Origin of the sequence: Iodidimonas gelatinilytica, from assembly GCF_008579125.1 — a bacterium.
GTDB lineage: Bacteria > Pseudomonadota > Alphaproteobacteria > Sphingomonadales > Rhodothalassiaceae > Iodidimonas > Iodidimonas muriae.
In genome coordinates this window covers 1-55,825 of sequence record NZ_BKCL01000012.1, presented here as the reverse complement: position 1 = coordinate 55,825, position 55,825 = coordinate 1, and the positions used below count along the sequence as shown (strand labels likewise).

54 protein-coding genes, 1 tRNA gene and 8 pseudogenes (1 of these 63 cut by a window edge) are annotated in these 55,825 nt (G+C 55.9%); 33 read left to right on the top strand and 30 right to left on the bottom strand.

From position 1 onward, the window contains the following. The 5 genes and pseudogenes from JCM17844_RS12435 to JCM17844_RS17395 all read right to left on the bottom strand — a co-directional run. Positions 1 to 268 (bottom strand): annotated as a pseudogene (locus JCM17844_RS12435) (3-hydroxyacyl-CoA dehydrogenase NAD-binding domain-containing protein) (it extends 1,939 nt beyond the left edge of the window). Positions 269 to 291: 23 nt separating this feature from the next. Beyond that, entirely contained in the window at positions 292 to 1,500 is a 1,209-nt protein-coding gene (locus JCM17844_RS12430) for an acetyl-CoA C-acetyltransferase (protein WP_150001242.1), read from the bottom strand. Between the two features lie 125 nt (positions 1,501 to 1,625). Further along, positions 1,626 to 3,416 carry an acyl-CoA dehydrogenase C-terminal domain-containing protein gene (locus tag JCM17844_RS12425; protein WP_150001241.1) on the bottom strand — a complete coding sequence of 597 codons (1,791 nt, stop codon included), beginning with the start codon at positions 3,414 to 3,416 and terminating at the stop codon, positions 1,626 to 1,628. 30 nt (positions 3,417 to 3,446) lie between these two features. Then, positions 3,447 to 3,764 (bottom strand): MerR family DNA-binding protein, encoded by a 318-nt coding sequence (locus tag JCM17844_RS15395; protein WP_210431947.1) that lies wholly within the window; start codon positions 3,762 to 3,764, stop codon positions 3,447 to 3,449. Between the two features lie 6 nt (positions 3,765 to 3,770). After that, positions 3,771 to 3,937, bottom strand: a pseudogene (locus JCM17844_RS17395) (MerR family transcriptional regulator); the annotation flags it as partial. Positions 3,938 to 4,156: 219 nt separating this feature from the next. Here JCM17844_RS17395 and JCM17844_RS12415 point away from each other — a divergent pair. Then, positions 4,157 to 5,790 (top strand): annotated as a pseudogene (locus JCM17844_RS12415) (lysine--tRNA ligase). A gap of 82 nt (positions 5,791 to 5,872) precedes the next feature. Here JCM17844_RS12415 and JCM17844_RS12410 read toward each other — a convergent pair. The 7 genes and pseudogenes from JCM17844_RS12410 to ubiE form a co-directional block, all read right to left on the bottom strand. Continuing rightward, positions 5,873 to 6,475 carry a carboxymuconolactone decarboxylase family protein gene (locus JCM17844_RS12410; RefSeq protein ID WP_150001240.1) on the bottom strand — a complete coding sequence of 201 codons (603 nt, stop codon included), beginning with the start codon at positions 6,473 to 6,475 and terminating at the stop codon, positions 5,873 to 5,875. 56 nt (positions 6,476 to 6,531) lie between these two features. Further along, a complete protein-coding gene (locus JCM17844_RS12405; protein ID WP_150001239.1) occupies positions 6,532 to 7,299 on the bottom strand; it encodes a HesA/MoeB/ThiF family protein in 768 nt (255 codons plus the stop codon). A gap of 176 nt (positions 7,300 to 7,475) precedes the next feature. Beyond that, the gene (locus JCM17844_RS12400; RefSeq protein ID WP_150001238.1) at positions 7,476 to 7,928 is read right to left on the bottom strand and encodes an RrF2 family transcriptional regulator; all 453 of its coding nucleotides are present in this window, start codon (positions 7,926 to 7,928) and stop codon (positions 7,476 to 7,478) included. Between the two features lie 99 nt (positions 7,929 to 8,027). Beyond that, entirely contained in the window at positions 8,028 to 8,492 is a 465-nt protein-coding gene (gene dut, locus JCM17844_RS12395) for a dUTP diphosphatase (protein WP_150001237.1), read from the bottom strand. Positions 8,493 to 8,533: 41 nt separating this feature from the next. Beyond that, positions 8,534 to 9,755: pseudogene (coaBC, locus tag JCM17844_RS17390) on the bottom strand (bifunctional phosphopantothenoylcysteine decarboxylase/phosphopantothenate--cysteine ligase CoaBC). A 122-nt stretch (positions 9,756 to 9,877) separates the two neighbouring features. Further along, positions 9,878 to 11,434, bottom strand: coding sequence for a 2-polyprenylphenol 6-hydroxylase (ubiB, locus tag JCM17844_RS12385; RefSeq protein WP_210431942.1), 1,557 nt, complete (start codon positions 11,432 to 11,434; stop codon positions 9,878 to 9,880). 15 nt (positions 11,435 to 11,449) lie between these two features. Then, a complete protein-coding gene (gene ubiE / locus JCM17844_RS12380; protein ID WP_150001236.1) occupies positions 11,450 to 12,250 on the bottom strand; it encodes a bifunctional demethylmenaquinone methyltransferase/2-methoxy-6-polyprenyl-1,4-benzoquinol methylase UbiE in 801 nt (266 codons plus the stop codon). A gap of 98 nt (positions 12,251 to 12,348) precedes the next feature. Between ubiE and mutM the strand changes: the two genes are divergently transcribed. The 4 genes from mutM (at position 12,349) to dnaA (ending at position 16,637) form a co-directional block, all read left to right on the top strand. Further along, positions 12,349 to 13,191, top strand: coding sequence for a bifunctional DNA-formamidopyrimidine glycosylase/DNA-(apurinic or apyrimidinic site) lyase (gene mutM, locus JCM17844_RS12375; protein WP_150001235.1), 843 nt, complete (start codon positions 12,349 to 12,351; stop codon positions 13,189 to 13,191). A gap of 129 nt (positions 13,192 to 13,320) precedes the next feature. Continuing rightward, positions 13,321 to 14,097, top strand: coding sequence for an enoyl-CoA hydratase (locus JCM17844_RS12370; protein ID WP_150001234.1), 777 nt, complete (start codon positions 13,321 to 13,323; stop codon positions 14,095 to 14,097). Positions 14,098 to 14,241: 144 nt separating this feature from the next. Next, entirely contained in the window at positions 14,242 to 14,508 is a 267-nt protein-coding gene (gene rpsT, locus JCM17844_RS12365; protein ID WP_150001233.1) for a 30S ribosomal protein S20, read from the top strand. A gap of 635 nt (positions 14,509 to 15,143) precedes the next feature. Continuing rightward, complete coding sequence (dnaA, locus tag JCM17844_RS12360) at positions 15,144 to 16,637, top strand: chromosomal replication initiator protein DnaA (protein ID WP_210431941.1); 1,494 nt, start codon at positions 15,144 to 15,146, stop codon at positions 16,635 to 16,637. A 45-nt stretch (positions 16,638 to 16,682) separates the two neighbouring features. Here dnaA and JCM17844_RS12355 read toward each other — a convergent pair whose 3' ends face one another. Both JCM17844_RS12355 and JCM17844_RS12350 read right to left on the bottom strand, forming a co-directional pair. Then, positions 16,683 to 16,979 (bottom strand): transcriptional regulator, encoded by a 297-nt coding sequence (locus JCM17844_RS12355; protein WP_150001232.1) that lies wholly within the window; start codon positions 16,977 to 16,979, stop codon positions 16,683 to 16,685. A 1-nt stretch (position 16,980) separates the two neighbouring features. After that, a complete protein-coding gene (locus JCM17844_RS12350) occupies positions 16,981 to 17,556 on the bottom strand; it encodes a hypothetical protein (protein ID WP_150001231.1) in 576 nt (191 codons plus the stop codon). A 446-nt stretch (positions 17,557 to 18,002) separates the two neighbouring features. Between JCM17844_RS12350 and dnaN the strand changes: the two genes are divergently transcribed. The 6 genes and pseudogenes from dnaN (at position 18,003) to JCM17844_RS15355 (ending at position 25,043) form a co-directional block, all read left to right on the top strand. Beyond that, the gene (gene dnaN / locus JCM17844_RS12345; RefSeq protein ID WP_150001230.1) at positions 18,003 to 19,115 is read left to right on the top strand and encodes a DNA polymerase III subunit beta; all 1,113 of its coding nucleotides are present in this window, start codon (positions 18,003 to 18,005) and stop codon (positions 19,113 to 19,115) included. A 293-nt stretch (positions 19,116 to 19,408) separates the two neighbouring features. Then, positions 19,409 to 20,587 (top strand): DNA replication/repair protein RecF, encoded by a 1,179-nt coding sequence (gene recF / locus JCM17844_RS12340; RefSeq protein ID WP_150001229.1) that lies wholly within the window; start codon positions 19,409 to 19,411, stop codon positions 20,585 to 20,587. 56 nt (positions 20,588 to 20,643) lie between these two features. Continuing rightward, a pseudogene (gene gyrB, locus JCM17844_RS12335) lies at positions 20,644 to 23,084 on the top strand (DNA topoisomerase (ATP-hydrolyzing) subunit B). 311 nt (positions 23,085 to 23,395) lie between these two features. After that, a pseudogene (locus JCM17844_RS16170) lies at positions 23,396 to 23,914 on the top strand (transglycosylase domain-containing protein); the annotation flags it as partial. 236 nt (positions 23,915 to 24,150) lie between these two features. Then, on the top strand, positions 24,151 to 24,756 hold the full coding sequence (locus JCM17844_RS16165; RefSeq protein ID WP_235899007.1) for a penicillin-binding transpeptidase domain-containing protein: 606 nt from the start codon (positions 24,151 to 24,153) through the stop codon (positions 24,754 to 24,756). Next, positions 24,717 to 25,043, top strand: a complete 327-nt coding sequence (locus JCM17844_RS15355) for a hypothetical protein (RefSeq protein WP_210431936.1) — start codon at positions 24,717 to 24,719, stop codon at positions 25,041 to 25,043. The genes JCM17844_RS16165 and JCM17844_RS15355 overlap by 40 nt, the downstream gene beginning before the upstream one ends. On the opposite strand, the pseudogene JCM17844_RS12320 reads toward JCM17844_RS15355, so the two are convergent. Both JCM17844_RS12320 and JCM17844_RS12315 read right to left on the bottom strand, forming a co-directional pair. Then, positions 25,040 to 25,761 (bottom strand): annotated as a pseudogene (locus JCM17844_RS12320) (M48 family metallopeptidase). The gene JCM17844_RS15355 and the pseudogene JCM17844_RS12320 overlap by 4 nt on opposite strands. 60 nt (positions 25,762 to 25,821) lie before the next feature. Next, positions 25,822 to 26,040, bottom strand: a complete 219-nt coding sequence (locus tag JCM17844_RS12315) for a DUF3126 family protein (RefSeq protein WP_150001226.1) — start codon at positions 26,038 to 26,040, stop codon at positions 25,822 to 25,824. Positions 26,041 to 26,409: 369 nt separating this feature from the next. On the opposite strand from JCM17844_RS12315, the gene JCM17844_RS12310 reads away from it, so the two are divergent. Both JCM17844_RS12310 and JCM17844_RS12305 read left to right on the top strand, forming a co-directional pair. Continuing rightward, a complete protein-coding gene (locus tag JCM17844_RS12310) occupies positions 26,410 to 27,015 on the top strand; it encodes a cell wall hydrolase (protein WP_150001225.1) in 606 nt (201 codons plus the stop codon). A 367-nt stretch (positions 27,016 to 27,382) separates the two neighbouring features. After that, positions 27,383 to 28,498, top strand: coding sequence for a hypothetical protein (locus JCM17844_RS12305; protein WP_150001224.1), 1,116 nt, complete (start codon positions 27,383 to 27,385; stop codon positions 28,496 to 28,498). Between the two features lie 7 nt (positions 28,499 to 28,505). Here the strand turns inward: JCM17844_RS12305 and JCM17844_RS12300 are convergent, their stop codons facing one another. The 3 genes from JCM17844_RS12300 to JCM17844_RS12290 form a co-directional block, all read right to left on the bottom strand. Next, positions 28,506 to 29,054, bottom strand: coding sequence for an ActR/PrrA/RegA family redox response regulator transcription factor (locus tag JCM17844_RS12300; protein WP_150001223.1), 549 nt, complete (start codon positions 29,052 to 29,054; stop codon positions 28,506 to 28,508). 49 nt (positions 29,055 to 29,103) lie between these two features. Next, positions 29,104 to 30,468, bottom strand: a complete 1,365-nt coding sequence (locus JCM17844_RS12295) for an ActS/PrrB/RegB family redox-sensitive histidine kinase (RefSeq protein ID WP_150001222.1) — start codon at positions 30,466 to 30,468, stop codon at positions 29,104 to 29,106. 70 nt (positions 30,469 to 30,538) lie between these two features. Further along, complete coding sequence (locus tag JCM17844_RS12290) at positions 30,539 to 31,123, bottom strand: ankyrin repeat domain-containing protein (protein ID WP_150001221.1); 585 nt, start codon at positions 31,121 to 31,123, stop codon at positions 30,539 to 30,541. 154 nt (positions 31,124 to 31,277) lie between these two features. Here JCM17844_RS12290 and JCM17844_RS12285 point away from each other — a divergent pair, with 154 nt between their 5' ends. From JCM17844_RS12285 to JCM17844_RS12275, 3 genes are all read left to right on the top strand, one after another. Beyond that, positions 31,278 to 31,886 (top strand): SCO family protein, encoded by a 609-nt coding sequence (locus JCM17844_RS12285; protein ID WP_150001220.1) that lies wholly within the window; start codon positions 31,278 to 31,280, stop codon positions 31,884 to 31,886. Beyond that, a complete protein-coding gene (locus tag JCM17844_RS12280) occupies positions 31,883 to 32,344 on the top strand; it encodes a YcgN family cysteine cluster protein (protein ID WP_150001219.1) in 462 nt (153 codons plus the stop codon). The genes JCM17844_RS12285 and JCM17844_RS12280 overlap by 4 nt, the downstream gene beginning before the upstream one ends. Before the next feature lie 75 nt (positions 32,345 to 32,419). Continuing rightward, on the top strand, positions 32,420 to 32,776 hold the full coding sequence (locus JCM17844_RS12275; protein ID WP_150001218.1) for an Mpo1-like protein: 357 nt from the start codon (positions 32,420 to 32,422) through the stop codon (positions 32,774 to 32,776). Here the strand turns inward: JCM17844_RS12275 and JCM17844_RS12270 are convergent. The 6 genes from JCM17844_RS12270 to JCM17844_RS12245 form a co-directional block, all read right to left on the bottom strand. Further along, on the bottom strand, positions 32,767 to 33,831 hold the full coding sequence (locus tag JCM17844_RS12270) for a quinone-dependent dihydroorotate dehydrogenase (protein ID WP_210431934.1): 1,065 nt from the start codon (positions 33,829 to 33,831) through the stop codon (positions 32,767 to 32,769). The genes JCM17844_RS12275 and JCM17844_RS12270 overlap by 10 nt on opposite strands. Then, positions 33,828 to 34,187: a DUF952 domain-containing protein gene (locus tag JCM17844_RS12265; protein ID WP_150001217.1), complete on the bottom strand. Its 360-nt coding sequence runs from the start codon at positions 34,185 to 34,187 to the stop codon at positions 33,828 to 33,830. The genes JCM17844_RS12270 and JCM17844_RS12265 overlap by 4 nt, the downstream gene beginning before the upstream one ends. A 156-nt stretch (positions 34,188 to 34,343) precedes the next feature. After that, positions 34,344 to 35,093 carry a GNA1162 family protein gene (locus JCM17844_RS12260; RefSeq protein ID WP_150001216.1) on the bottom strand — a complete coding sequence of 250 codons (750 nt, stop codon included), beginning with the start codon at positions 35,091 to 35,093 and terminating at the stop codon, positions 34,344 to 34,346. 14 nt (positions 35,094 to 35,107) lie between these two features. Beyond that, positions 35,108 to 35,521, bottom strand: a complete 414-nt coding sequence (locus JCM17844_RS12255) for a DUF4810 domain-containing protein (protein WP_150001215.1) — start codon at positions 35,519 to 35,521, stop codon at positions 35,108 to 35,110. Between the two features lie 45 nt (positions 35,522 to 35,566). Beyond that, complete coding sequence (locus tag JCM17844_RS12250) at positions 35,567 to 35,866, bottom strand: hypothetical protein (RefSeq protein WP_150001214.1); 300 nt, start codon at positions 35,864 to 35,866, stop codon at positions 35,567 to 35,569. A gap of 23 nt (positions 35,867 to 35,889) precedes the next feature. Beyond that, positions 35,890 to 36,828, bottom strand: coding sequence for a CsgG/HfaB family protein (locus JCM17844_RS12245; protein ID WP_150001213.1), 939 nt, complete (start codon positions 36,826 to 36,828; stop codon positions 35,890 to 35,892). Positions 36,829 to 37,156: 328 nt separating this feature from the next. Here JCM17844_RS12245 and JCM17844_RS12240 point away from each other — a divergent pair. From JCM17844_RS12240 to JCM17844_RS12230, 3 genes are all read left to right on the top strand, one after another. Next, positions 37,157 to 37,233: transfer RNA gene (locus JCM17844_RS12240), tRNA-Ile, on the top strand. A 142-nt stretch (positions 37,234 to 37,375) separates the two neighbouring features. Then, positions 37,376 to 37,858 carry a free L-methionine (R)-S-oxide reductase MsrC gene (gene msrC, locus JCM17844_RS12235; RefSeq protein ID WP_150001255.1) on the top strand — a complete coding sequence of 161 codons (483 nt, stop codon included), beginning with the start codon at positions 37,376 to 37,378 and terminating at the stop codon, positions 37,856 to 37,858. A gap of 96 nt (positions 37,859 to 37,954) precedes the next feature. Continuing rightward, on the top strand, positions 37,955 to 38,179 hold the full coding sequence (locus JCM17844_RS12230; RefSeq protein ID WP_150001212.1) for a hypothetical protein: 225 nt from the start codon (positions 37,955 to 37,957) through the stop codon (positions 38,177 to 38,179). Here JCM17844_RS12230 and JCM17844_RS12225 read toward each other — a convergent pair. Continuing rightward, positions 38,134 to 38,637: an iron-sulfur cluster assembly scaffold protein gene (locus tag JCM17844_RS12225; protein ID WP_210431932.1), complete on the bottom strand. Its 504-nt coding sequence runs from the start codon at positions 38,635 to 38,637 to the stop codon at positions 38,134 to 38,136. The genes JCM17844_RS12230 and JCM17844_RS12225 overlap by 46 nt on opposite strands. A 110-nt stretch (positions 38,638 to 38,747) precedes the next feature. On the opposite strand from JCM17844_RS12225, the gene hisI reads away from it, so the two are divergent. Genes hisI through JCM17844_RS12210 form a run of 3 tightly spaced genes read left to right on the top strand, consistent with a single transcriptional unit; the run spans position 38,748 to position 42,236 of the window. Continuing rightward, positions 38,748 to 39,221 carry a phosphoribosyl-AMP cyclohydrolase gene (gene hisI, locus JCM17844_RS12220; RefSeq protein WP_150001211.1) on the top strand — a complete coding sequence of 158 codons (474 nt, stop codon included), beginning with the start codon at positions 38,748 to 38,750 and terminating at the stop codon, positions 39,219 to 39,221. Positions 39,222 to 39,251: 30 nt separating this feature from the next. Beyond that, on the top strand, positions 39,252 to 40,028 hold the full coding sequence (gene gloB / locus JCM17844_RS12215) for a hydroxyacylglutathione hydrolase (RefSeq protein ID WP_150001210.1): 777 nt from the start codon (positions 39,252 to 39,254) through the stop codon (positions 40,026 to 40,028). Positions 40,029 to 40,067: 39 nt separating this feature from the next. After that, on the top strand, positions 40,068 to 42,236 hold the full coding sequence (locus JCM17844_RS12210; RefSeq protein ID WP_307725806.1) for a prolyl oligopeptidase family serine peptidase: 2,169 nt from the start codon (positions 40,068 to 40,070) through the stop codon (positions 42,234 to 42,236). Between the two features lie 68 nt (positions 42,237 to 42,304). Here JCM17844_RS12210 and JCM17844_RS15350 read toward each other — a convergent pair whose 3' ends face one another. From JCM17844_RS15350 to JCM17844_RS12200, 3 genes are all read right to left on the bottom strand, one after another. Further along, positions 42,305 to 42,754, bottom strand: coding sequence for an EamA family transporter (locus tag JCM17844_RS15350; protein WP_235899006.1), 450 nt, complete (start codon positions 42,752 to 42,754; stop codon positions 42,305 to 42,307). A gap of 17 nt (positions 42,755 to 42,771) precedes the next feature. Continuing rightward, on the bottom strand, positions 42,772 to 43,230 hold the full coding sequence (locus tag JCM17844_RS15345; RefSeq protein WP_210431929.1) for a DMT family transporter: 459 nt from the start codon (positions 43,228 to 43,230) through the stop codon (positions 42,772 to 42,774). Positions 43,231 to 43,304: 74 nt separating this feature from the next. Next, positions 43,305 to 43,928 carry a peptidoglycan-binding domain-containing protein gene (locus JCM17844_RS12200; RefSeq protein WP_150001209.1) on the bottom strand — a complete coding sequence of 208 codons (624 nt, stop codon included), beginning with the start codon at positions 43,926 to 43,928 and terminating at the stop codon, positions 43,305 to 43,307. A 227-nt stretch (positions 43,929 to 44,155) separates the two neighbouring features. On the opposite strand from JCM17844_RS12200, the gene JCM17844_RS12195 reads away from it, so the two are divergent. The 5 genes from JCM17844_RS12195 (at position 44,156) to JCM17844_RS12175 (ending at position 48,384) form a co-directional block, all read left to right on the top strand. After that, a complete protein-coding gene (locus tag JCM17844_RS12195; RefSeq protein WP_150001208.1) occupies positions 44,156 to 45,511 on the top strand; it encodes an NF038122 family metalloprotease in 1,356 nt (451 codons plus the stop codon). Positions 45,512 to 45,663: 152 nt separating this feature from the next. Then, positions 45,664 to 46,326, top strand: a complete 663-nt coding sequence (locus tag JCM17844_RS12190) for a glutathione S-transferase family protein (protein ID WP_150001207.1) — start codon at positions 45,664 to 45,666, stop codon at positions 46,324 to 46,326. Between the two features lie 109 nt (positions 46,327 to 46,435). After that, positions 46,436 to 47,251, top strand: a complete 816-nt coding sequence (locus JCM17844_RS12185) for a class I SAM-dependent methyltransferase (RefSeq protein WP_210431928.1) — start codon at positions 46,436 to 46,438, stop codon at positions 47,249 to 47,251. Positions 47,252 to 47,338: 87 nt separating this feature from the next. Further along, positions 47,339 to 47,566: a LacI family DNA-binding transcriptional regulator gene (locus tag JCM17844_RS12180; protein WP_150001206.1), complete on the top strand. Its 228-nt coding sequence runs from the start codon at positions 47,339 to 47,341 to the stop codon at positions 47,564 to 47,566. Then, complete coding sequence (locus JCM17844_RS12175; RefSeq protein WP_150001205.1) at positions 47,560 to 48,384, top strand: substrate-binding domain-containing protein; 825 nt, start codon at positions 47,560 to 47,562, stop codon at positions 48,382 to 48,384. Before JCM17844_RS12180 ends, JCM17844_RS12175 begins: the two co-directional genes overlap by 7 nt. 1 nt (position 48,385) lies before the next feature. On the opposite strand, the gene JCM17844_RS12170 is transcribed toward JCM17844_RS12175, so the two are convergent. Beyond that, the gene (locus JCM17844_RS12170) at positions 48,386 to 49,975 is read right to left on the bottom strand and encodes a sodium:solute symporter (protein WP_150001204.1); all 1,590 of its coding nucleotides are present in this window, start codon (positions 49,973 to 49,975) and stop codon (positions 48,386 to 48,388) included. Between the two features lie 278 nt (positions 49,976 to 50,253). Between JCM17844_RS12170 and zwf the strand changes: the two genes are divergently transcribed. The 6 genes and pseudogenes from zwf to JCM17844_RS12140 all read left to right on the top strand — a co-directional run bounded on the left by zwf (position 50,254) and on the right by JCM17844_RS12140 (position 55,652). Further along, a complete protein-coding gene (gene zwf, locus JCM17844_RS12165; RefSeq protein WP_210431927.1) occupies positions 50,254 to 51,744 on the top strand; it encodes a glucose-6-phosphate dehydrogenase in 1,491 nt (496 codons plus the stop codon). Continuing rightward, positions 51,737 to 52,450 (top strand): 6-phosphogluconolactonase, encoded by a 714-nt coding sequence (pgl, locus tag JCM17844_RS12160; RefSeq protein ID WP_150001203.1) that lies wholly within the window; start codon positions 51,737 to 51,739, stop codon positions 52,448 to 52,450. The genes zwf and pgl overlap by 8 nt, the downstream gene beginning before the upstream one ends. 65 nt (positions 52,451 to 52,515) lie before the next feature. Continuing rightward, complete coding sequence (locus JCM17844_RS12155) at positions 52,516 to 52,818, top strand: hypothetical protein (protein ID WP_150001202.1); 303 nt, start codon at positions 52,516 to 52,518, stop codon at positions 52,816 to 52,818. Further along, positions 52,773 to 53,132, top strand: coding sequence for a hypothetical protein (locus JCM17844_RS12150; protein ID WP_150001201.1), 360 nt, complete (start codon positions 52,773 to 52,775; stop codon positions 53,130 to 53,132). Before JCM17844_RS12155 ends, JCM17844_RS12150 begins: the two co-directional genes overlap by 46 nt. A gap of 40 nt (positions 53,133 to 53,172) precedes the next feature. Continuing rightward, entirely contained in the window at positions 53,173 to 54,981 is a 1,809-nt protein-coding gene (gene edd / locus JCM17844_RS12145; RefSeq protein ID WP_150001200.1) for a phosphogluconate dehydratase, read from the top strand. A gap of 27 nt (positions 54,982 to 55,008) precedes the next feature. Further along, positions 55,009 to 55,652 (top strand): annotated as a pseudogene (locus JCM17844_RS12140) (bifunctional 4-hydroxy-2-oxoglutarate aldolase/2-dehydro-3-deoxy-phosphogluconate aldolase). Positions 55,653 to 55,825: the final 173 nt, after the last annotated feature.

Here is a 55,825-nt window from a genome sequence, read left to right as displayed (position 1 = left end):
CGGAATTCTGGAAAATCTCGCCCGGTGTGGCGGTTTTCGCCATGGCGGACAAGCCACCCAGCATGCGCAGATCGGCACCCGCCATAAAGGCCGGTTTTTCCGAACAAATCACAGCGCCCGTAATGGCATCATCGGCCAGCACTTTATCGACGCATTCTTCCAACTCGTTGGTGAATTGCTCGGTGATCACATTCATCGACTGGCCGGGGACATCGATCCCAAGGATCGCAATGCCGTCTTCGACGCGGAATTTGATTGTCTTGGTCATTTCACTTGTTCCCTGTCGGTCTGTCAGACGCGTTCAATGATGGTGGCGGTGCCCATGCCCGCGCCGATGCACAAAGTCACAAGCGCTGTTTCTTTGCCGGAGCGTTCCAGCTCATCCACCATGGTGCCAAGAATCATGGCGCCGGTGGCCCCAAGCGGATGGCCCATGGCGATGGCGCCGCCATTCACGTTCATCTTGGAATGATCCACATCCAATGCCTGCATGAAGCGCAGAACCACGGCGGCAAAAGCCTCGTTCAGTTCCCAAAGATCAATATCATCGGGGGTCATGCCAGCACGTTTGAGCGCTTTTTCAGCGGCAAAGGACGGGCCGGTGAGCATGATGGTCGGCTCGGAGCCGATGGACGCATAAGCACGGATGCGGGCGCGCGGTTTCATGCCGCTGCGCTCTCCGACTTCACGATTGCCGATCAACACTCCCGCCGAGCCATCGACAATGCCCGAAGAATTGCCCGCATGATGCACATGGTTGATCTTTTCAAACTCGGGATAGCGCTGCAATGCCACAGAATTGAAGCCGTAATTGGCTCCCATTTCCGCAAAAGAAGGCTTCAAGGCCCCAAGAGACTGCATGTCTGTTTCAGGGCGCATATGTTCGTCATGATCCAGCACCACTTCGCCGATCACGTCTTTCACCGGCAAGATGGATTTGGCAAAGCGCTTGTCATCCCAAGCGGCCTTGGCACGCTTTTGGCTTTCAATGGCATAGGCATCCACATCATCGCGGCTAAAACCATATTTGGTGGCGATCAGATCGGCGGAAATCCCCTGCGGCACGAAATGGGTGGGCATGGCAACGGCCGGATCAGTGGCCCAAGCACCGCCGTCAGATCCCATGGGAACGCGGCTCATGGCTTCCACACCACCGGCAACCATCAGATCGGCTTGCCCGGCCATCACCTGCGCTGCGGCCATATTGCTGGCTTCAAGGCCCGATGCACAAAAACGGTTCACCTGAACCCCGGCCACCGTTTCCGCATAGCCCGCATTCATTGCCGCAACCCGCGGGATACAGGCCCCTTGTTCGCCCACAGGCGACACACAGCCGAAAATCACATCGTCCACAAGGCTGGTGTCCAGTTCATTGCGGTCACGCAGACCTTCCAGAACCTGGGTTGCCAACGAAATGGGGGTGATTTCATGCAATTTGCCGTCTTTACGGCCCTTGCCGCGCGGGGTACGCACGGCGTCATAAATAAATGCCTCGGCCATGGGATCGTCCTTTCCTTGCTCGATGAGCGCTGAAATCTACTAACGAAGATGTTGGGGCTGGGGGCGGAGACAACAATGCCGAACCGTCCCCACCCCCCGTAATTGGCGGTGCTTGCTGCGTGCTGTTAAAACGCGTCTGCGCCAAGCGCCATCATTGGCTCTGCACCCGCTTCGATTTTGGCGAGATGCGCCCCGCTTTCGGGCAATACGCGCTTGGCATAATAGCGGCCGGTGATCAGCTTGTTCTGATAAAACTCGGCATCGCCTTTGCCCGCATCAAGGGCAGCAAGCGCCACTTTCGCCATTTGCGCCCACATGAAGCCGATCGCCACAAGGCCCATCAGATGCATATAGCTGGTGGCGGCGGCCCCTGCATTGTCCGGGTTTTTCATGCCATTCTGCATCAACCACATGGTGGCTGCCTGCAAATCCTTCAGCGCCTTCGACAAGGGGGCTGTGAAGTCCGCAATATCGCCTTCGGAATTTTCCTTGATGAAACCACCGACAAGCTTGAAATAGGTCTGGATGGCACGACCGCCATTCAGCCCCAGCTTGCGGCCCACCAGATCAAGGGCCTGAATACCGTTGGTGCCTTCATAGATCATGGCGATACGAGCATCGCGCACGAATTGCTCCATCCCCCATTCGCGGATATAGCCATGGCCACCCAGAACCTGCTGGGCATTGGTGGCATTGAGATAACCCTGATCGGTGAACACACCCTTGATCACCGGCGTCAGCAAAGACACCAGATCATCGGCCAACTGGCGTTCTTCTTCCGACTGCGCTTTATGGGCCAGATCCACCTGCAAGCCGCCCCAAAGACCAAGGGCACGTGCGCCTTCATTAAAGGCACGGGCTTCCATCAACATACGCCGCACATCGGGATGCACGATAATGGGATCGGCCTTGGCATCGGGGTTTTTGGTCCCGGTCAAAGACCGGCCCTGAATGCGGTCGCGGGCATAATCGGCGGCATTTTGGTAAGAGACTTCCGACAACGCCAAGCCTTGCAGGCCCACGCCCAGACGCGCTGCATTCATCATGATGAACATGGCGGCCAGGCCCTTATTGGCCTCACCCACCAGCCAGCCTTTGGCACCATCATAATTAAGCACGCAGGTGGAATTGCCGTGGATACCCATCTTTTCTTCGATGGAGCCGCAGGTCACAGGATTGCGCTCTCCGATAGAGCCATCTTCCTTGACCAGATATTTCGGCACCACGAACAGCGAGATGCCTTTCACATTGTCCGGGGCATCGGGCAATTTTGCCAGCACCAGATGCACGATATTTTCCGACAGATCATGCTCACCGGCGGAAATGAAGATCTTGGTGCCGGAAATTTTGTAGCTGCCATCCCCTTCCGGCACGGCCTTGGTACGGATAAGCCCCAGATCGGTCCCGCAATGAGGCTCGGTCAGGTTCATGGTGCCGGTCCAGCGGCCTTCAACCATTTTCGGCAGATAGATATTCTTGATCTCGTCAGACGCCACAGCGCTAAGGGCGGCAATGGCACCCGCCGTAAGACCGGGATACATGGCAAAAGCCATATTGGAGCTGATCAGCATTTCTTCAAAGGCAAAGCCCACCACATGGGGCAGGCCCTGTCCGCCATAATCGGGAGACTGGGTCAAACCCATCCAGCCGCCTTCCACATATTTTTCATAGGCTTCACGGAAGCCCTTGGGCGTTGTCACGGATCCATCATCATGGCGGGTGCAGCCTTCATGGTCGCCGGACACGTTCAAGGGTTGCAGTTCATTTTCGCAGAATTTTGCGCCTTCTTCGAGAACCGCCGCCACAAGATCAGGGGTGGCATCTTCAAAGCCGGGAAGATTGGAAAATTTTTCAAGCTGCAACAGCTCGTTCAAGATAAAGCTCATGTCTTTAACGGGAGCGCGATAGCTGGGCATTGTCGACCCTTTCTGGCTGGTGATTTTAGTCTAACGGTTCAGAAACAGGATGGGCGGTTTCGATATCGGCAGAGCCAATACCTTCCGAGCCGAGCGCGGCATGAAATTTCGCTTTTGCCATGGCTTCACGTTCGGATGGTCAATCAGATCACCGATCAGATCGGTGAAGGCCGTCAACTCAACAATCATCTGTTCGATATCGGCGCGCTGCGCCTTCAGATCGGCAAGACGGGTCTGACATTTCTCCAGCGTCACCCGGCGTTGTGCGGCACGATCATCGCCAAGGCTGTAAAGATCAAGCATTTCGGCGATTTCAGCAAGAGAGAATCCCACCCGTTTGCCGCGCAAGATCCACGCAATACGGGCCCGATCGGATGCGGAATAGATCCGCGACTGTCCCTCCCGGCGGGGCGAGATCAGGCCTGATCTTCATAAAAGCGCAAGGCCCGGGGCGTGACACCGAATTCACGGGACAGATCAGCAATGGAATAACTGGCGGTACTATGGAAGGCATTGGCCATATGGTCATCCTCTCGGTTGCCTTTTATATAATTGACGTTTACGTAAACGTCAATAGCGAGGGGTCAGACAGTCAATCCGACGAGACAAAAGACAGGACAAAAAGCGCTCAACACCAAGACGGCGCACGCCCCCATAGGCCAAAACCGGCGTGACAAGGGGGCGCAACTGCCCCTATATGAAAGCCGCAACCTGCGCAGAGCCTATGGCTTGCGCGTCAAATTTTTCCCTTAACACAGTGCAAAACCCATGACCGACACCGATCCCTCGCAGACCCCCGCCGCCTTGCGCGCCTTGGCCGAAGCTCGAATGCCTGGCCGTTTCAAGAAGCCCGCGCTTTGGTCAAACGCTATAAAGACGGGCCGCCGTCCAAGGGATATGTGTTGTTTGAAACCGGCTATGGCCCTTCCGGCTTGCCGCATATGGGCACCTTTGGCGAAGTGGTGCGCACCTCCATGGTGCGGCATGCCTTTTCGCTGTTGTCGGACATTCCCACCAAGCTGATTTGCTTTTCCGATGATATGGACGGCTTGCGTAAAGTGCCGACCAATATTCCCAACCAAGACGCAATGGCCGCCCATCTGGGCAAGCTTTATCCGTGGTGCCCGATCCTTTTGGTAGCCATGAAAGTTTCGCAGCCCATAACAATGCCCGGCTCTGTGCCTTTCTGGACCAGTTCGGCTTTGATTATGAATTTCGTTCGGCCACCGACTGTTATCGCTCCGGTGCCATGGATGCCACGCTGCTGAAAATCCTGCGCAATTATGAAAAAGTGATCAATGTGGTGCTCCCCACCTTGGGAGAAGAGCGCCGCAAGACCTATTGCCCCTTTTTGCCGCTCAGCCCGAAAACCGGTGCGGTGTTGCAAGTGCCGTTGGAAGAGATGGATGCCGATGCCGGCACCGTTACCTTCCGCGATGCAGACGGCGCGCTCTTCACCGTTCCTGTTACCGGCGGGCATGTGAAATGCCAGTGGAAAGTGGATTGGGCCATGCGCTGGGATGCGCTGGATGTGGACTATGAAATGGCCGGAAAAGATCTGATCGATTCGGTGAAATTGTCCTCGGCCATTCGCCGTATTCTGGGCAGTCGTCCGCCTGAAGGCTTCAATTACGAGCTTTTCCTCGATGAAAAAGGCGAGAAAATCTCCAAGTCCAAAGGCAATGGCCTGACCATTGAAGAATGGTTGGCCTATGCCTCGCCCGAAAGCCTGTCGCTTTATATGTTTCAGGCCCCCAGAAAGGCGAAAAAGCTGTATTTCGATGTGATCCCCAAAACGGTGGACGAATATTACAGCTTCGTTGAAAAATTTCATGGCGAAGACGCCGAAGCACAGCTTAAAAACCCTGCATGGCATGTGCATCTGGGGGATGTGCCGCAGTTCAATCTGCCGGTAAGCTTCAGCCTGCTGCTCAATCTGGTATCCGCCAGCCATGCCCATGACAAAGCGGCATTGTGGGGATTCGTATCACGCTATGCGCCCGGTGCCTCCGCCCAAAGCCATCCCGAACTGGACCGGCTGATGGGCTATGCGCTGCGCTATTACAAAGATTTCGTGGCTCCCACCAAATCTTTCCGCGCCCCAACGGATATGGAACGGGCCGCCTTATGCGATCTGCTTGAACGCTTGGACCGACTGCCCCTTGATGCGGATGCGCAGACCATTCAGACCGAGGTATATGAATCGGGCAAAAGCCAACCATTCGACACTCTGCGCGATTGGTTCAAAGCGCTTTATGAAACCCTTTTGGGGCAAAGCCAAGGACCGCGCTTTGGCGGCTTCGTGGCACTTTATGGCCTTGAAAACACCAAAACGCTCATCGCTGATGTGCTGGCGGGAAAATCCCCGTCCTGACTGAAAAGCACCGTCATCAATAGAAAAGGGGTCGCACAAGGCCCCTTTTTTCGTTGTAAAACAAAAGGCTAGGCGCCTGTCTTCAGTCTTTTATAATGCCCAATTGCTTGCCATAATTGCGGTAATGCTGGGTGTTCAGCGCAGTTTCATTGGCGGCCACCCGCTCTTCCATGGGTTTTTTGCGCACAGCGGCAAGGCGACGACCATAGAAATCGTCGAAATCATCCACACCCATACCAAGGATGACACGATTCATGAAATTGAACAAAGCGGCTGATTTATTGGCATCCGCCACCGCCTGATCCGACCAGCCCGCATCCAGAATCGCCTGAACATCGGCTTCGGTGATATTGCCCGGCTCCAAGGTAAGCTTGCGCACATAAGCAAGAATGGGGCGCATGGCCTCATCCACCGGAGCGCTATCCGGATTGGACAGCAAGGGGCCGATCACATCTTCACCAATGCCAAAATCTTCCGCATAAACCGTGTGGGCATTCAGGCAGAAATGACAGTTGTTCAGCCCCGACACATAAGCGGCAATCAGCTCGCGTTGGGCGATGCTCAAGGGGCTGTCCCCACGCAACACCACATCATGGAAATCCATCATGGGCTCCCATGCCTGCGGAAAGGTTTTTATGACATCGGAAAGATTGGTCTTCTTCGGCAAGGACGGCAGAAATGACATTATTTGACCCCTGAATTGTAAGTATTTCCAACGAAGCTAATGTGCGGACATAAGGATTACAAGCAAAGTGGCGCAGCACAGGCCGGACAGGCAGGATCTTTACGCAAACCAACGGTGCGGGTGCGGGTGCTTTTGGCATCAAACAACAAAAGCCGCCCTGCAAGGCTTTCCCCCACGCCAGTAATTTCCCGCAATACTTCCAAGGCGGCCCAGCTTCCCATCACCCCGGCCACGGCCCCTAAAATCCCGAGCGCGGTGCAGCTTTGCGCTTCTTCATCGGGGGGGATAGACGGCACAAGGCATTGATAGCAAGGGAGGGCGGGATCATAACCCTTGAACACGGAAAGCTGGCCTTCAAAGGGGCCTAGGGCAGCAGATACCAAGGGAATCCCCAAAGCCACCGCCGCCCGATTGACCGCCAGCCGGGTTTTATAGCTATCCGATCCATCCAGAACCAGATCATGGCCAGCCAGCAAGTCAACGGCATTGTCATCGGTCAACCGAACGGGACGGGCGCTGATCTCTATATCGGGATTAAGCGCTTTTAGCCGCGTGGCCGCCACTGTCCCTTTCGCCAGGCCCACATCTTTTGTGCTGTATAAAACTTGCCGCTGCAAATTGGACAATGCCACATGATCATCATCAAGGATGGTCAGATGCCCCACCCCGGCAGCGGCCAGATAAAGCCCGGCGGGCGAACCGATACCACCCGCCCCCACAAGCGCCACACGCGCCTTCAAAAGCCGCATCTGGCCCGTACCTCCCACATCGTGAAGCACAATATGGCGGGCATATCGGTCCAGTTGATCGTTTGAAAGCCCCATGATGTCTGGCCATCCTTTACCGCTGCTCTGGTCGCCGCTTCGGGTGTTGGGCGTAACCTATTCGGCGCCATAAGAGCAAGGCGCAAAGGCCACAGAAAGGGCCGATGCGCCTTTATCTAGATAACGCGGCGAGGCAATCATGGGGATGTACCGCGCCTTGTGCCCAAGCCGGATGCTTAGGCGCTTTCCATAACCCGCGCCATAATCGGGGCGCTTTCAGGCAAAACGGCATTTTGCGCCAGTTCCGCAACGCTGACCCGATCAAGACGTTCCATCAGCTCGGTATCAAGAGCACGGAAAATCGGTAACACAACTTTCTGGCCGATATCGGAACCACTGTCTTCCGCGATAACGTCTTCGGCCCCTTCCATATTGCGGATAACCGCAACGATTTCGCCCACGGAAATCCGCTCCGCAGACCGGGACAAACGATAGCCGCCGCGCGGACCACGCACACCCTTCAAAATACCGACCCGCACCAGACGTTGGAGAACCTGCTCCAGATAGCGCTCAGGAATATTTTGCAGATGGGTAATGGCACGCGATTGAACCGGTGCTTGCTTGCCATGAACGGCAACATACACCACAGCTTCGACAGCGTAGATCATCTTTTTGGAGAATTTGAACATATACTCGGACCCGTTTCTCGTGGCTTTCGGACACAAAACTTATGTGATTTGGGTGACAGAAAGCCGACTTCGCGTCCAATCACGCTGGCGCACAGGGCTTCACATTCCCGTGGATCCAAATCCCCCTGCACCGCGCTGCGTGACACTAAGGTCTTGGACTTCCTGCAACATCACCCGAGTTACCGGAGCCACAATCATTTGGGCAATGCGGTCGCCACGCTCTATGCATTTTGGTGCATCGCCCAGATTGATCAAGATAACTTTCACTTCACCCCGATAATCCGCGTCAATGGTACCCGGAGAATTGAGCACCGTAATGCCACATTTTGCCGCAAGGCCCGAACGGGGCCGGATCTGCGCTTCAAATCCAAAGGGCAAAGCCAGGGCAAAGCCGGTGGGAATCAAGGCCCGTGCACCGGGTGCAAGAGTTATCGGGCTGGCAAGTGCTGCCACCAAATCCATCCCGGCACTATGCGGGGTCGCATAGTGGGGAAGGTCCAGATCTTGTGCATGAGGCAAGCGCTTGACAGGAACCTGTAAAGGGATCGTGCTGGCGATGGTCATAAGACGGCCTTTTCTTGATAAGCAGGAAAACGATATGCGGATCAGGAGTCTTTGCGGCGGTGATCGAACCAATCGGCAATGCGTGTCGCCAATTGCCGGGCAACGGCATGTTTATCCGCCTTCGCCCATTGTTCGGCCCCATCGGCACTGATCAAGGTGACAAGATTGTCATCACCGCCCATGACCCCCGTCTGGTGAGACACATCATTGGCAATGATCCAGTCGCATCCCTTGCGTTGGCGCTTGCGGGTGGCATGATCCAGCACATGTTCGGTTTCGGCGGCAAAGCCCACCACAAGGGCCGGACGCTGTGTGGAATGCTGGCTCAACGTCGCCAGAATATCGGGATTTTCCGCGAATCTGAGGCTGGGCGGCGCACCGCTTGCCTCTTTCTTTATTTTCTGGCCGTTCTGGCCCGCCACGTGCCAATCAGCCACCGCCGCCACGCAAATGGCGATATCGGCGGGCAGCGCCTTTTCAACAGCGGCCAGCATATCAACGGCCTGTTCCACATCCACGCGATCCACATCTTTCGGGGTAGGAAGATGGGTGGGACCGGAAACCAATGTCACCCGCGCCCCCAAAGCGGCCAACGCCCCGGCAATGGCATAGCCTTGCTTTCCCGAGGACCGGTTGGCGATATAGCGCACCGGATCAATGTTCATGGGTGGGACCAGCCGTCACCACCGCATGGCGGCCCGATAAAGGCCGGCCAAGCGGGCCGCTGAAATGGGTTTTGACGGCGGCAATGATATCGGGCACTTCGCTCATGCGCCCCGCCCCTACTTCACCACAGGCCATCACACCGCTTTCCGGCCCAACCACCGCAATGCCATCCGCTTGCAAAAGCGCCATATTCCGCTGTGTTGCCCGATGCGCCCACATTTCCACATTCATGGCAGGCACCACCATCACCGGCTTGTCGGTGGCCAATAAGGCCGTGGTGGCCAGATCATTGGCAAGACCATGCGCCATTTTGGCCATCAAATCCGCTGTTGCAGGAGCCACAAGCACCAGATCCGCTTCCCGCGACAGACGGATATGACCCATTTCCGCTTCATCGGTCAGGGAGAACAGATCCGTATAGCATTTGTCCTGGCTAAGGCTGGACACCGCAAGCGGCGTAACAAACTGCGCCCCGGCTTTGGTGAGGATACAACGCACCTGCGCCCCTTCATCTTGCAGGCGGCGGATAAGATCGAGCGATTTATAAGCTGCGATGCCACCGCCGATAATCAGCAATATCCGTTTTGCCTGAAGCATGGCGTTGTCGATCCTTCCTTCCGGTCGGGGCGTTATGTCCCTTTGATCCGTATCGCTTTGGTCGTAAAAATGACAGTCTAGCCTATAGCCGGATGCGCGCGGGGCGGCAATCGGTGCCGACTTTAATGTGACAGAACAAGGCCGATCACAAGCCCAGCGACCGACCCGACAAGGCCCATCAGTATAAACCCTATCCACATCCGTGCCGAATGGGCTTTGGCCGTTTTCTGCGGGGCTTTATGGTCAAAATCCTGCTCCAGCTTTTCCAGCAGGTTATTGGCGCGGACGATCATGCCGGGAAGCTGCTTCAGCCCATCCACCACTTCCACGATCCCGTCGGCCAACGCCACTTCGGGGCTAAGCTGGTCGCGCATCCAGTCGGCAATCACCGGACGGGACAAGGCCCACATATTGGCGTCCCGATCCAGATGCAGGGCCATGCCTTCCACCATCACCATAGAGCGCTGCAACAGCAGCAATTGCGGCTGGGTTTCCATACCAAAGGCTTCCGTGGTGGCAAAAAGCTGCCCCAAAAGCCGCCCGGCGGAAACCGCGCGCACAGGCCGCCCGAAAATCGGTTCGGCCACCGCCCGCATGGCCTGGGCAAAGGTTTCTTCCGACCGGTCTTTGGGCACATAGCCTGCCGAGAAGTGCCAACGCGCCACCCTTCGATAATCCTTTTGCAAAAAACCGTAGAGGATTTCCGCCAGATAGCGCCGGGATTCCCGGTCCAGCCGCCCGACAATACCGAAGTCCAACGCAACCACCGTGCCATCGGCCTGAACAAACAGATTGCCCTGATGCAAGTCGGCGTGAAAAAAGCCATCCCGCATCGCTTGCAGCAAAAAGGCCCGCACAATGGTCGAGGCCAGCGCCGCACGATCAAATCCCGCCGCTTCCAGCCCTTCATTGTCGCTCAAGGGAATGCCATCCACCCATTCCATGGTCATCATCCGACCTGTGGTGAATTCCCAATCAATGGCCGGGATACGGTAACCCGGCGTTCCCGCCATATTCTCCGCCAATTCCGATGCGGCGGCGGCTTCCAGCCGTAAATTCAGCTCATTGGCCACGCTGTCCTTGATGGTGTCCACCACCGCCACCGGACGCAAACGCCGGGCCTTGGGGATCGAGCGTTCGGCGATTCCGGCAAACCAGGAAAACGCCGCCAGATCCCGCTCGAAAGCGGCGCGCACGCCGGGCCGCAAAATTTTCACGGCCACCCATGTGCCATCATGCTTGCGGGCTTTATGCACCTGCGCGATGGAAGCCGCCGCCACCGGCTGCGGAGAAAATTCCGCAAAAACCGTATCCAGCGGGCAGCCCAGTTCGCTTTCGATCCGTGCGCGGGCGATCTCGGCGGAAAAAGGCGGCAGACGATCCTGCAAAGAGCTGAGATCACGGGCGATGGCATCGCCCATCAGATCGGGTCGAGTGGCCAACATCTGGCCCAGCTTGATATAGGCGGGGCCCAATTCCCGCAAAGCAGCGGCCAGCCGCGCGCCCGGCTCCTGGGGCAGGTTTTTCTTCCGGAAAACCAGCCCGGTCATCAGCCGGATGGCGGTTTTTATGCCCGCAGGCGCACGGCCCAGATCATCCACCCAGAACAACGCATCATGGCGCGCCAATTCATGGATAACCGATAAAAACCGGAAGCTGTGGCGAATAGCGTCACGCACGATCAGACCCTTTGCTCACAATTTCCAGCCACTATGAAGGGCGCACACCCCGCCCGACATCAGCCGATGGGTGACGGTTTCAAAGCCCGCGTCACGCATCATCTGGGCAAATGTCTCCGGAGCGGGAAAGCGGCGAATACTCTCGACCAGATACCGATAAGACGGCTCGTCCTTGGCCACCAGACCACCAAGCCGGGGGATCACCGCATCAGAATACCGCGCATAAAGCCGGTCAAAAAACGGCACCGCCAAATGCGGGCAGAATTCAAGGCACAAAAACCGTCCGCCAAATTTCAAAACCCGATGGGCTTCCGCCAATGCCAGCGGAATTTTCGTCACATTACGGATGCCAAAGGCGATGCTATAGGCATCCACCGTGCGATCAGGCAAAGGCAGGGATTGCGCATCGCCGCAGGTCCAGTCAATGCGGCCCACAAGCCCTTGCTTTTCCGCCCGGTCGCGCCCCACCGCCAGCATATGATCATTGATATCCAGAATGGTCACATGGCCTTCGCCCTTGGCCCCTTTCAAAAAGCGAAAGGCAATATCGCCGGTGCCACCCGCCACATCCAGCAAGTGCATGCCGGGGCGGGGATTGAGCGTATCGATCAGGCTGGATTTCCACAGCCGATGCAGCCCGCCGCTCATGAAATCATTCATCAGATCATAACGGCTGGCCACCTTGGCGAACACATCATGTACCCGGCGCGCTTTATCCGCTTCTGCCACCCGTTCGTTTCCGAACCATGCGGTGGCGGCTTCGGTGCCGGTTTCATTTGTTTGCGGGTCTAAAGCGTGGTCTGTGGTGCTTGACATGCTCTTTGGTCCATGTGATTGCGCGGCGGACCATAGCGGAGCTTTTTGCCCGATACTAGTGGGACACCACACGGCCTTTAGTCTGTTTGAGAAAAGATATGCCGGAATTGCCGGAAGTTGAAACCGTCTGTCGTGGATTACGGCCTTATCTGGAAGGCATCCGCATCCGCCGCGTCGAGACAAGACGGAGTGGATTGCGTGTACCATTTCCGGTGGATTTGTCCCAAAGGCTGGTGGGCCGCACCGTGGCAAATGTGGATCGGCGGTCCAAATATGCGCTGATAAGAACCGAAGGCGGGCCCGATGCTGTGGTGATGATCCTGCATTTGGGCATGTCGGGACGGGTGCGGGTAGATCTGCCCGGCGCATGGCCCGACCTTTTAAAGCACGACCATTTGGTGCTGGAAATGGAAACCGGAGCGCGGGTGGTTCTGAATGATGCCCGACGGTTTGGCATGGTGGTGCTTGGTAACGAAGCCGATCTGTCCCTTCATCCCCTGTTGCGCGATCTGGGGCCGGAGCCATTGGGCGAGCATTTCGATGCGCCTTATCTGGTGAACAGATTGAAGGGCCGCAAAAGCCCGCTCAAAACCGCCTTGATGGATCAGCATGTGGTGGCCGGACTGGGCAATATCTATGTGTGCGAATCGCTGTTTCATGCCCGCTTGTCCCCCTGCCGTCTGGCATCCAGCCTGACCCCCGATCGCGCGGGCAGGTTGGTAGAGGCCGTACAAACTGTTTTAAAAGATGCCATTGCAGCAGGCGGCTCTACATTGCAAGACCATGCACAGGTGTCTGGCGAACTGGGATATTTCCAGCATCGATTCCGTGTTTATGGCCGGGAAGGAGAACCATGCTCGACCCCGGGCTGCGAGTCGGCGGTGCAAAAGCTGGTACAGGCGGGGCGCTCCACTTTTTTCTGCGGCGCTTGCCAGCGCTAAGCCGCTTGGGCCTTTGCTTAGCGGGTGGTATGGAAACATCTTTTGCAAAACCCACAGCATGAAGCTAAGCAAGAGCGCTTGAGCCGATGGACGGGCTTCGGGCAATGAAGCTACAAAATGAGGTACGCCATGTCCTATGAGACAATTCTCCTTGATAAGCGTGAGGCCGTGGGGGTTATCACTCTCAATCGCCCAAAAGCGCTGAATGCGCTGAACAATCAGCTTATGGACGAGCTAACGGCGGCCTTACGCGATCTGGAAGCCGATGACGAAATCGGCTGCATCGTAATCACTGGCAGCGAAAAAGCCTTCGCCGCAGGGGCCGATATCAAGCAAATGGCGGAAAAAGACTATACGGATGTCTTCATGGAAGACTTCATCACCGCCAATTGGGAAGAAGCCACCCGCGTCAGAAAACCGATCATTGCCGCGGTGGCCGGCTTTGCCCTTGGGGGCGGCTGTGAACTGGCCATGATGTGCGATTTCATCATCGCTGCGGAAAATGCCAAATTCGGCCAGCCGGAAATCACCATCGGCGTCATCCCCGGTGGCGGCGGAACCCAGCGACTCACCCGCTTTGTGGGGAAATCAAAGGCCATGGATATGGTGCTGACCGGACGCCATATGGATGCCGCCGAAGCACTGGCCTCGGGCCTTGTGTCACGGGTGGTGCCAACAGAAGACCTGCTGGATGAAGCCCTGGATACGGCAGAAAAGATCACGACCTATTCGCGTCCGGCAGTGATGCTGGCAAAAGAATCGGTCAATCGCGCTTATGAAACCACATTGGCGGAAGGCGTTCGCTTTGAACGTCGGGTGTTTCATTCGCTGTTTGCTTTTGAAGATCAAAGTGAAGGAATGGCGGCTTTCATCGAAAAACGGCGGCCGCAATTCAAAAATCGCTGAAAAGCGATGGGAAATCCATGAACGGCGGTTGACCTCGTCAATCGCTGCCTATATAGAGCGCATCTTAGTTTTGAGAGGCAGTGCCGCCGGGCGCAGAGAAAAAACCGGATGGCCGCTGCCCTTCGACCGGAGAAGGTTAGAAAAATGGCAAATTCGCCACAGTCCAAAAAGCGTGTCCGCCGCAATGATCGTCGTGCCGAGATTAATACGGCCCGTCGGTCGCGCATTCGCACATTCATAAAAAAGGTAGAGCTTGCCCTTGAATCGGGCGATCAAAGCGCTGCTGCCGACGCGTTCAAGGCCGCCGAGCCTGAAATCAAGCGCGGCGTTTCCAAAGGTGTTTTGCACAAAAACACCGCATCCCGCAAAGTGTCGCGTTTGGCACGCCGCGTGAATGCGTTGAGCGCCTGATATAATCAGGACAGGCTTTTGGCCCTGAGTCGGGCCCGGCCTTCTATCCTGAGATGAATGCATTGAAAGCTACATGGAATACGTGTGGCTTTTTTGCTGTTGTTTTTCTTTTGCCCGCACCTTTTTCATGCGGCTACCGCGCAACTCTCAACATCTAGTGCCTCGTTCCGGGTTAACCACTTTTTCCTCAAAAACTTGAAGCCCCGATGATGGAATCGGTTGCGGGGCACTTGGGGGGGATGTAGTTTCATTACCCACGTTGGACGAAGCTGAATATGGCGTCTTTTCGGGTAAGCGGCGGTAATGCCGCTTTAAGGGGAGACGGATGAAAATTCGGCGATTTTTCCCCTTCGTCCCTAAATTCGTGAGCGATTGTACAAACATGGCGGACTGCCATGTTTTTTAGATATGGCTTTGTTTTTGATGTTGGATCAGTTTCCCCGAAACAAGGGGAGGGGCAGGAGTATGGCCGCAGGATTGCCGTTTATTCACGCATGAATCAGGAATACCGGGGTGGTGCATAAACAGATCTACCGGCAGAACCACCGACATAAAGAAGCGCGTTCAAAGCGGCAAAAAGTCCAGCAACAGGCTGATACAGGGAGGCAGAGACGTACACAGATGGGGACGTGGGCGTGACAATAAAACAAAGCCAGATAAAACAAGCACCATCCAATATACAGGCGGATGGGGGCCAGCATTGGCGCTGGGTGCAAACCCAGCTGCGGCAGGAATATGGTCAGGCGCAGTTTGACCGCTGGTTACGGCCTTTGCGCTTGTCCAACATCCACGGCGGCGTGGCGCATTTGAGCGTCCCCACCGACTTTATCCGCGATTGGGTTGAGCGCAATTATCTGACCCGTATTCGCTCGTTGATGGCGGCCGGGCCGGAACAGGTCGCCGATGTGCTGGTTGAAGTATCAAAGCGCGAACTTTGCGAGGATACCGACTCCGACGGCGCTTTGAATGTGGCGGAAAGCCCCGCAGCCCATGCCAATGCCACCCTTGGCTCGGCCATGCCCGATTATGCCCAACCCGGCTCCACACCCTCGCCGCTTCCCGCACAGGCCCGCACCATGCAAGGGCAAGGCGATGGCGTTGAAGGCATGGGCGGCCGGTTGGAACCGCGCTATACCTTCGACAGCTTTGTTGTGGGGAAATCCAATGCCTTTGCCCATGCGGCAGCGCGGCGGGTATCGGAAGCGCAAACCATTCCCTTCAATCCGCTCTTTTTGCATGGCGGCGTCGGTCTGGGGAAAACCCATTTGATGAACGCCATCGCCTGGGAATATTCCACCCGCTATCCCGGCCGCCGCGTGCTGTATATTTCCGCCGAAAAATTCATGTATCAGTTCATCGCTTCGGTGCGATACCGCGATACCATGTCGTTCAAGCAACAATTTCGGTCCGTTGATCTGCTGATGCTGGATGATTTCCAGTTCATCGCCAACAAAGACTCAACGCAGGAAGAATTTTTTCACACCTTCAATGCCCTGATCGAAAGCCAAAAGCAGCTGATCATCTCGGCAGACCGGTCCCCCACCGATCTGGAAGGGTTCCAGGAACGAATCGTCTCCCGCCTTGGCTGGGGGCTGGTGGCGGATATCCACCCCACCGATTACGAATTGCGTCTGGGCATTTTGCAAAGCAAGGCGGAAGCGGCGGCTGTGGATATCCCCATGGATATTCTTGATTTTCTGGCTCGCAAGATCACCTCCAATGTGCGTGAACTGGAAGGCGCTTTGAACCGCGTCGTGGCCTATGCCCAGCTTGTGGGACGCGCGGTGACCGTAGATGTGGTGCGGGAAGTGCTGGCGGATCTGTTGCGGGCCAATGACCGTAAAATCAATATCGATGAAATCCAGAAGGCCGTGGCGGATCATTATAATTTGCGGGTAACGGAAATGCTGTCGGAGCGCCGGGCGCGCAATATTGCCCGGCCCCGACAAGTGGCCATGTATCTGGCCAAGCAATTGACCCAGCGCTCGTTACCGGAGATTGGGCGCAAATTCAGTGGCCGCGACCATACCACGGTGATCCATGCGGTGAAGAAGATCGAGGATCTGCGGCGTTCGGATTCCACGCTTGATGAAGATATCACCCGCCTGATGCGCAAACTGCAAGGCTAAGGCCGCACCCCCATAGATCGCGACCGTTTAGCCTGAGAGCCAGCTTTAAGCATCCAGAAGCGTGCGCAGATAAGACCGATAGGCATCGAAAGCCGCATGGCCCTGTTCTGTCATCCCCACCCGTGTGCGCGGGCGCTTGCCATGGAAATCCTTGCTGATGCGTACATATCCGGCGGTTTCCAATGCGGTGAGATGTGACCCCAGATTGCCGTCGGTGGCTTCCGTCAGGGTTTTGAGATCCCGAAACTCCAGAAGACTACCGCGTGCCAATGGGGCCAGAGCCGCCATGATGCGGGTGCGGATTGGCTGATGGATCAGACGATCGGGTTGTGCGTTTTTCATCTTACCACCTCCGCATCCACAAGCCGCCAAGAAGCAACGCGCCCCCGCCACCCAAGGCCAAAACGAGTTCGAATCCGTTGGGAACCATGAAATAACCAAATAATGTCAGCAGCCCCACCGCCAATCCGGTGAGTCCCAATTTCACTTGGCCCGACCAGATGCCGATGCCGCCATAAAGCGCCGCCACCACCAGTGGAAAAATGCTTCCAAGCTGATAGGAATTAAGGGGTGGCAAAATGGCAAACAGCGCCGTGAAAAACCCGATCCCCAAAACGGCCGAGGCCAAATACCGCCCAGCCAGATGATAGGATGCCGTGCTTGGCCCATGATGCGTCATACGTTTCGGAGCATAGCGGATACCGGCCATGGTGCTTCCAAGAATACCAAGGCCAAGCAGCACCAACCAATGCCAACCCAGATCGGGGCTAAAAAAAGACAGCCCATATCCCAGACACCAGATCACGCCCCAGATCATCAAATGCGGTGCACCCGCACGATACCCAAGACCACGGCTGGTGCGGCCCATGGTGCGGTCGATATCTCTCAAGGTTTTGTCGGCTTCATCTTGACTGATCATCTTATTCTCCAAATTAGATAACTCTGAAAAACAGAGTAATTTGCGTTTATCCTTCCGTCAAGAAATTTTGGCAGCCCATGGTTTAAGGTGCTCCCAGGAATAGGGTTTGAGGAGAGTGTTTGGTGGATAGCGTTTCGGCGCTGAACCGGGCTAGCGGCTGCCAGATGGGTTGTCTATCCCGATGGCGGCACCCCGTGAAACAGCCCACGGCATCGCGCCATTCTGATGCGAAAAAGCATGCGAAAAGCGCCCCCGAAAAGCATGCAAAAACCGGTGTCGGGATCACCATTAACATTCGTGCCAGAATCGGTTTTTAAATCAACGACTTGAGCGCTAGGTTTTTGAAGAAAAAAAGTACTGCTCAAGCGGCCATTTCTGCTATGGTTGCCTCCCGGTGCTGATCAGTGCGGGGATCGTTCAACAGTCATAAGAAACAAGTGCCCCTCATGAAACTCACCATCGAACGTAGTGCGCTCCTGAAGGCACTCAGCCATGTTCAAAGTGTCGTGGAAAAGCGCAACACCATCCCCATTCTGTCCAATGTGCAGATCGAAGCGGCAGATGGCCAACTTACTTTGACCGCAACCGATCTGGATCTCGCCATTGTCGAGCATACGGGGGCGGATATCGCGCAGGACGGGGCCACCACCGTGCCCGCCCACACCCTGCATGATATCGTCCGCAAATTGCCTGATGGGGCACAGGTAGGGCTATCCTTAAACGACCGCACCCTGACGCTGAATGCCGGCCGGTCGCGCTTTACCCTTGCTTGCCTGCCCCGCGAAGATTTCCCGGTGATGAGCGCTGGCGAACTGCCACACCGTTTCACCCTGCCTGCCACCCAGATGAAGCGGCTGATCGACAAAACCCGCTTTGCCATCTCTACAGAAGAAACCCGTTATTATCTGAACGGCATTTATCTGCATGTGGCCGAGGGTGAAAAAGGCTCCACCTTGCGCGCTGTGGCCACCGATGGTCACCGCCTGGCGCAGGTGGAAGTGGCCTTGCCCGATGGGGCCGCTGGAATGCCGGGAATTATTATCCCGCGCAAAACCGTGCAGGAAATCCGCAAGCATCTCGATGAATTTGAAGGTGAGATCGGCATTGAATTGTCGGATACCAAAATTCTCTTCCGCTTTGCCCATGCCGTGGTCACATCCAAGCTGATCGATGGCACCTTCCCCGACTATTCCCGCGTGATCCCCGAAGGCAATGACCGCCTTTTGAAGATCAGTTGCGAGGAATTTTCCGAAGCGGTGGATCGCGTCTCTACCATCAGTTCCGATAAATCCCGCTCGGTGAAGCTGGCTTTGGAAACGGACAAGATCATGCTGTCTGTCACCAGCCCGGAAAATGGCACCGCCACCGAAGAACTGGCCGCAGACTATGGCGCTGAAGCCATGGAGATCGGCTTCAATTCCCGTTATTTGCTTGATATTCTTGATCAGGTGGAAGGCGATGAAGTGGAAGCCCGCCTGGCCGATTCGGCATCGCCCACAGTGATGCGGGATGGAGCCGATGAGAGCGCGCTTTATGTGCTGATGCCCATGCGGGTCTGAGCATAGGGAGGACGGCAATATGGCTTGGCGCCCCGATCATGCGGAGGGCGTTTTTGCTCCCGTGCAGCTTTTGAATCGTCGCGGCCTGTGATCGATGCCTTTGGAGGCTTTGGCCGCTTGCAAGGTCTTATCCGCTTTGGATGAAAATGGTCTGCTTTGAATAAAAGAGGGCCGAATCGATAAAAGGAATATTGGCCATCAGCACATTGCCCCGATCCATCGAGCCTGATGCAGGTTCCTTCGACGCCGGGTCGTCTGACACTCGGTCGCCTTCTCTCCAGAGATCGGCGCCGATGGGTGCGCGCTGCCATGTGACCCGATTGAAGCTGGCCAATTTTCGCTCCTATCCGGCCACGACTTTGTCACTGGAGGGAACGCAATCACGGCCTGTGGTTCTGGTGGGGGATAATGGTGCGGGCAAAACCAATCTGTTGGAAGCGCTGTCGTGCTTTGCGCCGGGGCGGGGGCTGCGCGGGGCGGCACTCACCGAAATGACCCGGATCGGTGCCACAGCCCCATGGGCCGTACATGTACAGCTGCAAAAGGGCGATGACCGGCTGGAGATCGGCACCGGCATGGCCCCGAACAGCATCGATGCCGATGGCGAGGAAGACGGCGCGGGCCGCAGATTGGTGCGCATAGATGGCGTGTCCACAAACGGGCCGGGGATTTTGAGCCAGCATTTGGCGGTTTTATGGCTAACGCCGGCGATGGACCGCTTGTTTGTGGAATCCGCTTCAGGGCGGCGGCGCTTTCTGGATCGCATCGTTTTGGCGCTGCATGCGGATCATGGCCGGCAAGTCACGGCCTATGAACGGGCAATGCGTGAACGCAACCGATTGTTTGCCGAACGTGGTGCACAAGCCGACAGTGCATGGCTTTCGGCATTGGAAACGCGGATGGCCGAACATGCGGTGGCCATTGCAGCGGCCCGGCTGGAAACCGTCCGCCATTTGGATATACGGTTGCGTGCCGCACCGCCCGGCCCGTTCCCGCGGGGCGAGATCCGGCTGGATGGCTGGGTGGAAGACCATCTGGCGCTTGGCAGTGCCTTGGAAACGGAAGAGGCTTTTCGTGCCCATCTGGCCTTGATGCGCAAGCGTGATGCCGCCGCAGGGCGCACTCTGGATGGCCCGCACCGCTCTGACCTGATTGTGTATCATTGCGGCAAGGCCATGCCGGCATCCCTATGCTCCACCGGAGAGCAAAAAGGACTCTTGATCGGCATGATTCTAGCCCATGCAGATCTGGTTCTGGATCAAACCGGCCAGCGCCCTATTCTGTTGATGGATGAAGTGGCCGCCCATCTGGACCCTGATCGCCGCGCCGATCTGTTTGAACGATTGATAGCTTTGGGCTGCCAAGCCTGGATGACCGGCACCGATCCGGCCTTGTTTCATCCTCTTGATGGGCAGGCCGATGCATTTCATGTGATGGATGGCGTGCTTGCCCCCTGTCCCTTGCGGAATTGACCGGGAAAGCGGCTTTTCCCCTTTGTTTTTGACCCTTATCGAGACCGAGAAAAACCATGAGCGATATGAAGAAAAGTGAAAGAGATCAGGCCGTTGAGGATTATGGTGCCGACTCGATCAAGGTTCTGAAGGGGTTGGATGCCGTACGCAAACGGCCCGGCATGTATATCGGCGATACCGAAGACGGCTCAGGCCTGCACCATATGGTGTTCGAAGTGACCGACAATGCCATTGATGAATCCTTGGCAGGCTATTGCGATCAGGTCACCGTCACCCTTAATTCCGATGGATCTTGCACCGTGTCCGATAACGGGCGCGGCATTCCCACCGCCATCCATGAAGAAGAAGGCGTGTCGGCGGCGCAGGTCATCATGACGCAATTGCATGCGGGCGGCAAATTCGACCAGAATTCCTACAAGGTATCCGGTGGCTTGCATGGTGTGGGTGTATCGGTGGTGAACGCCCTGTCCGATTGGCTGGAACTGACCATTTGGCGCAATGACAAAGAATATTGGATGCGCTTTGAAAAAGGCGAACCGCAAGGCGACCTTGTGGTGCGCGGCGAGGCCAATGGCCAAAGCGGCAGCCGCATCACTTTCCTGCCATCAGCTGATACTTTCGTGCAGACAGAGTTTGATTTTGGCCGTCTGGAACACCGCTTCCGTGAACTGGCCTTCCTCAATTCCGGTGTACGCATCCGGCTGGAAGACCGCCGCCATATAGAACCCAAAGCTGTCGATCTTTATTATGAAGGGGGCATCACCGCCTTCGTGAAATATATCGATCGCACCCGCAATTCGGTGATTGGCGAGCCGGTGACCATTATCGGTGAACGCGACGGGATCACCGTCGAAATATCGATGCAATGGAACGACAGCTATCACGAGAACGTCTTTTGCTTCACCAACAACATCCCGCAACGGGATGGCGGCACCCATCTGGCCGCCTTCCGCGCAGCCCTCACCCGTACGGTCAACAATTATGCCAATGAATCGGGGCTGGCCAAACGCATGAAAGTCACCCTATCGGGCGATGATGCCCGTGAAGGGCTGTCCACCGTGCTCAGTGTCAAAGTGCCGGACCCGAAATTCTCCAGCCAGACCAAAGACAAGCTGGTGTCGTCCGAAGTACGTCCGGTGGTGGAATCCGTCGTTGCCGACAAGCTGGGCCAGTGGTTTGAAGAGCATCCCAATGAGGCCCGCTCGGTGGTGCAGAAGATCGTCGATGCCGCCTCGGCCCGCGAAGCCGCCCGTAAAGCACGGGAACTGACCCGGCGCAAAGGCGCACTGGATATTGCCTCCTTGCCCGGCAAATTGGCGGATTGCCAAGAGCGCGATCCATCAAAATCGGAATTGTTTATCGTCGAGGGCGACAGCGCCGGCGGCTCGGCCAAACAGGGTCGCCACCGTAAATTCCAGGCTATTTTGCCCTTGCGCGGCAAGATCTTGAATGTGGAACGCGCCCGCTTCGACCGTATGCTGGCCTCCAATGAAATCGGGACATTGATCACCGCTTTGGGCACGGGCATTGGCCGCGACGATTTCAATATCGAAAAGCTGCGTTATCACAAGATCATCATCATGACCGATGCCGATGTGGATGGCGCCCATATCCGCACATTGCTGCTCACATTCTTTTATCGGCAGATGCCGGAATTGGTCGAGCGCGGCCATCTCTATATCGCCCAGCCCCCTCTTTATAAGGTGAGCCGTGGCAAGTCCGAGGTGTATCTGAAAGACGATAAAGCGCTGGATGATTATCTGATGGGCAATGGCTGGTGGACGCCGTGCTTGAAGATGCGGAAGGCACCCAGAGAACCGGCGAGGATCTGTCCGATCTGGTGGGGCAAGGACGGCAGATCCGCTCTTTGCTGAATGCCATTCCCAGCCGCTATAATACCACACTCCTTGAAACGCTGGCCCTTGTGGGCGGCCTGAACGCCCAGACATTGAACGAGCCGGAAAAGGTCGATGCGGCCGCCACAGAAGCGGCAGAGCTGCTGAACCGCGTTGCCAGCACCGAAGATCAAGCGGGCTGGAGCGGCAATCGGGCAGCCGATGGCGGCTATCATTTCACCCAGGATGTGCGTGGCATCAAGGATCATCATGTGATCGATGCGGCCTTGATCGATTCGGCAGAAGCCCGCCGCCTTGATGAGCGCGTCCGGCCTTTGGCTCCGCTGTTCAGCCGGGCTGTGACCTTGCGGCGCAAGGAAGGTGTGGTGGAAGCCATGCGGCCCACAGACCTGTTCGATGGCGTTCTGGCCTTTGGCCGCAAGGGCTTGTCGATCCAGCGCTATAAGGGCTTGGGCGAGATGAACCCCAACCAGCTTTGGGAAACCACGCTTGATCCCGATGTTCGATCCTTGTTGCAAGTTCGGGTCAATCAAGCCGATCAGGCCGATGAAATGTTCACCCGCCTGATGGGCGATCTGGTAGAACCGCGCCGCAATTTCATTCAGGACAATGCGCTGAATGTGGCCAATCTGGACATTTAATGCGCCGGGGATGACGCCATCACGGGGTTGCCGCAATTATCCCCAAGGATGGCGCCATCATGGCTAAAAAACGCACATCTGCACGGCAAAAGCCTTCGGGTCACTCCGGAGGCTCCAAGCCTTCCGCGCCCCGTGCCGGAAAGCCCGGCTCTGCGCGCCGCCTTGTCCGCCGCCTTTTTTATTGGGGGTTGGTGGGCGGCGTGTGGGCGTTTGTGCTGGGTATTGTGGGCTTTATCTGGCTGGCCCATGATCTGCCCGATGTGTCCGATCTGCCGCCGCCGGGCCGGGAAGCCACCATAACCGTGAAGGCAGTGAATGGTGCCACATTGGCCAATTACGGGCCAGTGCGCGGCCAATGGCTGTCTTATGAAAATATACCGGAAGTGATGATTCTGGCGCTGCTGGCCGTTGAAGACCGACGGTTCTTCCAGCATGGGGGCGTTGATTATCTGGGCATCGGGCGGGCGATGCTGGCCAATTTGCGGGCGGGCGGTGTATCGCAAGGCGGCTCCACCCTGACCCAGCAATTGGCAAAGAATTTGTTTCTCAGCTCGGAACGGCGGCTCAAACGTAAAATTCAGGAATTGCTACTGGCCTATTGGCTGGAACGCGAATTCAGTAAAGAGCAAATCCTGACGCTCTATCTCAATCGTGTTTATTTCGGATCCGGAACATATGGCATCGATGCGGCATCTGAAACCTATTTTGGCCATAGCGCCCAACGATTGAGCCTGCCAGAAGCGGCCATGCTGGCAGGGTTGGTGAAGGCCCCCTCCCGCTTGGCACCGTCCCATAATTATGACGGGGCGCTCGCCCGGTCCCGGCAGGTTTTGGCGGCCATGGTGGATGCGGGTTTTTTAACCCCGCAAGCCATGCAACGGGCCAAAAACAATCCGCCCGCCATGGCCCACGATGCGGCGGGACCGGATGTTCGCTATTTCACCGATTGGGTCCGTGCGCGCGCAGACACCTTGATCGGGAAACAATACGGACCCGTAACAATTTTGACGACACTTGATACAACGGCCCAAATGGCGGGAGAGGCGGTGTTAAAGCATCATCTGTCATCAGAGGGCAAGGCACTGCATGTGGACCAAGGAGCCTTGGTGGCGCTGGCACCGGATGGGGCCGTGATGGCCATGATGGGCGGGCGCTCTTATGGAAGCAGCAATATAACCGGGCGACTCAGGCACGCCGCCAACCCGGTTCCGCATTCAAGCCCTTTGTCTATCTGGCGGGGCTGGAGGCGGGCCTGTCACCGGAGACGGTGCTTGTGGATGGTCCGGTGACAATAGATGGCTGGACCCCGCAGAATTTTTCCCAAGGATATGCGGGGCCGGTAAGCCTGCGTCAGGCCTTTTCCCGCTCGCTCAACACGGTGGCCGTTCGGGTATCGCAGCAGACAGGCCCTGCCGCCGTCGCCGCATTAGCCAAACGATTGGGCATCGAAAGCCCGATGATGCCGGTGCCCAGCATCGCCCTTGGCGCGTCGGGCACATCGCTTCTGGAACTGACCGCAGGCTATGCGGCGCTGGCCTCGGGCGGAGAAAAAGTGCGTCCCTATGCCATCATTGAAATCCAGAACCGGCAAGGCAGGTGCTGTATCGGTATCAGCCAAAAGCCCGCCCACGGGTGGCCCGCCCCGATCATGTGGCTGCTCTGGTATCGATGATGGTGGATACCATCACCCAAGGCACCGGACGAGCGGCACAAATCGATCGTCCGGCGGCAGGGAAAACCGGCACCAGTCAGGATTATCGGGATGCGCTCTTCGTGGGATTCACCAGCGATCTGGTGGCGGGCATATGGGTTGGCAATGACAATGACAGCCCCACCAACAAAGTAACGGGCGGGGCTTTGCCCGCACGGATCTGGCACGATTTTATGATTGATGCCCATGTGGGACGGCCCGTGCGACCATTGCCGGCCCTCAGCCTGCCCACAGAAAACCGCCGCTAGTCTGCAGCACTTTCACCACCGGGCGGCGGACCGACCCGCATCAAGCCATCGCCATGACGACGCAACCATTGTCGTGCGGCGGATCTGTTGGCGCATAGGCGATCCACCTCAGCCCAAAAGCGCGGGCTGTGATTCATCTCGACCCGGTGGGCCACTTCATGGGCGGCCACATAATCCAGAATGTCATCGGGAGCGAGAATCAACCGCCAGCTGAAATTCAGATTTCCGGTTGTGGTGCAACTGCCCCAACGGCTTTTGGTATCGCGCACGCTGATCCGCCCGATCGACACCCCAAGCTTTGCGCATGATATGTCGCCCGCTCCACAAGGCGGGTGCGGGCGCATCTGCGCAGCCAACGCAACATTCTTCGCTCCACATGATCCATCGGCCCGCCCAACCGCACCTCGCCCTCACAGGCAAGAGGCTCTCTGGAAAAGCCGGCCTCATGGCGGATAATATGGGGTATGCCACGAAAGGGAAAGGCGGCATCGGGAACCAGACGGATGCCTTCGGGCAGAGCCGCCACCCGATCCGCGATCCAGTCTTTGTGCGTCTCTAGAAACGACTGGATCTGTCCCATGGAAATGCCCGTTGGAACGGTGAGCACCGGCACAGCGTTATGTTTGTCGATTCGTAAAGTCAGGCGTTTGGCGCGGGGGTTCTGGCGGATCTCCACCGATGGGACCGTGGCCACATTCCGGGGGATTCTATCTGCCATCGCGATCCCCCCTGATTTTTGATCCGCCTATGAACCCACGTCCTGTCTGCCAGCCAGAAATCAATCCAGTTCCGGCAGATCCATATCCAGAATGGCCATATTGAAGGCATAAGACACTTCACCTTCTTCATCATCTTTATAGATGACGCCGATGAATTCTTCTTCCAACAAAACTTCCACCGAATCCGTATTTTTGCTGCGACGTTTCAGGTTGATACGGTTGTTGTCAAAAGTCTCACGCAGATATTTTTGAACGCGGGCGATTTCAGTCGGGGTCACGGGGGCCCTCCTCCACTAAACTGGGGCTATTGATTGGTTCATCGGTGTAGCGGACAGGGGCGGCTTGGTCCAGACCATAGGCCGCTCTTGACACAAAAGAACCGCAGACCCTTTTTGCCTCATTATCGTCTTAATTTTAGATAAAATGCGCGCCTGACGAACCGCTCGATGCTTGGAAAGAGCAAAGAGCGTATGAAAAAAGCGCGCCAAAGCGCGTTGGCGGACAAGGAAGCCGCCATCAAAGCCAGCCATTGTGACGCAGGATGTACGGGCGCACAGGGCGAAACGGGCAAAGCGGAATAACCGCCCCCACAGAATAAACACAGGTCGCATCGTCAGGCATTTTAACTGTCTTTCAAAGGGAAAGTCATGAGCCGCTTTCATCTGCTTGCCGGACTGGTCGTTTTGCTTCTGCCTGCAATCTTGCCAGCACCCGGTTCGCACAGCGCAGTAACGCCGCCCCACCTGCCGGTAATGGCAATGGAGGGACCGGTCGAGCCAACCCCGCAAAAAGCCCCCGCAAGCTTGCTGGAGGCCATCGCGCTGGTGGAAAGCCGCCTTCCCCCCAAACTTGAAGGGGAAGCGCGGTGTCTGGCGCAAGCAGTGTATTTTGAAGCCCGGTCCGAGCCGGTGAAAGGGCAGCTTGCCGTGGCGCAGGTGGTGCTCAACCGGGTAGAAAGCCCGCTTTGGCCCAATTCCATTTGTGCTGTGGTGTTCCAGAATGAACACCGCCCCAACCGATGCCAGTTTTCCTTTGCCTGTGATGGCCTGTCGGATAATCCGCACAATCAGGCCGCATGGCAGGAATCACGATTGGTCGCCGCCGTGGCTCTGGAACGGATGTGGCGCGATATGTCGGATCAGGCCACCCATTATCATGCGGATTATGTCGCCCCTTATTGGAAAGACATATGCGCAAGACCGCGCAATATGGCCGCCATGTATTCTACCAGGATCAACGGCAAGCCAGTTTGATGATCCATGCGGCAACCGGAGGCAACTGACCGGATCAAACGGTCGGCCTTGCCTTTCAAAGCCGGAAAGATTTTATTAAAGAGCGATGGATTATCCTGCCGGACGGATCGTTTCCAAGCGCAGGTGCGCCCACCCTCTTTCCCTGTAACAGCCGGATGAATATGCGAAAGTCATCAGGTGCCGCTTTCTCCAAAGCTCCCGCAGCAGAGCTCTTGCTGGAATATGCACGCCGGCTAAACCGGCATCGCAAGGACCGCCATGCCTTGCGCGTGCCCCTGTCTGCATTAGAGCCAGCGTCACGCAGCCCTGCGGTTCTACGGTCTGTGGAACAACCCTTGCGGGCAATCTTGAACAACCATGAAGCAAGTTGTTTCGGCTGAAACGCGGCGATATTATCTGCATTGCCCGCGCTCCCAAAAGCCTGTTCGATGAAGCCGTGTTGAAAATCGCATTTCTGCTGCGCGACGATCCGATCTTGAAGCAAGCCATTGATGACGGCACCGAAGATCGCCTGCTGCGCGATTTTTATGTACTGTCCTCGGCAAGCGATTATGACCGCTTCCTTGAAATGGCACAGGCGGCACAGCGCGCCGATAATGCCCCGCAGCCCACACAAAACCGGCATTTTTCCAGCTTTGCGCTCGCCCCGCCGCTTGGCGATGATTCAAAAACAGCCGTCCCAAATTCACGGATGCTCACCCCCTTGCCCGAAGGGGGCATCATCACGCCACAGAAAAAACCGGCCCCGCCGCTGAAATCCTTGGACGCATCGGCCTTTTCGCAGCTTGAGCGGGCCCTTCGGGTGACGGATGTGGGGCGCTTTGTGCAGCACAGTCCGGTGCGGATGCCGCGAAAAAACGGGATGGGGCCTGTTTTGATGCGCCTTTATCGCGTGGACCGCGCCCAATTGGCAAAAGCGCTTGTGCCCGACCATGATCTTGTCAGCGCATCATGGTTTTCCTCCAGATTATCCGATCTATTGGCCCGGCGCTTATTTGCCTGCGATCTGAATCTGGAAGGGCGCGATCTGCAAGCGGTGATCCTGAGCGCCAGCATCGGCAGTCTGAAGGCTGGCGGCGTGGCGCATATTCTCAACACCGTCCCGGCTTTACGGCGGTTTAGAGCCTGCCGATTGGTTTTTGCCATTGATGCAGCCGATGCCTTCGCCGACCCCTTCCAATATTTACAGGTCCATCGCGCTTTGCACGACCATAATCTGGGCTGTGCCCTGACGGGCTATGATCCTTTGATCTATGCCATGCGCGATCCGCAGCTTTTCCCAAGCGATTTTGACAGCATCGATTGGCGGCTGTTGCGCCTGTGGGAAGAAAGCTATCCGGAAAAAATGGATGCCATCGCCCATGCCATCAATGCCAGCGACCCGGCACAATTGATTCTGGACCATTGCGATGGGCCCGATGCCCTTAATCTGGGAACCGGGCTTGGTTTTCGTTTGTTCTGCGGTCCGGCGCTGACATCTTAGCGGCGGATCAACGCGGAGCCCGTTTGGCCAGAATGCGCTGCAAGGTGCGTCGATGCATATTCAACCGACGCGCCGTTTCCGACACATTGCGCCCGCATAATTCATAGACCCTTTGAATATGCTCCCACCGAACCCGATCGGCAGACATGGGATTCTCGGGCGGTGGTGGCGGCGCTGAATCCTCATGCGCCAAAAGAGCATTGGCCACCGCTTCGGCATCGGCGGGTTTGGCCAGATAATCCACAACACCGGTTTTTACAGCCGACACAGCACTGGCGATATTGCCATAACCGGTCAGGATCACCACCCGCATATCGGGACGTACATCGCGCAATTGCGGCACCAGATCCAGCCCGTTGCCATCTTCAAGGCGCATATCCACAACCGCATAGCCCGGCTTATGCAGATGAGCCAATCGGAGCGCGTCTTCAATCCCTTCGGCCAGCTGCACCTGAAAGCCATAACCTTCCATGGCCCGGCCCAGGCGCGCGCGAAAAGGCGGATCATCATCCACCACCAAAAGTTTTCTCTCAGCGATTGCAGACTCGTCACCCATATTGGTCAATCCTTTTTCTTGTCGGGTATCGTAGCTCTTATAACCCAAATCAGGTTGTAGCTCCCAATGGATCGCGCCGCCAGACAATCCGCACAGATGCACCACCCTGAGGGGCATTGATGAACTGAACACGCGCCCCGGTGCGCTCTAGCAGAGTTTTGGCGATAAACACCCCCAGACCAAGGCCCGTATCGCCGGTGGCATTGACATGGGCATCATCTTCATCCCCTTCGCCACGCTGGCGGGTGGTCACATAAGGCTCCCCCAGTTTTTTCTGCACCGTGGGATCAAAACCGGGGCCATCATCGGCGATCACCACCTGAATCCGCTCTGCGGACCAACCGATGCTCACATCCACCCGCGTGCGGGCAAATCCCACCGCATTTTCGATGAAATTGGTCAGCGCATGCAACACTTCGGCCCGCCGGGTAATCACCGGTTGCTTGGTATCGCTGTTTTCCAAAGGATGGGCACGCACATGGATCACCACATCGGTCAGAAACTCGAATGGCCGCGCCGCTTCATTGGCCAATGCCTCGATGGTTTGAATGGCAAAAGGGTGCGGCGCATCGCCCAGATCGGAATGGGACAGGCGTTCCAGAATTTGCCGACAACGCGAAACCTGATCATTGATCAAAGCCACATCATCATAACGGGCATCTTGTTTTGGCGTTTCGCGCAATAATTCACGGGCGGCCAAGGTAATGGTGCCCAAAGGCGTTCCCAGTTCATGGGCGGCGGCGGCGGCCAGGGTGCCCAGTTCCGCCAGCTTGTGCTCCCGTTCCAGCGCCGCTTCGGTGGCGGCCAAAGCCTTTGAGCGTCGCCGGGCATCGGCAGAAACCGTTGCCGCATAAATGGCCAGAAACACCATCGACACCACAAGGCCGATCCATGAACCAATCAAATAGGTGGTGGGGATCTGAAGGGGCACGGCTCCCCATGGCAAAGGAAGGTGCCAGCGGGCCAGAATCAGGCAAGAAACCAAGGCCAATGCCAGCAAAATCCACGTGCTTTTACGCGACAGCACCGTGGCGGAAATGGTCACCGGCACCACAAGAAGAAAAGCAAAAGGATTGGTCCAGCCACCGGTCAGCGATAAAAGCAGCGCCAATTGCACCAAATCAAAGCCCAGATGAACGGTGGCTTCATAGTCGGTAAGCTGTTTTGCCCGTGGATAGCGAATGCTGAGATAAAGATTGAGCGCCGCCGAGGCGGAAATTGCCATGATCGCCCAATGCGCCTCGAAACGAAAACCCAAGACCCAATGAACGATAGCCAGCGTTAAAAGCTGCCCAGCAATGGCCATCCAGCGGATGGTGATCAACGACCCCAGCCGCACATAGCTGCCATATCCCGCCGATTGATCGGTGGCGGTTTCTTGCGAATTTGGCACAGGTGCAGAGAGGCGCATCATGGGGCTGTCTCTATGGTGGCGCGTCCGGGAGACCTCCAGAGGGCGCCACCCTACCCCCGGCCTTTATATATTAGCTTGCGTCCATCAACAGGCGTTCCAGATCGCGCAACCGCATGGAGCGAGCCACATCCAGCGCCGTTTGCCCTTGATAATCGGGCATATCCACATTGGCCCCGGCATCCAATAACGCCTTGACAGCCCGCGCCTGACGGGATCGCACCGCAATCATCAAAGCCGTTTGCCCCGAATCATTCCCCGCATCCAGATCCGCATTGCGGGCCAACAGCATATTCAGGCCCGCCACATCACCCCGACGGGCAAATTCCATCAAAGGTGTCATCTTGCTGGTGCGGTCTGCCGCATTTGGATTGGCCCCGGATTCCAACAAATATTCGACAATTTGTTTATCGGCATTGCGGGCTGCGATCACCAGAACCGGCACATCATCAATCGTTCGCACATTGGGGCAACGGCATTTCAGCATTTGCGTGCGCATTTCGGCATAATCTTGCTCTTCCACGGCCTTGATCAGCTCATAGGCTGCGGAAAACTGTGCAGATGCCGGGCTGATTGCTAAAAATACGCCCGGAAAGGCGGCCATCAGCATCCATCCAAGGGCAACAAGACGGGCGGCAGAATTTAAAAACACACGCATCTCTCTTCTTTCTTATTGGCAAAGCCAAAATGGTGTCAGTTCGCCTCATCGACAAGACCAATGATGGCCCTTATATCATGAGCCAAGTCCATATGCTCCCAAAGTGGAGCGTGAAAGACATTCCATCAAGAGCCATTGATTGAGGTAGAACAATATGACGCTCCCCCGTATCCTTAGCGCAGCCTTGCTGGTTTGTCTCAGCGCTCTCGGACTTTTGTACTGGGCGTCACCGGACAGGCAGGCCCCGGCACCATCGGATCCCGTGCCCATCGGCGGGCCTTTCAGCCTTGTCTCCCATGAGGGAAAAACCGTAACGGATCAGGATTTCCGGGGCCGCTATATGCTGATCTATTTCGGCTATACATTTTGTCCCGATGTCTGCCCGACCGAACTTGCGAAAATGACTCGCGCCTTGGAGCAACTTGAAAAAGAAGGCGTTTCCCTAAAGGCGGTGCAGCCTTTGTTCATCACCGTGGATCCCGAACGGGATGATGTGGACCAGATGGCGCGCTATGTGTCCTTGTTCCATCTCAGCCTGATGGGGTTGACCGGCTCGCCTGAACAGATCAAAACCGCCACCGATGCTTATCGGGTTTATGCCCAGAAAAGCGGAGATGTTTCGGGCGATGCCTATCTGGTGGATCATGCCTCGATGATTTTGCTGATGGACCCCGATGGGCAGTTTGTGGATTTCTTTTCGTCGCGGGAAACACCCGATGATATGGTGGCGGTGATGCGCCCCTTATTGAAAGCTGCCAAATGAACGACAGCACCGACCGTCAGACCGATGCGCCATTCTGGAAGACCGTGGCATTGAAAGATATGACCCACGCCCAATGGGAATCCTTATGCGATGGCTGCGGAAAATGCTGCCTGCACAAGCTGGAAGATGCCGATAGCGGCCATATTTATTATACCAATGTGGCCTGCCGCTTGCTGGATCACGACAGCATGCGCTGCAGCCGCTATGCCACACGCACCCGCTGGGTGCCCGATTGCACGGTGCTGAAGCCCCATCAGATCGCGGATTTCAAGTGGCTGCCCAAAAGCTGCGGCTATCGGCTTGTCCATGAAGGGAAGGATCTCCCCAATTGGCATCCACTGATTTCAGGCCGCCCGGAAAGCGTGCATGAAGCCCATCAATCCATGCGCCACCGCTGGCTTTTGGACGAGCGCGAGGCAGGGGCGCTGGAAGATCATATTATAAACGAGGATTTCTGAGCGGTGACCGAATCGGGCAGGTCACATCACCATGATGCCATGCTATATTGGCATTCTCATCAAGCGGAGGCGATCATGTCCGAACGCATCGAAACCTATGGCGAATTCTTCCTGTATTATCTGCGGGAACATGCCCGGCCCACCACGCGCGCGCTTCATTATCTGGCGGCCTTTTCCGCCTTGGGTGTTTTAATGTACGGCCTGATCTTCGGGCCATTGTGGATTGCGTTGCTGATGCCCGTTGCGGGCTATGGTCCGGCATGGATTGCGCATTTTTTCATCGAAAAAAACCGCCCCGCCACCTTTACCTATCCCGGCTGGTCACTGATTTCCGATTATGTGATGACCGCCTTGTGGCTAACCGGCAAACTGGGCCGCTGGCTGGACAAGGCCGGGGTTCCGCACAAGGGTCGCATGGCCGCTCAACGGTGATCGGCCCCCACCGCTTCCCCAATATGGGTAAAGCCGTCACGTTGCATAAAAGCAATCAGATCGCGCTTGATCTGTTTTATCAGGGCGGGCCCTTGATAGATAAGCGCCGTATAAAGCTGCACGAGGCTGGCACCCGCGCGGATTTTTGCATAGGCATCGGCACCAGACGCAACGCCGCCCACCCCGATCAACACCAGCTTGCCGCCCGTTAGCCTGTAGAAATCGGCCAGAATCTCTGTGGACAAAGCCATGAGCGGTGCCCCGGACAAGCCCCCGGCCTGGCCTTTCTGGTCTGAAAGCAGGCTGGTCGGACGGCTTAATGTGGTGTTGGAAACAATCAATCCCTCAATGCCCGCCGCCAAGGCCACTTCGGCAATATCATGGCGATCGCCTTCAGTCAGATCGGGCGCGACCTTGAGAAAAATGGGTACCTGCCTTTGCTGTTGGGCACGCCTTTCAACCAAACGGTCCAGCAGGTTCTGCAAGGCGGCCCGGCTTTGCAAGGCCCGCAAACCCGGCGTATTGGGGGACGAGATATTGATGGCGAAATAATCCGCCAAGGGCGAGAAACGCGCGATGCCCGTCAAATAATCCGCCACCCGGTCAGAAGAGGTTTTATTTGCCCCAAGATTGACCCCGATCGGCCCAACGCCGCGAGCTTTTGCAGCGGCCAATCGCGTGAAGGCACAGTCATGGCCGGCATTGTTGAATCCCAGCCTATTGATCACCGCCCGGTCTTTTTCCAACCGAAACAAACGTGGCTGTGGGTTGCCGCTTTGGGGCTGCGGCGTAACGGTACCGATTTCCGCAAAGCCAAAGCCAAGGGCGCGGATGGCACCGGGAACCCGTGCATCCTTGTCAAAGCCTGCCGCCACCCCCAAAGGATTCGAAAAAGAAAGCCCCAATGCGTTGGATCGAATGGCCAAAGAGGCCGCGTCCGGCTTGGGTTTTTTGGTATTGCGCAAGGCCAAAACGCGCACTGTCACAGCATGTGCCGCTTCAGGATCAAGCCGGAACAAAGCCTTACGGAAAAATGGCCAGATATAACCGCTCACGCCAAATGCTCTGGTAGTGTTGGAAGACTATGGCGACCCTTTTCATCCAGATCCAGAACGCTGTGGGCACTCACCGCATGAAGGGGCAAGGGCGCATAAAGATGAGGGAATTTCTGCCCGCCGCGCGCGGCTTCCCAGCGCAAGGCATCCCCGTCAAGGGATGCCACATCAACGCTTAACAGCACAAGGTCGGGCACGGCTTTATAATGGCGGTCCAGCGTTTCAGCCACCTGCTCCCGGGTAGAGAAGTGAATATACCCATCGGCAAGATCAATCTCCGATCCTTTGAAATGCCCGCTTTCCTTGAAGGCCTGCCATTGGGCGGTGCTCATGATCTTGTAAATTGGTGCGCGCATGCCAAGGTCCATTACCGTGCCGGGTTGCCTGACGGTTGATCTACCCTGTTGCGGCAAAAGACGCAATTACAGCGCCATGGCATAAGCAAGATTTTATGCCAAATCTCACGCACCCCTTATCGGCAGGAGCGCGCGAGATGAATGGCTTGGATTTTCTCACTCGTTGATCTGGTCATCGGCGGGTTGCGGAGACACAGGATAAGAGACGGCCATTTCGGTGGCATCGCTGAAATGCCCGCTTCCCGTTGCAGCATAAAGCTCCTGATCCGTGCCATAATTCGGGCTATAGGGGCCGAATGGTAACCCCTGACCCGGGGGAACCATTGCCATCGCATTTGCCATATGGGCCGCCGGCGTATAATCGGATTTCGCATTATCGACACCTGCGGTAATAGCCGCGGCGATCATATCTGCAAAGATATTCCCCGAACTCCCCCCCTTTTGTTGTATAAACTGCTGCTGATCTTGCCACAGCAAAGCCCCTGTCCGAGCGTCTTTCAACGTATAGAGAAATTCCACCACAATGGAGGAGGATAAGAGAGCATATTGCGATTTCCAGTCGAGGATCTCTACATAAAGGATCGCATCCGCCCCGAACAGCGACCCAAGAATCGGCGTTTCCGTGCTATGCACCAAATGGGCATCGGCAAGGCCATCCTCTTCCATCATGCTTCTCACCATATTGGTGGGAAACACATAATAACCGCGTTCAGCAAGCGGAATCGCCAGCGTTGTAAGAAACAGATCCGCGGCTTCCGCTTCTTGGGAATGGTTGATCACAGGGACGATCACCACAGACCGGGGATTGGCCTCTCGGAAAAGCGAATAATCTTTTGGTTGCATCGAAGAGGCACAGGCCGACAAAAGAATAGCGATCAGCGCCAGAAAAATTGTGTTTTTAAACATATCGGCGGCCCCCTTTATTGCCCGGTCGCATTAGTCTGCGCTGTATCATCCGTTGATGGATTCTCGTCCAATGACGCGATAGCGCCCCCCAGCCGGTCAATGACCTTGGTCATCAAATAAGCAGATTCCGGCCAGCGATCCCGTTCCTTGGCAAAATAGGCAAGGGCTTGGTCCGTTTTGCCCATTTGCAAAAGCACATAGCCATATTCGGCATACATACCGGGCGGAACCCGATCATTTTGCTCCGCCAGTTCAATATTTGCATAAAGCTGTTCGGAAAAAGCCTGATTTTCCTGCGGGTTCTTATAATAGGCCAGCAATTCCCCTTGATAGCCGTTCCAATCATAAAGACCGCTATTCTCCTTTGAGGCACAAGCACCCAAGCCAAGCGCCATCACAACGGCAATCGCAGTTGTTCCTCTTTTCATTTCCAAGCCCCCCTTTTTTGGCAATCCTATTCGAATGCCAAGCCCTTATTGGCCGATTTGAATGTTTCTCGTTGTTCCATCCTGAATGAAGATGTCACGATCAAACAAAATCTGTGTTCCGGTGCGCACAACCAGTTTGTGAGACCCGGCTCCCACTTCAAAACGTGTCGTTTTGCCCGACGTTTGGCCAAGAATGGCGCCATCCCACAAAACACTGGAGCCTTCCGGTGCGCCGATCACCTGAACAATTGCCGGCTCATCGCTCCGCACATTGGCGTGTTTGGGCATGCTGCCGCAGGCTGCTAACAGCAGGCTGGCGGCCAGTGCCACGAAAAATTTTGTCATCGATAGTCCCCTATATCTTTGGCTCATTGACCCGTGGTCACGAACAAATCGGAAAAGCCATCTTCCGCGACAGTGCCAGACAACAGCTGGGTGACAGCCCCTTCATTGACTTCGCTTTCACCAAATAATTGGACCACTTTCACCGTCCCCACCTTTTCGGCAGGAAGCGTGATATCGAAGCCGGTTTGGGCACTTTCGATGGTTTCGCCTTTGCGCATGACCTGAAGGATATCGCCCACTTTCAAGCCTTGGCTTTTGCCACCGGAAATGAAGAGCGTTTCGCCGCGCACCTGCAAAATATCGGTCTTCCAGGGCCGAGCGGAGATCGTATTGACAAGTTCTTCGATCATGTCCTCAACGGCAACGGACAGCGCTTTATCGGTCAGGGTGCCATCGAATTTCGAAGTGCTCCCCATGCCAAGAATGGTATGCGTTTCAGTGGTTGCCTCGCCGGACCCCGTGGCAGAATGAAAGACCAATCCCGTGCTGACATCCACCAAGCGCACGGCCACTTTGGAATGCGCTCTTTGGGTTTTTCTTTTATTGAAAAAGCCGCGTTTGCCATCCACCGTGCTGCCAAATTCAACCACCGATCCCAGGATCAAGGTATCAACGCCAATAATACGTTCTTTCTTTTCAGCCTCGGCAGGTGCGGAACGGGATTGTTCGCGTTGAATTTCAACAAGGTCAGAGCGTTCAAAAACCAGAAATTTATCCGACTGCGTGAGATATGCAGCCAAAATATCCGCAGCTTGCTTGCCAAGGGGGTCAAGATCTTGATCACGCAACAAGCTTTTTCCGTAACGGGTTTCATTGGTGAACCGGCCAATGGCGATTTTTTGCTTGAGCTGCGGCGATGCCACCGTTTCTTGCGCATGAACGGATGGCACAACAGAATTTGGGAATGCCAAAACGCATGCAAAGGCAAATGCCACGCATGCAACCAATTTATTCAACCTCACGACAGTTTTCCCCCTTTGGCGGACTTATGAAGACAATCTGGATAAAATTTTAGTGATTTACAAGAAATTTTCTATTTCAACTCCAAACTAAAAATGAAGGTTGTAAAATCCTACGCTTTGGCCCTTGTGGGGAAGCGATAAACGCCCCTTCCGTATTTTACGTCAAAGTTTTATCGCTGCACTTTTGCGCAAGATCCGGGGCAGATCGCATCTGATCCGCGGGATCTGGGGGCAAAGCCTGTTAAAATGCATTTTCTCCGATTTGGTTCTTGGCCTCGGCCAAGGGCATTGCTATCTAGGGCACATATTCCTTATTGGACAGCAATAGGGGCCTGTAGCTCAGTTGGTTAGAGCGAACCGCTCATAACGGTTTGGTCGCAGGTTCGAGTCCTGCCGGGCCCACCACGTCCTTAATGGTGTGGCGTTGAAAAATTGGTGATCCGGGGTCGAAACGCACGCCGTGCCCTATCATCTTAAAAGCCACGCTTTGGGGGCCATCCCCATCTTCGATTTCTTTCACAATTTCGATCTGTTTTGGGAGCGCCTTATGCAAGATGCAGAAAAAGCCCGACGATATGGCGAGGTTGCAAAGCAAATTTCCGCCGTTCTTGAAGGCGAACCCAATGAGGTGACACGGATGGCCACGGTGTCGTGCCTCCTGTCACAAGCCTTCGATCATTATTTCTGGACCGGCTTTTATATGGTCGATCCCGAAAAACCGCATGAACTCGTGGTGGGGCCTTATCAAGGCACGCTGGGCTGTTTGCGCATTCCATTCGGCAAAGGCGTGTGCGGCGTGGCCGCCCAAAGCAAAGAAACGCAACTTGTGGCTGATGTGAATGCGTTTCCTAGCCATATCGCTTGTGATTCGCGCAGCCAGTCAGAGATTGTCGTGCCGGTTACACGGCCCGATGGCACACTGATGGCTGTCTTCGATGTGGATTCCACCACACTCAATAGCTTTAACGAAGTCGATAAACAGTGGTTAGAACAAATACTTAACGATATTTTTGGGAAAGGGCCGGCATAAAATATCCTCAAAGAGGATGGATTAAGTCTTGCATTACACGAAAATGTGATCGATACAAAGGGCAGGGGTCATGGCTTAGCAACGGAACAGTGCATCATGCCGGCTATCTCCCCGAATATCACCCGCGAGGATCTTGATCGAGCACTCCGCATTTACAAGACGATTTTTGTGTCTCATCCACCGCGTTTGGCCGATGAAACGGATTTTTCCTATTTCACGCGCCTTTCCCGTTCAATCTTCACCGGCATTGCGCAATCGCAGCTTTATACCATCCATCAAGACCGGGCTACGCCGCCCTCTTCACCCAGAACACAGGCGTGAGACGGGCCATCGGCGCTCAGCTCGCCTTTGGACTTTTCGGCCCAGCCATCAAGTGCGGCCAGAGCGGCGTCGAAAATCAACATCACAGAGGCGTGGCGGGATTTATGATCTCGCACCGGCTCTAGAATGTGCAGGGCTTCAAAAGGCGGCGCAGGCGGTGGTCCGTTTTCCTGAAGCATGGCGCGAAAATCATCCGCTGCGCGGGCAAGGCTTTGCCGGTCAAGCCCGATCAGCTTTGGAGCGACAATGGCTGTTGTCGCCTGGCCCAAAGCGCAGGCCCGCACATCCAATCCCAATTTCAAAAACCGGCCTTGATCATCGAAAATCGCATCCAGCCTCAGCCGCGATCCGCAAATGCGGCTGGTGCGGGTGATGCTGATCTGCGCATCCGCCAAAGGCGCGGTAAACGGGATCTCGGTTGCAAGCCGCAGAATGTCTTTATTATATAAAGCGCTCATACCCCATGAAATAAGAGCTATGCGGGCAAAATCCAAGCACTCTTCACATCCTGAGCGCGCATCGTTCAAGCACTCTGGTCAAAGCCCACAGTTCGGGGCAAAGTGCGGCCATGACCAGCTTATCTCAATCAATTTCCTTTGCCCCCCCTCCTGCGGACAAAACCGCCTTGGAGCAAGGGACCGCCCTGACGCCCCGCTTTGGCCCCGATGGGCTGATCCCGGCCATTGCCACCGATCATGAAAGCGGCATGCCTTTGATGCTGGCTTATATGAATGCCGAAGCCCTGGCCCTGACCATAAAAACCGGCGTCGCGCATTATTATAGCCGCTCGCGCCAAGCCCTTTGGAAAAAGGGCGCAAGCTCGGGGCATTATCAGGATGTTCTGGAGATCCGCCTTGATTGCGATCAGGATGCGGTATGGCTGCGGGTGCATCAACACGGCCCCGGTGCCTGCCATGTGGGGCATAAAAGCTGTTTTTACCGCCGTGTTTCCGGCCAAGACGCAAGCACAGCACAGCTTGAGGAAACCGCCGCAAAAACCTATGTGCCAGACGATGTCTATGGAAAAGATCAACCGTCCTGAGCGCATCTCGGGATCAAACGGAGAAAACGGATGAGCGATTTCCAGATCGAACTGGTGTTCATCGAACAGCCTTTGGCCAATTATGTCTATCTGGTGCGAGAGCCTGAAAGCGGGCAAGTGGCCGTGGTCGATCCGGGCTGGACGCAGCCTGTCAAAACAGCGCTGAATCGTCTTGGTTGGAAGCCGGAGGTGATTTTGCTCACCCATCATCATGCCGATCATATTGGCGCGGCAGAAGAGTTGAAGGCTCTTTATGGAGCGCGGATCGTGGCACCGGATGCGGACCGTCACCGTATCAAAGGGGCCGACAAATGGGTGCGCGAGGGAGACAATGTGCATCTGGGCGCAGCACGCGGCAAAGTGATAGCAGTGCCGGGCCATACCAGCGGTCATGTGGCCTATTATTTTGCCGACCAGAAAGCCTTGTTTTGCGGTGACACGCTCTTTTCTTTGGGCTGTGGCCGCCTGTTTGAAGGCACGCCGGAACAGATGCTGCACTCCTTGCGCAAATTGGCGGCGCTACCCGAAGAAACACTGATATGTTGCGCCCATGAATATACCGAAGCCAATGGCCGCTTTGCCCTGACCATCGAACCGGAAAATCAGGCCCTGCTGACACGGATGAAAGAGGTGGCCGCCCTGCGTGCCGAAGGCCAGCCCACCGTGCCCTCCACTATGGGTATCGAATGTGCCACCAATCCGTTCTTGCGGCCGCACAGCCCGGAAATCCGCAAGCAATTGGGCATGGAAGCGGCCAGTGATGTGGACGTATTTGCACAAATACGCAAACGTAAGGATGCGTTTTAAAACCATAAAATTTTAACCATCATTTTGGGGAGAACTGAGATGGACCATAGACGATATCTATCGTGGCGCGGGATGTGCCGGCTGGGGATGGCGGCAAGTGTCGCGCTGACTTTGGCTGCTTGTGACGCGCAAAATTCCGAAAAATCGACGAAAGAAAGCAACGAATCCGTGACGCAGCAGACGCAATCGGGCGACCCTTATCTGTGGCTTGAAGAAGTGGAGGGCGACAAGGCTCTTGAATGGGCGCGCACGCAAAATACCGTGTCTTTGGCGCGGCTGGAAGGCGATCCGCGCTATGAAGACATTCGCGCGGCGGCAGAAAAAATCCGCACCGCATCCGACCGTATTCCCTATGGCCAGATCATCGGTGATGAGGTGCGTAATTTCTGGCAAGACGATACCCATGTGCGCGGGATCTGGCGGCGCACCTCTCTTGAAAGCTATCAAAGCGAATCCCCGCAATGGGAGGTGATCCTCGATCTGGATGCCTTGGCCGAAACAGAAGGGGAAAACTGGGTCTGGAAAGGGGCCAGCTGCCTTGCTCCCGATAACCGGCATTGCATGGTCAATCTGTCACGCGGCGGCGCCGATGCGGTGGTCTCCCGCGAATTCGATGCACAAAGCGGCCGCTTTGTGGAAGATGGCTTTTATCTTGCGGAAGAAAAGCAATCGGTCAGCTGGATCGATGCGGACCGGTTGTTTGTGGCCAGCCCCCATGCGGGCGGCTCCAAAAACACATCGGGTTATGCTCGCACGGTGCGGATTTGGCAACGTGGCTCGGATCTGGCCGCCGCCGAAACCCTGTTTAGCAGCGCCGAAACCGATGCCTTCACCTTCCCGGTGGTTATCCACCGCCCCGAAGGCACCGAATTGTTCATTTCCCGTGCACCGGATTTCTTCCATGAAACCCTGTATCATGTGGGGTCTGACAACAAGCTGACCGAATTGGCTCTTCCCGATGACGCCAATTTCCAAGGTCTGTTCAAAGGCCGGGTGATCGCCCTTTTGCGCAGCGAGTGGACCGTGGGGGATGTGATGGCCCCGGCGGGCGCTGTGGTGTCCTTGCCCCTTGACGATCTGCTGAAAGGCACAGCCTCAAGCATGACCATCATTGCCAAGCCGACCGACAGCATGGCCATCGAAGGCGTGCAGATTGGCCGCGATGCGATTTATGTGGCTCTTCTGGATCAGGTGCGCGGGCGTTTGGCAAAAGCCCAACCCACTGCGGAAGGCTGGACCCTGACAGATGCGGATCTGCCGAAAACCGGCAATGTGTCCATCGTTTCGGGCAGTGGCTTTACCAACACCCTTTTGGTGAATTTTGAACGGTTCTTAGAGCCGGACACGCTGTATCTGATTGATGAGACAACCGCAAAACCCATCAAAGCCATGCCGGCGCGTTTCGATGCGTCTGCCTATGAAGTGGCGCAACATTTCGCCACCAGCGACGATGGCACCAACGTTCCTTATTTCCTGATTCGTGCCAAAGATACAGCGATGGACGGCTCTACTCCCACCATCCTTTATGGCTATGGCGGGTTTGAAATCTCTCTCACCCCCAATTATTTGTCGCCCTTGGCCATTGAATGGCTCAAACAAGGTGGCGCTTATGCCGTCGCCAATATCCGGGGTGGCGGAGAATTCGGCCCCCGCTGGCATAAGGCGGCGCTCAATGAAAACCGTCCCCGTGCCTATGAGGATTTTGCCTCTGTCGCACGCGATCTGATCGATCAAGGTCTGACCAGCGCCCCGCATCTGGGCATTTATGGCGGCTCCAATGGCGGTTTGCTGACCGGCGCCACCATGGTGCGCAATCCAGAATTGTTTGGGGCCGTGGTTTCAGCGGTGCCGCTTCTCGATATGCTGCGGTATCACAAGCTGTTGGCGGGTGCATCATGGATTGGCGAATATGGCGATCCCGATATTCCAGCGGAACGGGCATGGATCGAAACCTATTCGCCCTATCAGAATGTCTCTAAAGACGTGACATATCCGCCGGTGTTCTTCACCACCTCCACCCGCGATGACCGGGTGCATCCCGGCCATGCCCGCAAAATGGCAGCCAAGATGATGCAGCAAGGCCATGAAGTGCTGTATTATGAAAATATCGAAGGCGGCCATGCGGGGGCGGCCAATCTCAAACAAGGGGCCATGCGCGATGCGCTGATCGTCACCTGGTTCTTGCAAGAACTGAAAGACGCGGACTAACGCCCGGCTCTTGAGCATCTATAGCAAGGGGGGTGCTTTTCCGGCGCCCCCCGGCTTTTTCAAATCCATCAGATCAGCGTTTGCGGAGCACTGTCCCCGGCCCGGATGCGGCGGCGGTTCAGGCTTCCCAATCTGGCCAGCACAATACCCAACAAGACCACCCCACCTCCGGCCAATTCCCACGGGCCGAGACGTTCCGCGAACAACAGCCATGCGGCCAAGGCGGCTATCAACGGCTGCAACAGCAACCCCACGGCGGAAAAAGCGGCTGGCAAATGCGCCAAGGCATAAACAATCAATCCCTGCCCCATGATCTGGCTAACCAGTGTCAGCGCGATCAAAGGAAGCCAGCTTTCCGGCGTTGTGGGCAGGATGTCCGGCTCTGATACAAGCGCCACCCCAAACAGCGCTATGGCGGTGGCAATGGCGGTGAATACCAGAATTTCAAGAGCGCCATGATTGGCGCGCAGCTTTGCCGCGGTGATGAAATATCCCGCATACATCACCGCAGATGCCATCCCCAAAAGATCCCCGTTCAGACGTTCGGGCGCAAATTCAAGCTGGCCCCCATCAGGGCCACAGCCCCCACCAAAGCGGCCACCAAGCCCAGCAAAAACAGGCGGGAAAAGCGTTCTTGAAACAGCACAAAGCCCGCCAAGGCCACGAACACAGGATTCAAATTGGTCAAAAGCGTTGCATTGGCCACGGATGTTAAGGCAATCGACCAATGCCACAGCCCCAGATCGGCGGCAAAAAACAGACCGCACAAAGCCAATAATCCCCAATTATAAGGGCGCTTTTTGGGGCGGGGCGTTACCGCCATCCACAAGGCCAGAAGAGGAACCGACAAAACCATGCGCCAAAAGGCAGTGGAAACCGGACCAATATCGGAATAGCGCACGAAAATGGGTGCAAAGCCAATGCCGATGGCCCCGATGAACAGCGCCATTAAAGCCAGTTTCGCCCCCGAGCCTTCCGGCTTGTTTTGCATCATGAAGACGGCCTTGATCTGTGTAGGCGGGCCTTATTCTCCAAGCCTCGCCAAGCGATGAGACGATATCTCCCCCATCAATTCTTCCCCGAAGTCGGCAGCCCTTCGGCAAACAGATGAAACAGCGTGACTTGATCGGGCAGGCCCGTCACCTCGATCTCTTTCGATTTTTGAAACGCTTCCAGAGCAAGGCGGGTTTTCGGGCCGAATGTCCCATCGGCGGTGCCTTCCAGAAATCCACCCTGGATCAATTTGGCCTGAGCGCGGCGCAGAATTTCTTGATAGATGATTATGCTGCTATCGCTTTGCCCCAGAACGAGAGACTTGGATTCACTACGCAGCCGTTGTTCCGACATGACAAGGCTCAAATAATCCGTCGCCCGAAACAGGGGCGTATCTTGATTGTCTTTGCAAAAGGATATGAGAGCGAGGGTCAGGAACTGGGTATTTTGCCACGGCACCATATCGAAAGTATCATCTTGAAAGCGGTTCAACGCCGTCAGATATCCCTGAACCCAGCCGATATAATATGTGTATTGCTCTTTGCGATCCCGCTCGGCTTCCAAAAACAAAGAGCAGGCCTGTGCGCCCCCGCCTTCCACGGCAAAACGCTCGTTTGTGTCTGCCCCCCAAGCGGGCGCGGTGCAAAAGGTCGTAGCAAGACACGCTGCGGACAGCGAAACAGCAAACGCTTTGAACATGATCGGGTCCTCTAAAGTTTGTCTCTCATGGCGTGGCGAGCAGGGGCCCGCCTGTCAACTGTCGAATTTTTTTACAGATAAACGGTGTACGGCGTCGTTCTTGATAAAAATTCCGACAGGTTTTCTTAAACCAAAGGCTTAAAACGTGGAATTCTTCCGTTGAATTAAATGGCACAAGAATTGCTTGGATTGTGTTGAATGATAATAAATGCAATCAGGGTAGAGTAATGAAAAACATGAAACGGTTTTTAAGCGGCGCTCTTACAGCAGGTATTTTGGTACTTTCCGCACCGGCACATGCCATCCAGATTGATCTGAATTTCAATTTCGATCCCAATATTGATCCGGCCTTGGCCAATGATGCCCGTCAGGGTTTTGAAAAAGCCGCACGATTCTGGGAAACGCGCCTGAAAGATGACACCACCATCATACTGGATGTGGGATTCGCACCGCTTGCGCCCAATGTGATCGGCCAAACGGGGTCTTCCTCGGCGGTGGTCAATTATTCTGTGTTCCGTGATGCCTTGGCCGCAGATCAGACCAGCGGCAAAGATAAAGTTGCCGTCCAGAATTTGGTGCAAGACGATAGTCTCTCGTTTTTCACCAATACCTTGGGAACCTTCGATGGCGGCCCGGGAATCTCGTTCGATTCGGCAGGGAACAGCGTGTTTTCCACCATTGATAATACGGCGCTGGATGTGAACACCGCCAATCTGAAGGCTTTGGGATTCACTGGCCTTGATGGTGTGGTGGATGGCTCTGTCACCTTCAATTCGGATTTTGAATTTGATTTCAACCGTTCTGACGGAATTGATGCAAACGCCTTCGATTTTATCGGCGTGGCCGCCCATGAAATCGGCCATGCCTTGGGTTTTGTCAGTGGTGTGGATTTCGTGGATCAGTTTACAGGCGCTGGCCCCACGGCGGAATTTGTCCGTGACGTGGTGGAAGATCCCGCCAATGCGGATTTCTTCCGGGCACTTTTGGGCCTCCCCGCCGATGCCGTGATCACCCGTGATATTCTGGCCAATGTGAATATCTTCGAAATCGTGAATGCGGTCTTCAATGTTCCCGATAATTTCAATGCTGTGTTCTCGCCGATGGATCTGTTCCGCTTTTCCGATCTGTCATTTGATGGGCAGGGCAATTTCCTTGGCTTCGATCTAACCTCCCATCTGGGCATCAACGGGCCTTTGACTTTTGATGATTTCGATACGCAATTCGCCAACCGGACCGACATTCCATTCTTTTCATTCGATGGTGGTAAAACGCAAATCGCCCCCTTCTCGTCGGGCAGCTTCAATGGCGGCTTCCAGTTCCAGTTCCCCGATGGCACGATCATCGATCTAGGCGGCAGTCAGGCATCGCATTTGATCGAGGTCTTCGGCGTGATTTCTCCCTTCGGTATCATGGACCCCACAGCCGGCCGCGGTGAACAGGTGGATATCAGCGCGATCGATCTGGCGGTTTTCGATGTGATTGGTTTTGATATTCCACTGCCAGCAACGGTCCTGTTTTTAGGATTGGGCTTGATCGGCTTTGGTGCGACCCAGCGACGTCGGCAGGGGCACCAAGCCGCTTAAAACACTGTTGCCGATCGGCGCTTTGATCTAAACAGTCAAATAAATGTGAATGCGCGATGCGTTTGTTCGTATCGCGCATTATCTTTGTTGGCCCATATCAAAATCTTTCCATGTCAAACCGGCCAGCCGATGCCCCAATAGGAAAACCCGTCATGATCGATCTTTATACCGCCGCCACCCCCAATGGCTTCAAAGTGTCTGTCACTCTGGAAGAAATGGGCCTTCCCTATACTGTGAAGGCCATTAATTTGATGGCGGCGGAGCAGAAAGAAGACTGGTTCTTGAAGATCAATCCCAATGGCCGCATTCCTGCAATCATTGACCGCGACAATGATGATTTCGCGGTCTTTGAATCTGGCGCGATCATGCTGTATCTGGCGGAAAAAACCGGCAAACTTTTGCCAAGCGATCCCAAAGCACGCTCGCAAATCATCCAATGGCTGATGTTCCAAATGGGTGGCTTGGGGCCGATGCAGGGGCAGGCCAATGTGTTCACCCGCTATTTCCCCGAACAAATTCCTTCGGTGATTGCACGGTATCAAAATGAAACCATGCGTCTTTATGGGGTGCTTGACCGCGCCTTGGAAGGCCGGGATTTTCTGGTGGGTGACTATTCCATCGCCGATATCGCCAACTGGTGCTGGGTCAGAAGCCATGCCTGGTGCGGTCTTGAAATCGATAGCCTGCCCAATCTGAAAGCATGGGCAGACCGTATTGCGGCCCGTCCGGCGGCAGAAAGGGGCGTGTCCGTGCCACCGCGCACCATTGATGATGAAGCGGCAGTGAAAGCGGCACGGGCAATGCTCCAACGCTAAAACCATGAAAGCAGGCAGCTCTTAAGCGCACAAACTCTGTCCTTTTTCTTGCAGCAAGGCCCCGGCTTTTGTAGCCTTCTACCGGGGCCTTTCTTTATGGAGATATTTTATGCGTCTTTCGCACCTCTTTCTCGCGCTCATGATGCTGCTGCCTGCGCACCGGCTTGCAGCGCAAGACAGCGATGCCATTGACCGGGCGGTTACGGAAAATCCGTATCGCACCGCCGATCAAAAGGCGCGGGATGTCTATCGCCATCCAGCCGAAACCCTGAAATTCTTTGGCATCACCGCCGATATGACGGTCGCCGAGCCGCTGCCCGGCTGGTACACGGAAATTCTGGGGGATCTGCTCCGGGACAAGGGCACCTATATCGCGCTGAACACAGCACCGCATCTCTCCGAAGATGCTGGCCGCCGGGCGCGGTCCCATGCCTGGCGCGATAATTATATCGCCTCCAAAGGCAAATTGTTTGGCGACAAGGCCTTTGCCCGCTTCATGCTGACCGAAGACGGCTTTGCCGCTGATGACAGTGTGGATGCCATCCTTGCGTTTCGCAGCATGCATGGCTGGGTATATAGTGATGTGCTGGAAGAGGTTCTCGCCGAATTTTTCCGCGTCTTGAAGCCCGGCGGCGTGCTGGGGGTGGTGCAACACCGGGAAAATGAAGACTCACCCAATACCCCCGCTGACCGGCGTGGTTATCTGAAACAAAGCTTCGTGATCGAAGCCGTTACGAAAGCGGGTTTCGTGCTTGCGGATCAAAGCGAGATCAATGCCAATCCCAAAGACACCAAGGATTATGAAATCGGGGTCTGGGGCTTGCCGCCGGTTTTACGCGCCGGAAGCGATGAAGAACGGCGCAAAAATCAGGCAATCGGCGAATCCGACCGGATGACGCTGAAATTTGTCAAGCCGGGACAATAAGGATCGCGGGATGGTATCGCCCTTCGCCTTTGTGGCGGCCCTTTTCACCATCCCGATCCAGCTGAAGCGGGCCATGAGTGACCAATCATGACCATTCGGCGATCCACGCCCAAAGCGGATATCAAAACCATGTCCGATATCGCCCGTCTGGCGGGGGTATCGGAATCCACCGTGTCGCGGGCTTTGGCCGACAGCCCTTTGGTGAATGCCAAAACCAAAGACCGGGTGCGCCGCATTGCCCATAGCCACAACTATGTGGTGAATGAACAGGCACGGAACTTCCGCTTGAAACGCACCGGCACCATCGCGTGGTAATCCCCATCGATGCCAAGCAACAGCAGCCGATTTCCGATCCGTTCTTCATGGAATTGCTCGGGGCCATCGCCGATGCCTTGAATGCCCGCGGCTTTGACCTTTTGCTCAGCCGCGTCAATGCCGGAGACAGACATTGGCCCGATGCCGCCCTTGATAGCTCCCGGGCCGACGGCACCATCATCATCGGCCAATCCTCCCAGCATGAAACCCTGAACCGTATGGCCGATACCGGTGCACCAATGGTTGTGTGGGGCGGACGGCTGCCAGACCAGCGCTATTCCACTATAGGCTGCGACAATGAAACCGGCGCCCTTGAAGCGACAAAGCACCTGATTGCACAAGGGCGCAAACGCATTGCCTTTATGGGGCATCGTAGCTGGCCAGAAGTGGAATTGCGATATAAAGGCTACCAACGGGCGCTGGAAGCTGCGGGCCACGAAATAGACCCGGATCTGGTGTTTGACAGCCGCTTTACCAGCGAGGATGCCCATCGGGTGATCGCGCATCTGGATCTGAAGACTTTGGCCTTCGACGGGCTGGTGGCCGCCAGTGATGTTCTGGCCATGGCAGCCATCAATGCCCTGCAGGCGCGGGGCATCCATGTGCCCAAAGATGTGGCCATCACCGGTTTTGACGATATCGCCTTGGCCACATGGTACAATCCACCGCTCACCACCGTACGCCAGCATATTTTGCAAGGCGGGCGGTTGTTGGTGGATCTGATGATGTCGAAAATTGCCGGGGAAGCCATCGCGCCTTTGATGATGACCCCGGAGCTGGTGGTACGCGCCTCCAGCGGCGCGCACCAAGCCGATTAGGCTACCAAAAGCTGATCACAATGACAGCCGTGACCGCCAACAGACCCACCGACAAAATCCGGTAATTCTGCCACCAGGGCAAAGCGGCAAGATCTTCGGATTCCGCATGCCATGTGGCAGGCGTCCACAACAATCCTTCGGTTTTTTCCGGCAATGGCGGCGGGGTCATCAGGCTGACCACCACCAAAGTGATGCTGGAAATCACGAACAGGATGGGGGCCACATATAAAAAGCTGATCACCGGTTCATCCACCAGCACCTGATTACCGATGAAAAACACCACCCCGGCCAAACCGCCGACCACCAAAGCCGCAAAACCGCCCGAGGCATTGGCGCGACGCCACAAGACCCCGAACACGAACATGGCCACAATGGGCGGCACCGTATAGGCCAGAACCGCTTGCAAATATTCAAAGATCGATTGGAATTTTGCGATCTGCGGCGCCCAAAGCACGGCAAGCAACATAAACACAAAGGTCGATATCTGCCCGGCACGCATCAACTGGTGCGGATTCAGCTGCGGCCAGATGCGGCGCACGAAATCCATGGTCACAAGGGTCGATGCGGAATTGAGCGTGCTGTCAATTTGCGACATCAAAGCCGCCACAAATCCCGCCAGAACCAATCCCATAATGCCCACCGGCAGCAAATCCACCAACATGGTGGGATAGACCAGATTGGGGTCTTCAATATCGGGATAAAGCAAAATGGCGATGGTGCCGGGGACCACCATGATAAACAGTACCGGCAGCTTTAGAAAACCGGCAAACAAGGCACCCCAGCGCCCATGATTGATATTCTTGGCCGCCAATAAGCGTTGCACCATGAATTGATTGGTGCACCAAAAATAAAATCCCAGCAAAAAGACACCGGTAACAAGGCCGGGCCAAGGCACACCGGGATCACCCGGCGGACGGATCAGGCTTAATTTGTCTTGCGGCACAGCGGCCACAACGGCGTCCCAGCCGCCCACCTGTTCCAAAGCGAAAATGGTAATCAGCACAGATCCGATCACCAACAACACCGCCTGAATGGCATCTGTGAACATCACCGCCGCAAGACCGCCCGCAATGGTATAGATCCCGGCGGCAATGGCCAAAACCGTAACGGTGGTCCAGATATCGAGGGCGGGGAACATCATTTGCAACAGCAAAGCGCCCGCAAACAGCCCACCGGCGGTATCCACCACGATATTGAGAAACAGCGTCAATAAGGAGAAATAGGTGCGCGCCCGATCATCATACCGTTTAGAGAGAAATTCCGGCATGGTATAAACCTGCGCGCGCAAAATAGCGGGCAGGAAAAACACCGCAAACACCACAAGGACAACCGCAGCCATCCATTCATAGTTAAACACGGAAATGCCAGTGGAATAAGCCGACCCTGCCAAGCCCACAAGCGTTGTGCTGGAAATATTGGAGGCAAAAAGCGACAGCCCGATCACCGGCCACAGCATGCCCCGACCGGCAAGGAAAAAGTCGCTGGCCGTATCATGCTTCCGGCCAAACCAAATGCCCAAACCGATCGCAATCACGAAATAGGCGGAAATCAACCCGATATCGATCGGATGCAGTGAGATACCCAGTTCCATATGTCTCCCCAAAGCGTTCTGGTTCCCGGCGTCTCACCCTATTTTGGGTGACTCTATCCAAGAAACTTTTAAAGCTTTTGCGATTTTTGCTGCCCTTGATCGGGCAATCTCCGGCAGTCTAGCGCCCCTTTTTGGCAAAAGCACCCTATCACTGTGCAAATATTTGCAATCGATTGCAATGTGCTTAACATTATTTTTATGCCATAGAATGCCTTCATCTCTTTATTTTATGACCAAAAACGCCGTACATGACGGCGTATACAGGCATGATTTGACGAATGCGGGATAGTTTTATGCAAGAACACGGCACCAACCGACCCAGTGATCTGATCATCTTTGGCGGAACCGGTGATCTGGCCATGCGCATGCTGTTTCCCTCTCTGTATTTTTTGGACAGTGATGGGCATTTGGCCGATGATGTCCGGATTATCGGGGCGGCCCGGTCTGATCTTGACCGCGACGGGTTTCTAAAAACGGTGCATGAGCGCCTGAAAAGCCATATCGCCGCAGACTATTATGATGAAGCCCAGTGGCAACGCTTTGCTAAGCGCATCGATTATTGCCCTGTGGATGCAGTGGAAGGCACCGGGTTTGATGCCTTGGCCAAGGCGGTGCGTCTGGATGAAGGCGGCGAGCTTGTGTGTTATTTTTCCACAGCCCCACGCTTTTATGGCGACATATGCACCCATCTCGAAGCCAACGGACTGGCCGGCAAAAACACCCGCGTCGTTCTGGAAAAACCCATTGGCCATGATCTTGAATCATGCCGGGCGGTCAATGATGCGGTGGGTGCCGTGTTTACAGAAGACCGCATATACCGAATCGACCATTATCTTGGAAAAGAAACGGTCCAGAATCTGCTTGCATTGCGCTTTGCCAATTCCCTGTTCGAGCCTCTTTGGAATGCCAATGGCATCGAGCAGGTTCAGATCACCATTTCCGAAACAGTGGGCGTGGAAGGGCGCTGGTCCTATTATAACGACTCAGGCGCTTTGCGCGATATGTTGCAAAATCACATGCTGCAGCTTTTGTGCCTTGTGGCAATGGAGCCGCCCAGCACCCTTGATGCCGATGCGGTGCGCGATGAAAAGCTGAAGGTTTTGCGGTCTTTACGGCCCATCACCAAACAAGAGAACACGCTGAAATCCGTGGCCGGCCAATATACGGAAGGCGCGGTTGGCGGTACGGCGGTTCCGGGCTATCTTGATGAAGCGCAACAAGAAAGCCGCACGGAAACCTTTGTGGCCTTGCGCGCCGATATTGATAATTGGCGCTGGCGCGGTGTGCCTTTTTATCTGCGCACCGGAAAGCGGCTGCCTTATCGCTATAGCGAGATCTTCATTCAGTTCAAAGGGGTGCCCCATTCGATCTTCCCCGAAGAAAGCAATCTCACTTTAGATTCCAACAAGCTGGTAATCCGCTTGCAACCGGAAGAAAATATCAAGCTGTGCGTAATGAACAAGGTGCCGGGGCTGGGCCGTGACGGCATGAAACTGCAAGAGGTGTCTTTGGATCTTTCCATGACCAAAGAGGCGCGCACCCGCCGTCGCCGCATCGCTTATGAGCGCTTATTGCTGGATGTCTTGAACGCCAATTCCACCTTGTTTGTGCGCCGCGATGAAACCGAAGCGGCCTGGGCGTGGGTGGACGGCATTTCCAAAGGATGGCGGGATCTGGACTTGAAACCCAAACCTTATTCCGCCGGAACATGGGGGCCTGCAGCTTCGGTGGCGCTCACCGAACGCTATGGGCATAGCTGGCATGATTGAACCATTATTTGTCGAATATCCCGATGCCGAAGCCATGGCCGACAGCCTGGCCGGACATGTGGCCTTAACCTTGGCGGAAGCCACCGAGGCGCGGGACATTGCCGGAATGATCGTTTCCGGTGGCTCCACCCCCAAAGCCCTGTTCCAGCGCTTGGCAAAGCGCAAACTGGATTGGGAAAAGATCTGCATCACTTTGGCCGACGATCGCTGGGTGGATGCGGACCATCCGGCCAGCAATGAAAAACTGGTGCATGAAAGCTTGCTTGTGGATTATGCAAGAAAAGCCCCGTTTATCAGCCTCAAAACACCGGCCAAGACAGCGGTGGAAGGGGCGCCAGACATTCAAAAGCGTCTGATGGATTTCCCATGGGCTGCGGATCTGGTGCTTTTGGGCATGGGCGAAGACGGCCATACCGCTTCGCTCTTTCCCGGAGCCGAGGCGCTGGACGCCGCCTTGTCCCTTGAAGGGCCGGATCTGTGCCTTGGATTGACACCGAAAATCCTGCCAAAAGATGCCCCCTTTGAGCGCATGACCCTGACCCTGCCCGCGCTTTTGGATTCGGCCCGGATCATCTTGATGCTAAAAGGCGCCGGCAAGCGTCATGTCTATGATCGGGCAATGGCGGGAACGGATATATATGAAATGCCCATCCGCGCGATCTTGCATCAGCATGAGGTGCCGGTTGAGGTCCACTGGGCCCCTTGACCTTTCCCCATGGGAGTGACCCCATATTGATCGGGTCTGGACAAACGAAACGGCAAGGGGTCGATATGCGGAAATTCTGGTCTGCGGCGCTTATATATCTGAGCATTTCTGGCATAAGCCTGATGACGGCCAATGCACAGGAAACGGCGGAGCCTATGCCCCCATCCGTGGCCGATCAGGATGCGGAAACGGAGACGAAACCTTTGGAGCCCATTGCCGAAACCCAATGGCCGCAAGTTTTTCCGCCTTTGAATGTGCTGATCACACCGCGGCGGGACCGGATTGAACCGGAAGACGATACCGCCCAGGACGGCCCTGCCGAATGGGCACAGGTGCCCCTTGCCAATGGCCGGCAGGTGATCTGTTAGGGTTTTTGAATACACGGATCGATCATAAAGCCGATTGGCAGGCGGATGAAACATTCATAGCTGCCCAAAAAGCCTTGCGGCTGGACGAAAAAGAGCCCGATACCCGTCAGGCTTTGGTAGAACGGGCCAATATGGCCGTCATTATGGGCGGCGGATTTTTGCATATGAGCATGGCACAGATCTTCGTGAATTTCGGCTTCGAGCCCGATGGGACACGGCCCAAGCCCAACCCATATGGGGTTCTTTCACCCATTGATCCCGTCACATGCCATGAAGGCGGTATTTCGTGCCGCCAATCAACCATACCGAATTAAGCCTATAAGCCTATTTGCCAGAGAAATGAGGAGACACAGGATGCATCCCACACTGTCCGAAGTGACCACCCGCATCCGCGAGCGCAGCACCCAAAGCCGCGCCGATTATCTTGAGCGCATAGAGGCCGCGCACCGCGAGGGCCCCAATCGCAGCACCTTGTCTTGCGGCAATCTGGCCCATGGCTTTGCCGCAGCGGAAGGCGACAAGCCCAGCTTGCGCGGCGAGCGGGCGCCCAATATCGCCATTGTGTCTGCCTATAATGATATGCTGTCGGCCCATCAGCCCTATCAACGCTTTCCCAATCTGATCAAATTGGCCGCCCGCGAGGCCGGTGCCACGGCACAGTTCGCCGGGGGTGTCCCCGCCATGTGCGACGGCGTTACCCAAGGCCAGGACGGCATGGACCTGTCGCTGTTTTCCCGCGATGTGATTGCACAGGCCACCGCCATCGCCCTATCGCACAATATGTTCGATGCGGTGCTGGCACTGGGCATTTGCGACAAGATCGTGCCGGGCCTGATGATCGGCGCTCTGAGCTTTGGCCATCTGCCTGCTATTTTCGTGCCGGGTGGCCCCATGCCATCGGGCCTGCCCAATGATGAAAAAGCCCGTGTGCGCGCCCTTTTTGCCCAAGGCAAGGTGGGCCGCGAAGAGCTGTTGGACGCCGAAGCCAAATCCTATCACAGCCCCGGCACCTGCACCTTCTATGGCACGGCCAATTCCAATCAGATGATGATGGAAATGATGGGCGTGCATCTGCCCGGTGCGGCTTTTGTGCATCCCAATACGAAATTGCGCGATGCTTTGACGGCCCATGCAGCAAAACGGGCCGCCGCCATCACCGGCCTTGGCAATGCCCATACGCCTTTGGGGCGGCTGATTGATGAACGCGCCATCGTCAATGCCATGGTGGGGCTGATGGCCACCGGCGGGTCCACCAATCATACATTGCATCTGGTGGCCATTGCCAAAGCGGCAGGCATAAAGATCAACTGGACGGATTTTTCCGATCTGTCGGATATTGTGCCCCTTTTGACACGCATCTATCCCAATGGTTCGGCGGATGTGAACCATTTCCATGCAGCGGGCGGGATCGGCTTTTTGATCCGCGAACTGACGAATGCCGGGCTTTTGCACGGCGATATTCAAACCATATATGGTGCCCCCCTATCCCAGCATGCGGTGGAGCCGGGATTGGAAGGCGATCGCTTGGTCTGGCGGCCTTCTCCGCAAAAAAGCGGGGACGAAGATGTGTTGCGCGGCGTGGACAATCCCTTTTCTGCCACCGGTGGCCTGAAGCTTTTAGAAGGCAATCTGGGCCGCAGCGTGATCAAGATATCGGCAGTGAAGCCCGAACATCGTGTGGTGGAAGCGCCGGCGCGGGTGTTCCATCATCAAAGCGAACTGGTCGAAGCCTTCAAAGCCGGAGAGCTGAACCGGGATGTGGTGGCCGTGGTGCGGTTCCAAGGGCCACGCAGCAATGGAATGCCGGAATTGCACAAGCTGACCCCCAGCCTGGGTGTTTTGCAAGAGCGAGGCCACAAGGTGGCCCTGATCACCGATGGCCGCATGTCGGGCGCATCGGGCAAGGTGCCTGCGGCCATTCATCTGACCCCGGAAGCGGTGGACGGGGGGCCGATCTCGCGCATCCGTAGCGGCGATATCATCCGGCTGGATGCGGACGCCGGAACATTGGATGTGCTGCTTGAGGATGCAGACTTCGCCGCCCGCACGCCGGAGCAGGCGGATATATCCTCCTACCACTTTGGCATGGGCCGCGAACTGTTCGCATCGGCACGTCAGGCCGTTTCCAAAGCCGAAGAGGGTGCCTCTTTCATTCTGGGATAAAAGGCCCATCATCAAGGAAAACTGCATATGACACAGGCCATCCACACAATCATGACCACCGCACCGGTGATCCCGGTTCTGGCAATCGACCATATCGAGCACGCCGTCCCTTTGGCACAGGCCCTGGTGGCCGGCGGCTTGCGGGTTCTTGAAATTACCCTGCGTACAGACGCTGCAATCCCAGCCATCGAAGCCATGGCACAACAGGTGCCCGGTGCCATTGTGGGGGCCGGCACCATCCGCACGCCGGACGATCTGAAACGGGTAGAACAAGCCGGTGCGCGCTTCGCCGTAAGCCCCGGCCTGACCGACGCCGTGGCAAAAGCCGCACAAACCAGCACGGTGCCTTTGCTGCCCGGCGTGGCCACCGCATCAGAGGTCATGCGTGCCAATGACCATGGCTTTGACCATTTGAAGTTCTTCCCTGCCGAATCCTCGGGCGGTGTGGCGGCCATCAAGAATTTCTCCGGCCCCTTTCCCAATGTGTTTTTCTGCCCCACCGGCGGGATCAACGCCACCAAGCGCGGGATTATTTAAATCTTGCCAATGTGCTGTGTGTGGGCGGTAGCTGGGTGGCCCCAAAAAACGCTGTGCAGCATGAAAATTGGGCAGAGATTGAACGCCTGTCCAAAGATGCCTTTCACAATGCGGCGGGGCCAGCAGCTGGCTAAACCCTTTCCGACTGCCTGAAAGAGCGTTTTCTTGCGCAGAATTTTGCAAAATCATTATTGCAATCGATTGCAAAATCTTTTACCGTCCTCGTGATCATCTGGACTGGGGGTGCGGCCATTTTATGGCCGGTAAACGACGAAGAAGCATCCCCGGTTCCCGGAACTTGGACATG

Excerpts from the sequence above, each read along its gene's own strand:
- JCM17844_RS12185 (WP_210431928.1), top strand. The coding sequence starts at position 46,436 with ATGCGTCTTTCGCACCTCTTTCTCGCGCTCATGATGCTGCTGCCTGCG.
- JCM17844_RS12210 (WP_307725806.1), top strand. The coding sequence starts at position 40,068 with ATGGACCATAGACGATATCTATCGTGGCGCGGGATGTGCCGGCTGGGG.
- mutM (WP_150001235.1), top strand. The coding sequence starts at position 12,349 with ATGCCGGAATTGCCGGAAGTTGAAACCGTCTGTCGTGGATTACGGCCT.
- JCM17844_RS12430 (WP_150001242.1), bottom strand. The coding sequence starts at position 1,500 with ATGGCCGAGGCATTTATTTATGACGCCGTGCGTACCCCGCGCGGCAAG.
- JCM17844_RS12280 (WP_150001219.1), top strand. The coding sequence starts at position 31,883 with ATGAACGACAGCACCGACCGTCAGACCGATGCGCCATTCTGGAAGACC.
- JCM17844_RS15345 (WP_210431929.1), bottom strand. The coding sequence starts at position 43,230 with ATGATGCAAAACAAGCCGGAAGGCTCGGGGGCGAAACTGGCTTTAATG.
- JCM17844_RS12170 (WP_150001204.1), bottom strand. The coding sequence starts at position 49,975 with ATGGAACTGGGTATCTCACTGCATCCGATCGATATCGGGTTGATTTCC.
- JCM17844_RS12425 (WP_150001241.1), bottom strand. The coding sequence starts at position 3,416 with ATGCCCAGCTATCGCGCTCCCGTTAAAGACATGAGCTTTATCTTGAAC.
- JCM17844_RS12350 (WP_150001231.1), bottom strand. The coding sequence starts at position 17,556 with ATGATCAGTCAAGATGAAGCCGACAAAACCTTGAGAGATATCGACCGC.
- JCM17844_RS12150 (WP_150001201.1), top strand. The coding sequence starts at position 52,773 with ATGGGCACAGGTGCCCCTTGCCAATGGCCGGCAGGTGATCTGTTAGGG.
- JCM17844_RS12190 (WP_150001207.1), top strand. The coding sequence starts at position 45,664 with ATGATCGATCTTTATACCGCCGCCACCCCCAATGGCTTCAAAGTGTCT.
- JCM17844_RS12355 (WP_150001232.1), bottom strand. The coding sequence starts at position 16,979 with ATGAAAAACGCACAACCCGATCGTCTGATCCATCAGCCAATCCGCACC.
- JCM17844_RS12225 (WP_210431932.1), bottom strand. The coding sequence starts at position 38,637 with ATGAGCGCTTTATATAATAAAGACATTCTGCGGCTTGCAACCGAGATC.
- JCM17844_RS12180 (WP_150001206.1), top strand. The coding sequence starts at position 47,339 with ATGACCATTCGGCGATCCACGCCCAAAGCGGATATCAAAACCATGTCC.
- JCM17844_RS12230 (WP_150001212.1), top strand. The coding sequence starts at position 37,955 with ATGCCGGCTATCTCCCCGAATATCACCCGCGAGGATCTTGATCGAGCA.
- dut (WP_150001237.1), bottom strand. The coding sequence starts at position 8,492 with ATGACCATCGCCAGCACGATCCCTTTACAGGTTCCTGTCAAGCGCTTG.
- hisI (WP_150001211.1), top strand. The coding sequence starts at position 38,748 with ATGACCAGCTTATCTCAATCAATTTCCTTTGCCCCCCCTCCTGCGGAC.
- JCM17844_RS12300 (WP_150001223.1), bottom strand. The coding sequence starts at position 29,054 with ATGGGTGACGAGTCTGCAATCGCTGAGAGAAAACTTTTGGTGGTGGAT.
- JCM17844_RS12195 (WP_150001208.1), top strand. The coding sequence starts at position 44,156 with ATGAAAAACATGAAACGGTTTTTAAGCGGCGCTCTTACAGCAGGTATT.
- dnaN (WP_150001230.1), top strand. The coding sequence starts at position 18,003 with ATGAAACTCACCATCGAACGTAGTGCGCTCCTGAAGGCACTCAGCCAT.
- JCM17844_RS12255 (WP_150001215.1), bottom strand. The coding sequence starts at position 35,521 with ATGAAAAGAGGAACAACTGCGATTGCCGTTGTGATGGCGCTTGGCTTG.
- JCM17844_RS12295 (WP_150001222.1), bottom strand. The coding sequence starts at position 30,468 with ATGATGCGCCTCTCTGCACCTGTGCCAAATTCGCAAGAAACCGCCACC.
- JCM17844_RS12275 (WP_150001218.1), top strand. The coding sequence starts at position 32,420 with ATGTCCGAACGCATCGAAACCTATGGCGAATTCTTCCTGTATTATCTG.
- JCM17844_RS12410 (WP_150001240.1), bottom strand. The coding sequence starts at position 6,475 with ATGTCATTTCTGCCGTCCTTGCCGAAGAAGACCAATCTTTCCGATGTC.
- JCM17844_RS12260 (WP_150001216.1), bottom strand. The coding sequence starts at position 35,093 with ATGTTTAAAAACACAATTTTTCTGGCGCTGATCGCTATTCTTTTGTCG.
- JCM17844_RS12290 (WP_150001221.1), bottom strand. The coding sequence starts at position 31,123 with ATGCGTGTGTTTTTAAATTCTGCCGCCCGTCTTGTTGCCCTTGGATGG.
- zwf (WP_210431927.1), top strand. The coding sequence starts at position 50,254 with ATGCGGGATAGTTTTATGCAAGAACACGGCACCAACCGACCCAGTGAT.
- JCM17844_RS12155 (WP_150001202.1), top strand. The coding sequence starts at position 52,516 with ATGCGGAAATTCTGGTCTGCGGCGCTTATATATCTGAGCATTTCTGGC.
- rpsT (WP_150001233.1), top strand. The coding sequence starts at position 14,242 with ATGGCAAATTCGCCACAGTCCAAAAAGCGTGTCCGCCGCAATGATCGT.
- JCM17844_RS12265 (WP_150001217.1), bottom strand. The coding sequence starts at position 34,187 with ATGCGCGCACCAATTTACAAGATCATGAGCACCGCCCAATGGCAGGCC.
- JCM17844_RS12405 (WP_150001239.1), bottom strand. The coding sequence starts at position 7,299 with ATGGGGCTTTCAAACGATCAACTGGACCGATATGCCCGCCATATTGTG.
- gloB (WP_150001210.1), top strand. The coding sequence starts at position 39,252 with ATGAGCGATTTCCAGATCGAACTGGTGTTCATCGAACAGCCTTTGGCC.
- JCM17844_RS12370 (WP_150001234.1), top strand. The coding sequence starts at position 13,321 with ATGTCCTATGAGACAATTCTCCTTGATAAGCGTGAGGCCGTGGGGGTT.
- JCM17844_RS12200 (WP_150001209.1), bottom strand. The coding sequence starts at position 43,928 with ATGTTCAAAGCGTTTGCTGTTTCGCTGTCCGCAGCGTGTCTTGCTACG.
- JCM17844_RS12285 (WP_150001220.1), top strand. The coding sequence starts at position 31,278 with ATGACGCTCCCCCGTATCCTTAGCGCAGCCTTGCTGGTTTGTCTCAGC.
- ubiE (WP_150001236.1), bottom strand. The coding sequence starts at position 12,250 with ATGTCAAGCACCACAGACCACGCTTTAGACCCGCAAACAAATGAAACC.
- pgl (WP_150001203.1), top strand. The coding sequence starts at position 51,737 with ATGATTGAACCATTATTTGTCGAATATCCCGATGCCGAAGCCATGGCC.
- JCM17844_RS12400 (WP_150001238.1), bottom strand. The coding sequence starts at position 7,928 with ATGTTCAAATTCTCCAAAAAGATGATCTACGCTGTCGAAGCTGTGGTG.
- msrC (WP_150001255.1), top strand. The coding sequence starts at position 37,376 with ATGCAAGATGCAGAAAAAGCCCGACGATATGGCGAGGTTGCAAAGCAA.
- JCM17844_RS12250 (WP_150001214.1), bottom strand. The coding sequence starts at position 35,866 with ATGACAAAATTTTTCGTGGCACTGGCCGCCAGCCTGCTGTTAGCAGCC.
- recF (WP_150001229.1), top strand. The coding sequence starts at position 19,409 with ATGGGTGCGCGCTGCCATGTGACCCGATTGAAGCTGGCCAATTTTCGC.
- JCM17844_RS12310 (WP_150001225.1), top strand. The coding sequence starts at position 26,410 with ATGAGCCGCTTTCATCTGCTTGCCGGACTGGTCGTTTTGCTTCTGCCT.
- edd (WP_150001200.1), top strand. The coding sequence starts at position 53,173 with ATGCATCCCACACTGTCCGAAGTGACCACCCGCATCCGCGAGCGCAGC.
- JCM17844_RS15350 (WP_235899006.1), bottom strand. The coding sequence starts at position 42,754 with ATGGCATCTGCGGTGATGTATGCGGGATATTTCATCACCGCGGCAAAG.